Origin of the sequence: Pseudomonas sp. Marseille-Q1929 (assembly GCF_017316265.1) — a bacterium.
GTDB lineage: Bacteria > Pseudomonadota > Gammaproteobacteria > Pseudomonadales > Pseudomonadaceae > Aquipseudomonas.
The window spans coordinates 1-57,671 of record NZ_JAFLWU010000015.1 but is presented as its reverse complement, the minus strand read 5'-3'; the positions used below and the strand labels follow the sequence as shown (position 1 = coordinate 57,671).

31 protein-coding genes (1 of these 31 running past the window's edge) are annotated in these 57,671 nt (G+C 61.7%); 19 read left to right on the top strand and 12 right to left on the bottom strand.

Annotated features, from left to right (window positions below):
• Both J1G37_RS17080 and J1G37_RS17075 read left to right on the top strand, forming a co-directional pair.
• Positions 1-103 carry the 3' portion of an ABC transporter substrate-binding protein gene (locus tag J1G37_RS17080; protein WP_207043637.1) on the top strand. Its footprint begins 845 nt before the window's first position, so 103 of the gene's 948 nt are visible here — the last part of the coding sequence; its start codon lies off the left edge, out of view; its stop codon occupies positions 101-103.
• The gene (locus J1G37_RS17075) at positions 100-1,110 is read left to right on the top strand and encodes an iron ABC transporter permease (protein ID WP_207043635.1); all 1,011 of its coding nucleotides are present in this window, start codon (positions 100-102) and stop codon (positions 1,108-1,110) included. Before J1G37_RS17080 ends, J1G37_RS17075 begins: the two co-directional genes overlap by 4 nt.
• A gap of 5 nt (positions 1,111-1,115) precedes the next feature.
• Here the strand turns inward: J1G37_RS17075 and J1G37_RS17070 are convergent, their stop codons facing one another.
• From J1G37_RS17070 to J1G37_RS17060, 3 genes are all read right to left on the bottom strand, one after another.
• Positions 1,116-5,723, bottom strand: coding sequence for a DUF4329 domain-containing protein (locus J1G37_RS17070; protein ID WP_207043633.1), 4,608 nt, complete (start codon positions 5,721-5,723; stop codon positions 1,116-1,118).
• A gap of 96 nt (positions 5,724-5,819) precedes the next feature.
• On the bottom strand, positions 5,820-10,340 hold the full coding sequence (locus tag J1G37_RS17065) for a hypothetical protein (protein ID WP_207043631.1): 4,521 nt from the start codon (positions 10,338-10,340) through the stop codon (positions 5,820-5,822).
• A 205-nt stretch (positions 10,341-10,545) separates the two neighbouring features.
• Complete coding sequence (locus J1G37_RS17060) at positions 10,546-16,434, bottom strand: DUF4329 domain-containing protein (protein WP_207043629.1); 5,889 nt, start codon at positions 16,432-16,434, stop codon at positions 10,546-10,548.
• 263 nt (positions 16,435-16,697) lie between these two features.
• Here J1G37_RS17060 and urtA point away from each other — a divergent pair, with 263 nt between their 5' ends.
• The 11 genes from urtA to ureC all read left to right on the top strand — a co-directional run bounded on the left by urtA (position 16,698) and on the right by ureC (position 26,840).
• Positions 16,698-17,963: an urea ABC transporter substrate-binding protein gene (gene urtA, locus J1G37_RS17055; RefSeq protein WP_207043627.1), complete on the top strand. Its 1,266-nt coding sequence runs from the start codon at positions 16,698-16,700 to the stop codon at positions 17,961-17,963.
• Positions 17,964-18,096: 133 nt separating this feature from the next.
• Entirely contained in the window at positions 18,097-19,599 is a 1,503-nt protein-coding gene (gene urtB, locus J1G37_RS17050; protein WP_207043625.1) for an urea ABC transporter permease subunit UrtB, read from the top strand.
• The gene (gene urtC, locus J1G37_RS17045) at positions 19,599-20,666 is read left to right on the top strand and encodes an urea ABC transporter permease subunit UrtC (RefSeq protein ID WP_207043623.1); all 1,068 of its coding nucleotides are present in this window, start codon (positions 19,599-19,601) and stop codon (positions 20,664-20,666) included. The genes urtB and urtC overlap by 1 nt, the downstream gene beginning before the upstream one ends.
• The gene (gene urtD / locus J1G37_RS17040) at positions 20,663-21,496 is read left to right on the top strand and encodes an urea ABC transporter ATP-binding protein UrtD (RefSeq protein WP_207043621.1); all 834 of its coding nucleotides are present in this window, start codon (positions 20,663-20,665) and stop codon (positions 21,494-21,496) included. Before urtC ends, urtD begins: the two co-directional genes overlap by 4 nt.
• 132 nt (positions 21,497-21,628) lie before the next feature.
• Complete coding sequence (urtE, locus tag J1G37_RS17035) at positions 21,629-22,327, top strand: urea ABC transporter ATP-binding subunit UrtE (RefSeq protein WP_207043619.1); 699 nt, start codon at positions 21,629-21,631, stop codon at positions 22,325-22,327.
• Between the two features lie 30 nt (positions 22,328-22,357).
• Positions 22,358-23,197: an urease accessory protein UreD gene (locus tag J1G37_RS17030; RefSeq protein ID WP_207043617.1), complete on the top strand. Its 840-nt coding sequence runs from the start codon at positions 22,358-22,360 to the stop codon at positions 23,195-23,197.
• A 148-nt stretch (positions 23,198-23,345) separates the two neighbouring features.
• Positions 23,346-23,648 carry an urease subunit gamma gene (locus tag J1G37_RS17025; protein WP_010213535.1) on the top strand — a complete coding sequence of 101 codons (303 nt, stop codon included), beginning with the start codon at positions 23,346-23,348 and terminating at the stop codon, positions 23,646-23,648.
• A gap of 9 nt (positions 23,649-23,657) precedes the next feature.
• Entirely contained in the window at positions 23,658-24,170 is a 513-nt protein-coding gene (locus J1G37_RS17020; protein WP_207043615.1) for a GNAT family N-acetyltransferase, read from the top strand.
• Positions 24,171-24,175: 5 nt separating this feature from the next.
• Positions 24,176-24,709: a GNAT family N-acetyltransferase gene (locus tag J1G37_RS17015; protein ID WP_207043614.1), complete on the top strand. Its 534-nt coding sequence runs from the start codon at positions 24,176-24,178 to the stop codon at positions 24,707-24,709.
• Positions 24,706-25,011 (top strand): urease subunit beta, encoded by a 306-nt coding sequence (locus J1G37_RS17010; RefSeq protein ID WP_207043613.1) that lies wholly within the window; start codon positions 24,706-24,708, stop codon positions 25,009-25,011. Before J1G37_RS17015 ends, J1G37_RS17010 begins: the two co-directional genes overlap by 4 nt.
• Before the next feature lie 128 nt (positions 25,012-25,139).
• On the top strand, positions 25,140-26,840 hold the full coding sequence (gene ureC, locus J1G37_RS17005) for an urease subunit alpha (RefSeq protein WP_207043605.1): 1,701 nt from the start codon (positions 25,140-25,142) through the stop codon (positions 26,838-26,840).
• On the opposite strand, the gene J1G37_RS17000 is transcribed toward ureC, so the two are convergent.
• The 4 genes from J1G37_RS17000 to J1G37_RS16985 form a co-directional block, all read right to left on the bottom strand.
• Entirely contained in the window at positions 26,837-32,719 is a 5,883-nt protein-coding gene (locus J1G37_RS17000; RefSeq protein WP_207043604.1) for a DUF6543 domain-containing protein, read from the bottom strand. The genes ureC and J1G37_RS17000 overlap by 4 nt on opposite strands.
• 66 nt (positions 32,720-32,785) lie before the next feature.
• The gene (locus J1G37_RS16995) at positions 32,786-38,533 is read right to left on the bottom strand and encodes a DUF6543 domain-containing protein (RefSeq protein ID WP_207043603.1); all 5,748 of its coding nucleotides are present in this window, start codon (positions 38,531-38,533) and stop codon (positions 32,786-32,788) included.
• A 69-nt stretch (positions 38,534-38,602) separates the two neighbouring features.
• Positions 38,603-45,553: an NEL-type E3 ubiquitin ligase domain-containing protein gene (locus J1G37_RS16990; RefSeq protein WP_207043601.1), complete on the bottom strand. Its 6,951-nt coding sequence runs from the start codon at positions 45,551-45,553 to the stop codon at positions 38,603-38,605.
• Between the two features lie 85 nt (positions 45,554-45,638).
• Positions 45,639-46,577: a DnaJ C-terminal domain-containing protein gene (locus J1G37_RS16985; protein WP_207043599.1), complete on the bottom strand. Its 939-nt coding sequence runs from the start codon at positions 46,575-46,577 to the stop codon at positions 45,639-45,641.
• 238 nt (positions 46,578-46,815) lie between these two features.
• On the opposite strand from J1G37_RS16985, the gene J1G37_RS16980 reads away from it, so the two are divergent.
• Positions 46,816-48,084, top strand: a complete 1,269-nt coding sequence (locus J1G37_RS16980; protein WP_207043590.1) for an Hsp70 family protein — start codon at positions 46,816-46,818, stop codon at positions 48,082-48,084.
• 141 nt (positions 48,085-48,225) lie between these two features.
• Here the strand turns inward: J1G37_RS16980 and J1G37_RS16975 are convergent, their stop codons facing one another.
• The 3 genes from J1G37_RS16975 to J1G37_RS16965 form a co-directional block, all read right to left on the bottom strand.
• On the bottom strand, positions 48,226-49,239 hold the full coding sequence (locus J1G37_RS16975) for an AI-2E family transporter (protein ID WP_017737507.1): 1,014 nt from the start codon (positions 49,237-49,239) through the stop codon (positions 48,226-48,228).
• 205 nt (positions 49,240-49,444) lie between these two features.
• Positions 49,445-49,744, bottom strand: a complete 300-nt coding sequence (locus J1G37_RS16970; RefSeq protein WP_116627296.1) for a PsiF family protein — start codon at positions 49,742-49,744, stop codon at positions 49,445-49,447.
• Between the two features lie 71 nt (positions 49,745-49,815).
• Complete coding sequence (locus tag J1G37_RS16965; RefSeq protein ID WP_207043588.1) at positions 49,816-50,604, bottom strand: helix-turn-helix transcriptional regulator; 789 nt, start codon at positions 50,602-50,604, stop codon at positions 49,816-49,818.
• 97 nt (positions 50,605-50,701) lie between these two features.
• Between J1G37_RS16965 and J1G37_RS16960 the strand changes: the two genes are divergently transcribed.
• Positions 50,702-51,577, top strand: a complete 876-nt coding sequence (locus J1G37_RS16960) for a DMT family transporter (RefSeq protein WP_207043586.1) — start codon at positions 50,702-50,704, stop codon at positions 51,575-51,577.
• Between the two features lie 104 nt (positions 51,578-51,681).
• Here J1G37_RS16960 and J1G37_RS16955 read toward each other — a convergent pair whose 3' ends face one another.
• The gene (locus J1G37_RS16955; RefSeq protein WP_207043581.1) at positions 51,682-52,572 is read right to left on the bottom strand and encodes a triacylglycerol lipase; all 891 of its coding nucleotides are present in this window, start codon (positions 52,570-52,572) and stop codon (positions 51,682-51,684) included.
• Between the two features lie 176 nt (positions 52,573-52,748).
• Here J1G37_RS16955 and J1G37_RS16950 point away from each other — a divergent pair, with 176 nt between their 5' ends.
• The gene (locus tag J1G37_RS16950; protein WP_207043579.1) at positions 52,749-53,279 is read left to right on the top strand and encodes a ferritin-like domain-containing protein; all 531 of its coding nucleotides are present in this window, start codon (positions 52,749-52,751) and stop codon (positions 53,277-53,279) included.
• 164 nt (positions 53,280-53,443) lie between these two features.
• Positions 53,444-54,154, top strand: coding sequence for a hypothetical protein (locus J1G37_RS16945; RefSeq protein WP_207043576.1), 711 nt, complete (start codon positions 53,444-53,446; stop codon positions 54,152-54,154).
• Here the strand turns inward: J1G37_RS16945 and J1G37_RS16940 are convergent.
• On the bottom strand, positions 54,151-56,220 hold the full coding sequence (locus J1G37_RS16940) for an AsmA family protein (RefSeq protein WP_207043574.1): 2,070 nt from the start codon (positions 56,218-56,220) through the stop codon (positions 54,151-54,153). The two genes, J1G37_RS16945 and J1G37_RS16940, sit on opposite strands and share 4 nt — an antisense overlap.
• A 359-nt stretch (positions 56,221-56,579) precedes the next feature.
• Here J1G37_RS16940 and J1G37_RS16935 point away from each other — a divergent pair, with 359 nt between their 5' ends.
• Positions 56,580-56,990, top strand: a complete 411-nt coding sequence (locus tag J1G37_RS16935; protein WP_017737498.1) for a hypothetical protein — start codon at positions 56,580-56,582, stop codon at positions 56,988-56,990.
• 149 nt (positions 56,991-57,139) lie between these two features.
• The coding region (locus tag J1G37_RS16930) for a TetR family transcriptional regulator (RefSeq protein ID WP_207043572.1) at positions 57,140-57,671 on the top strand (532 nt) is incomplete at its 3' end.

Here is a 57,671-nt window from a genome sequence, read left to right as displayed (position 1 = left end):
CAAGAACCAGCGGTTTATCGTGATCCCCTACGTGCAGGCCACGCCGGGGATCGACAACGTGCTGGCCGTGGAAACCCTGGCCAAGGGGTTCCACGGCGAATGATCTCCCGTCGATACGCCTTGCTGCTGGTCGCCCTCGCGGCGCTGTTGCTGGTTTCCTGCGTCCTCTCGCTGGGCTTTGGCCCGGCGCGGGTGCCGGTGGACGTGGTGTGGCGGATCATGCTGTACAAGGCCTTTGGCATCGGCGAGGTGAATTGGCCGGCGGGGCAGGAACATATCGTCTGGCTGATCCGCGTGCCGCGCATGCTGCTGGGGGCATTGGTCGGCGCCGGTTTGGCGTTGATCGGCGCGGTGTTGCAGGCGGTCACGCGCAACCCGCTGGCCGACCCGCACCTGCTCGGCGTGACCTCAGGTGCGACGTTGGGTGCGGTGATCGTGGTGCTGCATGTGGGTGAAGTCATCGGTCTGCTGACCCTGCCCAGCGCCGCGTTTATCGGCGCCATGCTGAGCATGCTGGTGGTGCTGGCGGTGGCTAGCCGCAACGGGCGACTGGACAGTGATCGCCTGCTGCTGTGCGGCGTGGCGGTGTCGTTTGTGATGATGGCGGCGGCAAACCTGCTGCTGTTCATGGGCGATCATCGCGCCGCGTCGGCGGTGATGTTCTGGATGCTTGGCGGCCTGGGCCTGGCGCGCTGGGAATTGCTGGCGATTCCGGCCGCAACGGTACTGTTGGGTCTGCTGGTATTGCTCGGCATGGCGCGTGCGCTCAACGCCCTGATGGCCGGTGAGCAGACCGCCGTAACCTTGGGCCTCAACGCACGCGCCGTGCGCTTGAAGGTGTTTCTGGTGGCCTCGCTGATGACCGGCGTGCTGGTCTCCATCAGCGGTTCCATTGGTTTTGTCGGCCTGATGATCCCGCACATCGCCCGGCGCCTGGTGGGCGCCGAGCATCGCCGATTACTGCCGGTATGTGCGCTGCTCGGCAGCCTGTTTCTGGTGTGGGTAGACGTGGCGGCACGCACACTGATCGCCCCAGAGGACTTGCCGATTGGCGTGGCCACGGCGGCGATTGGCGGGTTGTTTTTTATCGGGCTGATGCGCAAGCGCTGAACAGGTCAAAGCTCGTCTTTTATATGTCCGTACCAAGGTTCATCCTCACCTGAACTCGGTGCAGCCCACTCCTCGCCCAACGTCCCCCGCCGCATCCAGAAGGTATCGGTCACCAACACCGACAGGTTGCCCAACCGGCGCAATTGGCTGACCAGCGCACTTGGCGAGGCAACCGGCCCGACCTTGAGTAGCGTCGACTCTGCACTGGTCAGCGCAGGTACGTACTTGAGCAACGCACCGCCCCGACAAGACAGATAAATGCACTGGGCGTCAGGAAGATTGCTGATGACCACCGACAGGTAGGCACTAAGGTCCTGCGTCGAGGCAAAATTGGGCAGCAGCCTGCTATCCAGCGGTTTGAGACTGCTGGCGTACGAGATTGACTTATAGAAAGCATGCACCGCAGCAATTTTGTAGCCATGCAAGTCATTACCGGCCGGCACATCGAACCCCGCGCGCCCAGGCCAAAAAAAGCGATTCAGCGTGCTCTTGTCGAACCCGAGCCGATCTTCCACCGGTTCAATCGCAACAAACGTCGATAGCCGCGGCGGCACCAGCACTGCCCCCAGATACGTCTTCGCGCTAAACGGCCCGATCAATTGCTGCACATAACGCGCGGCGTCATCGGCATAGAAAAACAGAGGCCCACAGAACGAGTGAAAGTAGGGGTCACTGGTAAAGCTGTGCGCGGCCCGCCGGGGTTGCCACTGCGCGTTGACCCGCTCTTTTCGCCCCCATATTTCACTCGTGAGTCGAATGCGCAGCTCGCCTGCCGCAGCCAACTCACGTACGTAGTCGAGCACTGTCGACTCGCCATTTCGCAGTAGGGCGGTGTACCGGAGCAACGTCTTGAACAACTCAGACATGACCACTGTCTTGGGCATCTGATACCAGAGCAATGCACCATCAGGGCAAAGCAGGTACACCGGCAACGGCTGCACCTGCGCATTCTCGGGTTGGGTCACGACCGACAGCGCTTTGGCGATGCGCGCGGGCGCAAAGAAGTGCTCCGACATTTCATCACTCTGCGCGCCGATCGCCTCAGTCGACCCGCACAAGTAGACGCCCAGCAGATAGAAGCCTTGAGGGACTTTGCCGTCAACAAAGAACGACCTCAAATCCTCAAAGTGCTCCCTGCGAAGGGGCGCTGTTACGGTGTAATGCTCCCGCCCGAATGCCCGCAGGACATAGCCGATTTCGACATGAGCACCCGATGTCCGCCGGCGTTGAAGGTGGCGTACGGCATCCAGCGCTCGGCTAAACACAGGGCCACACGGCGAGTCGGCAGACACTTGAATAATTGCCCGTGGATCGGGGCGATATTGGTTAAGCGCAAACCTCATTTTCAACCGCCTCGGGCTGCCCCATAAGGTGTCGCCCTGGACCACGCGTAAGTCGCCGGCTTCGGCAACGGTATCGGTGAAATCCTTGGGTAGCAGGGCTTGCGCGCGCAGCTGCTGTTCGACCGGGTTGTCGACAAAATCATCCTTGAGCTGCTCATGCGCGCCCAGACGTCGCTTGAGCAGTGTTTCCTCGGTGGAGCCGGATGCCTGATAGCTGAGTATCGACCCCGTGGGGCCAAAGACGTATTGGCGTTTGGCCTGAGTTGTCTGCTGCAACAGATGAGCCATGACCTCAGTGGGCACCATGCCCTGGTAAACCGCTTTTTGCGTGGGTGAGAGCAGTATCGGCACCTCTCGCTCCGGCAAGGATCGGTAGGTGGCGACGAGGGTGCTACCGGCCGGGAAGAGCCCGGTGGCAATCGTGGGGTCAGGAAAGATCCATTTCAGTGTCTCTCCGTGTGCTGGAATCAACAGGGGCTCCGTCGCCACAAACAGGCCATTGAGCAATTGCAGGATGACTCCGCCATACGTGCGCTTATGCCCATTGCCCACCAATGCCTGCGCGTGGCGCGCGGCATCATCGGCAAACGCATAGCACGGGGTCAAGCGGCGCGGCGCAATGTGTTCATAGCCGTTCCAGGCCGTACCGACCAGCCCAGTCTTGTCCCAGTACTGGCTGATACGCACCACTTGCAGGTCACCTCTGGCCGCCCAGTCTCGGATAAATGCCTGCGGTGTCTTCGCCCCGGAGGCCAGTTGGGTTTTTGCCTGCCCCAGTAACCGGTCGGCCTCACCATTCTTTTCCAGGTTGATAGGTGACGGCCGGTACCGTAACAGCGCGCCGTCGAGCATGGAAAAGTAAATCGCCAGGCGTGTTTTTTCATCCTCCAGGGCGCGCGTGAGCGACGCCAACAAGACCTCGGGAATGACGAAATGCTGTGTTAACCAACCAGAGGCGCCTACCAGCCGGCGAGGCGACCATTGCTGCGAACGGAATACGGCCTGCAGCTTAAACTCAGCGGGCAGCTGGTAGCTGTCCCGCCGGTGTACACGGGGAAACAGGCTGTTCAGCTCGAACAGATCGTCTACAGAACGCGCACCAACCACTTCGGTGGCGATGAACTGTGGCCGGCTTTTATGCTTGAGCACAAAGGCAAAGCACGCCTCTTGAGGTAACCGCCGCCCCTGCACCCGCGCGTGCAGGTCTCGAGCCGCTTCATCGGCGCTGGCAAAGATACCGCCATAGGTCACGTAATCAAGCGGGCCGGATCGCGGTGCATAGGTGAAGTTGGGCGACCAATCGCTGTAGACCACCGAGCGCGGCCCCCATAACGCATTGCCCTGAATGATCTTGAACTCCCCCGACTCCGCCAGGCGCCGCACCCAATCGTCAGGCCGGATCGCCCCACGATCAAGGCGCCGACTCAGGCTGTTATCCCCGGCCTCAGGGCCGATATTGGCCAGCAGCAAGGCTTCTTGCGACGACTGATTCGGCGTGTACTCCAACAGGCAATCCTCAGCCCCGGACAAGTACGCCACCCGTCGATCCGGAATGATCGAGTACATTTCTTCGGTGGAAAACACCTGCAAATTGATCAAGGCTTCGTCCCGTGACCAGCCCCGCTGTTTGACCCATTCGGGGTCGACCATCGACAGCGCCGTGTGGGAGCCGTAGCGGGCATGCAGCTCGTAAGACTCTGGCGGAATCAGCGGGCCGACCTCGTTCACCGGAAAAAACAGCGTGGACGCAAACGGATGCGCCACACTGGCCAACGGTTGGGTGATCACAAAGTGACCATCCGTGCCTTTTAGTACATAGCCACCGTAGTAGAAGCTGCGTTGATGCCCGACTTGCTCATGGGCATACATCGCTGCATCACGGGCGGAGAAAAACGTGTGGCTCAGCGTTGCCGAATTAATGTTGCTCAACAACACAGAGCGGCTGTCCACCTTGCCGACCTCCCGCCACAGCCCTCCGGGCTGCGCCACCCACAGCTGCGTGGCATCGATCACCCTGCGCACATAGTTGCGCGGGCTCAAGGTGCCTGCCGTCAACGCCGCCTGGGCGCCGTTATCATTGAGGGTGCCGTCACTCTCGCGCTTGAACAGTTCGGTGGACAGGGTCGCCGAAGGTACCTGGAGTTGGAGGAGTGTGTTGTCCAAGGCGCGCATGTACAGGTGCAACCAACGGCTGGGGGCCTGCAGCGCCTCAGTGCGTTGCCCCTGTTGAATCGCCGCGACCACCTGTGCCGGGGAGAAAAACGCGCTGGCGAGCCAGTCTTCCCGGGCCGGCATCTGCTCTTTGACAGACCAGTCGCTGAAGTAAATGCCCTCCAAGCGATACTCGGCGGGCAATTGCGGCGTACCGTCAGCCCCTTTTGGAAACACCGCATCCAGCGCAAACAAAGGTGCGCGCCTGGGGGATGCCAGCGTGGCCACGTAGCGTTCCTGGGTGAGGTGCTTGAGCACAAAACCGACCTGCCCCTCTTGCGCCGGCGAAGGTAGCGCCGTCATCACCGCCAGCTTCGCCTGAGCGAAGACACTGGAACACAACGGTTGCTCGGTGACCTCGGTGGAGGTAAAGGGTTCGAACACCCCCCAATCGGCGGGCACCCGCCCGACGGAGCCGCCCCACCATTCGGTCGCCACGATAAAGCTCAACGAACCGAAGCTGGCGACTTTCTTGATGAACTCATCGAAGGGGCCGTAAACCCCGACAGGGTTGTTGGCGGGTTTTCCCGCCTGCACCCACAGCGCAAAACTGCGTTCCGCCGGCGAACCGCTGGGAGTGTGGCGAATCAGCGAACCGTCCGGGCCGGACAAATAAGAAGACGGGAAAAAGTCGCGGTCATGCACATCCGCGTAAAAGTCCACACCGGAGAAAAAGCCCAGGAATGCTTTTGTCATACGCTCATCGAAACCGGGGTTTTGACTGCTGATATGTGCATGCTGCGCAGGATGGGAGTGGTAATTGGCCACACAGGTATAGCCGGGTGGCTGCTGATAGTAGCCATCGTCTCCCAGCGCCAAAATATCGCGCAGGTCAAATTGCATAGCCCCACTTTGGAAGGGGTAGCTTGCGAAATACAGGCCGGCTGAATCGCGCACGATCACCCCGCCGTACTCCACATCACGGCGTTCGCCGATGTGCAAATGCGCCCAGTAGGCCGCATCGGCCTCCTTGATAAACGCCGGGCTCAACGTGGGCAGCCTTCCAGCCCCACGGTTCGAACTGGCGGCCCGCTCTTCGCGGGACAATCTGATAGCCATGACAACTCCTTGAAAGAATGCCGAGGCAAAACGCCCGGCACCTTGATTTTCAGGGCCGGGCGCGGTTTCAGATCGGTAGATAAATAGCCTGCGTCGTCAGAGTTCGTCCCTGGCGCGGGGCCCGGGTTGAATGTATTGGCGTGGAATGTCTTCACCGTTGCGCTTCGTCCATTCCACTTTCAATACGCCCCGTCGCGTCCAGTAGTCGTCATGCTCCAGTATCCTCAAAACGCCAGCGCTGGCCAGCCGAGCAAGCCACTGCGCGGGCGGATACGGCGTTGGGTCGAGGAGTCCGTCGGCAAACAGCTGTTCTTCGTAGTCTGTCCAGGCGGGCTTGTAGTTGAGCAAGGCGCCCTGGCGTGTGGATAGATAGCAATATCCGCCGCGGCCCCTACCGACCCGTAACAGGTTGCGGTAAAAACCCAACTCTTGGCGTGAAGCAAAATGCTCACTCACCCGTCGATCCTCGGCACTGTCACCCTCGACGGCAGCCCTTGCCTTGAAGAACAAGTGGGCCGCGTAAAGCTTGAAGCCTGCGGGATACGCCGGCACCGGCGGGGATGGCGCCAACAACGTGCTTTCGTACAAAAACAGCCGCTCAGAAGCGTACGACTCAATACCCCGGTCGACCTGTGGCTGGACTGCCAGGAACGCAGTACTCGCCGAGTCCTCCAGCACCAGCCCCATGAACTCGCCCGACGAACCGGCCCCAAGCCGGCGACGAGCGTCGCGGGCCGCGTCATCCGGGTGGGAAAAGAGCGGCCCGAATGTCAGTCCAGGGTCTATTGCCGGTGCCGCACGACGCGGCATCCAATCACCGGTCACCCGGCCTTTAGTGCTCCATATCGCACTCGTTACCCGCACCGTCAACGGCACGCCCACAGCCACCTGGCGTACATACGCCAAAGGCAACAACATGCCCCGGCTCAGGCGCGCCAGGTCGGTAGCCGCCGCGTCCATATCCATCCCGACAGGCACGCCATGGCTGGGCTCCAACTGCAACCACGCACCGTCGGCACACCCCAGGAACACCGGCAAATACCCTTGCTTTTTCGAGCCCCTGATACCCCAGGTTCGAGCCAGGTCGGTGGGCGAAACAAAATTTCGGTACACCGCGCTATCGGGCAAAATTTCCGGCTGCTCCGGTGGGCACAGGTACAGCCCCTTCAACTCAAAGCCCTCCGGCGGCGCGCCATTGAACAACAACCGATCCAATTTCAACGGTTCCCCGTCGACCAGCGTTGTCAGGCTGGCCACGTATTGTTCAGCGTGACGGGCCTTGAGTACCACGCCATAGCTCAATGCCTGGCGAAGGTCATTTTGCTCACGGACCCACTGCAACGCATCGTCCATCTGCACAAAAATCGGGCTGAACGGAACATCCACTGTCACCCCGGGCCACTTCGTCAGCCAGCTTTTGACACGCCCCGCGCGGCCCCACGAACCGCTGCCCGTGACGACGCGCAACACCAGCGCGCGGGCGACCCGGTCAACATATTCGCGGGGCTGCAGCGTGCCGTCGCGCATGGACCGTTCGATCGCGTTGTCCAGCGGCTCGGCGCCGGCACGCACGCTCAACAACCCGGCGAGAGAGTGCTCAAGCGCACCGCCTTGGGTCGCCACACTCAACAAGGCGCCATTGGCACACATCAAGTATTCCAGGCCAGTAAACGTGTGCGGGTCGAGATGGGACAGGTTGAGCATCGCGCCCAGGAAATCCGTCGCCCACATGTTCTGGTACAACTCCCGCTCATTGTCACTCAGTGCAAATGGCAGTTGCCCTGGCACCCGCGAGTGATAGCGCGCCACCGCGGTACTACCGCCCAGGAACTGCGACTGGTCAACCAACGAGTCGAGGCGAATCCACCCTGGCGCAAAATCCTCCACGTACACCGCGACCGGTTCCGTGGCGGTAAACAAACCGTCGGTCCGCCGCAGGATCAGCCCGCCGTACACCTGTTTGCGCGCGTAGCCCATGCGCGCCTGTGCATAACGCGCGGCATCATCGGCACTCAGAAACACCGGGGCGAGCTGACGTCGGTTGATTTGTGCAAAAGGGACCCACTGGGTGCCCACTCGCCCTGGCTCGTCCCAGCACTCGCTGGTCGTCAACACTGTCAGTTGCCCATCCCGTGCCGCATAGCGCACGTACGCCTGTTCGGTCAGTGTCAACCCGAGCTTGGCCGGGAGCGCACGCGGATCGGCTGCGCCCTTTTCGTCCTGAAACAACCATGAGGGCTCATCGCCGGTGCGGTACTCCAGCAAACTCCCGTCGAGGGGCGACAGGTAAAGCGTCAGGTCGTGCAACGGGTTCAAGCGACGTACGCCCTGCTGATCGAACAGCGCGTGGTAAAAATCATTGGCCCCGATAAAGTGCCGGACTAACCAGGCGGCATACCCGGTCAGGCTTCTGGGCAACCGGCTGGCGCGGTAGTAGACGCAATGCACCGCAAATGACTCGATCAACGCCGGCGCACCGAACTCACTGGCGTGGTACAGGCGATCCAGCACCTCCCCCGGTACCGTCTGCGTGGCGACGAATGCTTCGCTGTTCTTGTGCTTGAGCACAAAACCCAGGCCGCACGCGTCGATTGCGTACGCCCGCCGCCCACGTTCACAGGCCTCGGCAACCGCCTCACGGGCGCTGGAAAAGACCGGCCCCAGCTCGGGTTGCGCCGGCACCCCATGACGGTCAAGCACGTGAGGGGGCGACCAGTCGCTTTCGACCTTGCCAGGAGGCCCCCACAACGCGCTGCCCACCACGACCCGCAGCTCACCCGCCAGGCCGAGCTCCAGCACGGCACCACTCGGGACCTGGGTCCGAGCCTGCAATTGCTGATGCAGCTGGCTGCCGCCACTGCCCGGCGCAGTCAGCTCGAACAACGCCGTGCCAGGCCCCGCCGTGAACGCCTGGAAGGCCAGCAGGCTATCTGGCGCCCCGGACAAATAAGCCAACGGTATGGCAGTGCCCAGTGCGAGTACTCGATGGATATCAGTGTCCATGAACATCTGCGCCGCGACACGCGCCTCTACCCCGTCCCATGTCTGCCCCACCGTCTCGCTGCGCGCGCGCGAACTGTAGAGGCCATACACACTCAACCCCTCGGGTAACTCGATAGGCACACCAGCGCTGTCGACGGCGAAAACCCGGCTCAAGTCGAAGCGGCCGGCAGCGTTCACTTGCGGCAGCGTTGCGACGAAGCGCTGCTGCGCGTTCTGGAGAATCAGGCCGATGTACTCACGCTCCCTGCGACTACCAATCAGTGCATGGGCATACCGCGCGGCATCGTCTGCCAACACAAACACCGGGCTCAAGCCCGGAAAAGCAGGCTGTGCGGGCCGCTGCCAATGCGCGTTGACCCGTCCGGTGGTACGCCACAGCGCGCTGGTTTTCAAGACGCTCAAATCCCCCGCAGCAGCGACACGCCGTACGTAAGCCTCGCCCGTCAGGCGCCCGCTGTCCAACTCGGTTTGCAGGCCGTTATCAACACTGCGCTCGGGCACCTGGTCCGCATTGTAGAGCCAGGATTCAGCCGCCGAACCGGAAAAGGTGTAGCGCAACTGCGCGCCGTCAAGGAGGCTTATGTACAGCGCACTCGCGGCAATGTTTCCCAGGTATTTCCTGTAGAGCGCATGGGCCAATGTCTGGGGCTGAACAAACCGCGCGTAGAGCCTTGGATCTTGCACGGTCGGCGGTAAAGAGACCTTGCCGGCAAATACATAAAACGCCTCGACGTAAAAATTGTTCGGCAAGTAGAACCCGCCGTCGGTGTCGGTGAGCAAGATCCGCAGGGGGTCAAAGTCCGCCGGCCGAGCCTCTATCGGCTCAGTCACAGTAAAGGAGTCCGAGCTCAGGTTCTTGAGCAAAAAACCCATTTGCTGAAGCGTTGGCCTGCGTAACATCAAGCGATGAGCCACCGCCATGGCCTCCTCGGCAGTCGGGCAAACCTGGCTGAAATACGGCTGATAAACGCGTGTCTGCGGGCTTGCGGTAAACGCTTGCCACTGAGCCGTAAGACGCCCCCGCCATCCCGCCCAGATCTCAGAGGTCACCACTACCGATACCTCACCGTATCCCATCAGCTCGCGGACATAGTTCTCCACGGGCTTGCGTTCCACAGGCAGCGACAGTCCTTGCTCCTTCGGTGTCGCGGTCATGACCGCCTCGGCGGGCATGTGAGACACGAATCTAACCAGCGCCCCCTCTGGACTACCGGTGAAAAACACCAGGCCGTGCGAATGGGACGCCACGACCGCCGTGGCACTTGGAACACTCTGGATCAGCGCAATGCGCTGCGCCGTCCAACTTGGCTGCAAACGCTGTATTTCAGCGCTAAGGTCGACGTCGTGAAAATAGTATCCGGCGTAGCGATAACCTTGCGGCAACTGGCGGTCATGGGCGGACGCCAGGGTGATGGCATCCGCAAACAGCAAGTCCTGCAACGAGGTTGCAACGGGGTGGGTCGCACAAAAAGCGCTTTCGGAAGCCCTGAGAATGTAACCGCCCATGGACGTCCCCAGGGGGGTTGGCAATTGCGCCATGGCATAACGAGCAGCGTCGTCAGCCATCGGGAACGATGGGCTCAGGGTGTTCGCCAATACAGTTTCAGTGTGCATCGGCATAACGTAATCCCTTGTTTGGTCGTGGTTGATACCGGGCATCACGTGTTGCGCGCTTGTAGGGTTCTTCCATGAATACACCTCATCATCAAGATTCGATAAATCAGGCCCGCACTTCACCGTGCCGGCCTGAACATGCCCTCATCTTGAAAGCGGCGCCCCCACGTGGGGGGCTACATAAATAACATCCTGCGCAAGCGCCTTACTGCCGCCGCAACGCCATCAAGAATCCTGTCCATACGTGCCCGCGCGGCTGCCAGAAACTGTCGGGTTCCAGGATGTACAACTTGCCGGTATTGACCAGGGCGGTGATCGCTTGGCTGGGTTTGTCGCGCAGGTAGTACGGCCAGTCTTCGCGCAGCAGTTTGCTTTCAGCGTCGAGATAACTGGGCAGGTAGGCCAGCAACGCGCCGTTGCGGGGCGTGAGGTAGTAACGGGCGCCAACCACGTTATCGACACGCAGCATCTCGATAAACGCCCTTATTTCCGTGCGCGGCAGGAAGTTACGCGCAAATGCCTCCTCATGCCGGTCTGCCAGGGCTTCGCGGTCACGCTCAATGTTGTAGAGCTGCTGCACACCGATCACTTGATAACCCACCGGGTATTTGGGCGATGGCTTGGGTTCGCGCAGGTTCATCACATGGCCGAACAAGCGTTGGTAAGCCGGCGTTGAGGCGCGCAGCCCCACCTCTACGGGCGACGCGTTGTCCAGCTCCGGCTCGGTGATCAGGACGGTGCTGGCGGGCACAGTACCGTTGCCGAGAATCGCCCCCAGCCAGGCGTTGCTGGAATCATGGCGCAAGCGACGCCATTGGTAGCGGGCCGCATCGTCGGCATGGGAAAAGAATGGGCCCAGGGCGATTCGCTCAGTCTCACCCGGGACGTAGGCAATGGCTTCGCGTGGCGTCCAGCTTTGCGACACCGGCCCCTGGCTTGCCCAGATTTCACCACGGACCAGCACTTCGAGGACGCCTGCACGGGCCACCTTGCGGATGTACTCGGCAGGGTTGAACGGGCCGTTGAGTTTTTTCACATAGGCTTGCAGCCGGGTTTGCGAATCCCAGTCGCTGTCGAGTACTGCGGCCTGGTATTTGAGCAGCGCCCCGTCAGCGCACGACAGGTACAGCGGCAGGAAAGTATCCGCACCTGCCGTGTACTGACGCACCGCCCCCAAGGCGCTGCGCAACAGGCTCGGGTTGACGAAACTGCGATAAACCGGTGAAGCGCTCAGCTCACGGGGCTGCTGCTGCGGCGCAAGCACATACACCCCTCGCACCGTACAGGTCGGCGGTAATACTCCACCCGGCCACACACGGCTGCGGGGGAACTGCGCGCCGTCACCGAACACTGGCCGGCTGGCCATCCAGTGTCCGTTATTGGCCTTGACGATAAACCCGAACCTCAACTCACTGCGGTCCCCGGCGTGTCGATGGATATCACGGGCCACATCGTCGATATGGCTGAACACCGGCCCGCAGGCACGGTCCGCTGTCGCATAAGGCGTTTTTTCAGGACTGACGAATTCACCCGCCACCCGCCACCCTCGCGGCAATTGCTGCGCATTGCCCCACAGGTCACTGCCCTGCACGACCTGCATGGCCGCGACGTTGAGCACCTGGTTGACCACCTCGCTGGGCGTTTTACGACCGTCGCGCAGTTGTTGCTCAATGGCGTTGCTGTGGGGGTCGTGGGGCGTCTGAGCGGCAGGCGCCAACGCCTGTTGCAGGCTCTGGCGGTCCAGCACCCGTTGGGCTTTCTGCCGGGCGTTCTGAAAGTCGATCCCGTGGCCATTGCAATTGAAGCCGATCAACGAGCCATCGAGCCCCAACAAGTATTCATTCGACCACAGGTGGCTGCAGGTGAACGCGGTGGCCAGTACGTCGGTGGAAAACATGCCGCGGTATACCGCCAATTCCTCCTCATCAAGCAGGAACGCTGGCAGCCTGTCGCGCCGCGAGCGATAGCGCGCCACCAGGGTTGTCCCAGGCGCCAAAAAGTCCGGAAGTACGTCCTCGTCGGGCAGGATGAACTTGGGATCAAAGTCTTCCGAGGGCACGGTGACCGGCTCGGTTGCCACGAATAAACCATCGGTGCGCCTGAGTACCAACCCGCCATAGATGGATTCACGCCCTGGCCCCAGCAATGCCTGGGCATAACGCACCGCGTCTGCCTGCTGGTAAAACGCCGGGCTCAAGGCCCGGCGGCTGAAGTCTGCGTAGGGCAGCCAGTCGGCGGTCAACACGCCGCTTTCATCCCAGCAGTCATTGGTGGCGATCACGCTCAACCCCGCTTCACGAATGACCCGGTGAACAAAGTCCTGGGCAGTCAGTTGACCGCTGGCCAGCAAGGTGTGGACATCTTCGAACTGGCCCGACGCATGCTTTTGCGCATCGAACAAGGTCGTCTTAACCGCTGGCTGGTAGCGCAGCAACGCATTGTCCAGGGTCGACACATACACCGCCAAGGTCGTGGTGCTGCCCAGCGTTTGCCAGCGCTTGGCGGCCAGGAACGCGACGTACAGATTGCTCGAGTCGATAAAATGCGCCGCCAGCCAGAGCTCGCCATTCGACAAGCCCTGGGGCTTCCATCGGCGCGCATAGAACAAGCCATGCAGGGTAAAACCGGACGGGTACACATAGCTGCCGACATCAGCGGCCTCGAACAAGCTCACCAGGCTGAACAACGGCGTGGCCCTGGTGACCGGTACCCTCTCGGACACCACGTATTCCTCCTTGTCTTGATGCTTGAGCACAAAGGCAAAGCAGGTTTGCGTTGAGCCAAAATCACGCCGTACACGGGCATGCGCATCCTGTGCCGCTTCATCCGCCGTGGCGAACACCGCACCGAAGACCACCTGCTCAGGCCGTTCGAAGGCTTGCTCGGACGCATAGGCTCGCCAGTGCGCGGCCACCGCTCCCGCCAGGCCCCACAAGCGGCTGCCTTGCACAATGCGCAACCCCAGGGTCGCCAGTGCGGCCACCATGTTTTCCGGGCGCAACCCACCCTCGCCGCGTTGCCGATCCAGCGCATTGCCTTGCGCGCCCGGCTCAAGTTGTTTGAGCAGGGCCAGCTCGGCGGTGGAGCCGCTGAGGTCATACCCAAGCAGCGCGTCTTCGTCGCTGGACAAGTACGCCACCGAGACCTGATGGCGGTTGCCGATGAGGTAGCGCAGGTCATCATCGCCAAACAGCTGCCAGTCAACATAAGCCTCGTTGCGCGACCAGCCGTAACGCTCCATGCGCGTGCGATCCAGCAGCGCATGCGCCGTGCACGACGCGTATTGCCCGTACAGCGTGAAACCCTGCGGCACGATCATGGTACCCAGGTGATCCGTGGGAAACAGCGCGCCCAGGTTGAACCGCTGCCCATAAGGACACAGCCAAGGCAGCGTGACGACAAACCGTTGCCCGGTGGTTTGCAGGATCACCCCGCAATACTGCGCATCACGCTGCCGGCCAACCTGCTCATGGGCAAACGCCGCCGCATCGTCGGCGCTCAGGAAGGGACGGCTGAGGGTCAGCTTCGGGTAGCGCAGGAACGGCACCCAGTTGCTGTCGCCCGTCCCGTCGACATCCCCCATCGAACCCACCTGCTGCACCGCCAGCCGCCCCGCCGCCGCCACTTGCCGCACGAATTGCTGAGGCGTCGAGTGCTTGGCAATCAGCGATGCCAGGTGACCGTTGTCGGTGACGACGCCCGTCGGGGTAACGCCATAAAGCTGGCTCTCCAAAGTGCTGCCGGAAAAAGTGTACTTGAGCCGCGCACCGTCGCGGGTACTCAGGTAAAGCACGCGCAGCGGGTTAATCGGCTCGCGCGATTCGGCAATGGCCGCCGCCAACTCTCCAGTCGAAATGAAGCTTTCGTACAACCAGTGTTGCTCGATCTTCAAGCCCAGCGGCGGGCGAGGCGCATGACAGACGCCGAAGGGCACGTAGCCCGTCGGCAGGCCATTAAACACATGCTGCCGAGAAAATACCGGCAGGCCTGGGCGCAGGGCCACAGGGAGGGTGACCACGTAGGCGTCGGCCTTGAGTGACTTGAGGATGAACGACAATTCCCCGCCGATCGCCGCTAACTGGTCCTGACCATAGGTGGCGGCCGTATCCGCATGCTCGAATACCCAGCTGTAGGTCGGTGGCACCGGCGCGGCGGAAGTAAACGACCGGTAGGCGGCCCACGCGCTCGGGATCTTGCCCAGCGAGCCACCCCAGGCGGGGCTGGTTTGCAGCACATGCAGCTCGCCCAGGCGCACCATTTTGCGGACCATTTCAACCGAGCTGCCGTCAAAGCCATCCAACTGCGGCTTGAAGCTTTTGACACGCAGAGCCTCTATCAGGAACCCGCTGAAATCGCGCTCCAGTTGAGTGTTGCTACGCACGTATTTGACCAGCGACTCAAACGGGCTTGAGTAATACAGGGCGGGGACGTTAACGTCAGCGGCCATGACGCTGGCGGTGAATTCATAGTTGGGCGTGCTCAAGTAAAGCTTGGCCTCATCCTCCAGCGACAGCTTTTTGCCCTGTTGCACCTCTTCCTCCGTCCGGTCCTGCAAGCCCTGTTTGGCGGTCTCGAGGATATTCGCCATCAGTACCACAAACCCGGCATAACGATACCCGGTCGGCAGGAACAGCTCGGTGACAACCTTGCCGTCAAAGGTGAGGCCCAATTGGCGGCTGAGCGCCGACTCGCCGATGGCGGCCGTCGACACGAAGAGGTCATCGTCACGCTGCAGAACGTAGCCGAGCTGCAGCGATTTCCGCGCATGCGGGCGCTCATGCAGGTAACGCGCAGCATCGTCGGCCGTGATAAAGGCCGGGCTCATGGTTTTTTGCAGTTGCTCAAAGGAAGCCTGGGCCAGCACGCCTTGCGACGGTGGGTCTGTCGGCCGCTGAAACGTCACGATCTCGCCAATCCCCAGCATGCTCTGGGCAAACGTCACCAAGGGCAGGGTCTGCTCCCTCAATTGACTTTCGATAGCCACGCCATCATCGCCGAGGTACCGGGCTTCTGCGTCCGTGCCGGTATACTGGTAGGCCCAGAGCCGACCGTCCCAACCACGCAGGACCAGGCGCATTTGAGGTTCGCGGCTGTACAACGTCGGGGCCGCCTTCACTTGCCCGTCCACGGCGGCCAACAGTGTCGGGGGAAAAAATGATGGACGCAGCCACATCCCGGCGGTGCCCAGCCGGCAATAGACGGCACTGATACGAAAACCGGACGGTAGCTTCACACCGCCATCCGCGCGCTTGGGAAACAGCCGCGATGGGTCAGTCAACTCGCGGCGCTCCCAGGCCTGGGTGGGCACGATGTATTCATCTTTATCGAGGGCCTTGAGCTGGTAGCCAAACACCGGCTCCGGCCCCTCTGGCAAAAGATGCCCCAGGCTTGGGGTGGATGCGATTTTGGAACACAGTGGCTGCATCCCCGCATCGCTCAACGGGGTACCCAGTTTCCAGCTCTTGGTAACGCGCCCTCGCTCACCGCCCCAGGCACTGTTGGCCACGACGACCGTCAGTTCACCCGCCTCGGCCAGCAGCGGAATGAAATCGTCAAAGGAGTGCAGTTTTTTATAACTATCCAACGCTATACGCTTGCGAAGCTCACGCTCCTTGGGCGTATCGCTGGTCACATATTTGAGCAGCCCGCCATCAGGCCCAGACAAGTAGTGGGCAGGCACGACAGCGCCTAAATCGATGATGAGTCGCGTGTCGTGGTAAGAAAAAAAACCTCTGAGGACACTGCGTTGCGCCTCCGTCAGCGAGCTGTTTTTAAACTTCTCGTTGGCGTCAGGATGTGAGTGATAAAACGCGTAGGGGGCATAGCCGGACGGCAGCAGCATCTTGCCCTCATCGTCCAGGGCAATCACGTCAGACGGGGTGAACTCATGCGCGCCGCCGCGCACAGGCGTCGAAGCATAAAAGCGCCCAGCTTTGCGAAGAATCGCGCCGCCGTATTCTGCATCGCGTTTGTCGATGCGCTGGTGCGCCCAGAACGCGGCGTCATCGGCGCTGATGAACGGCCCTTCGAGGGCCAGCTTTGCTTCCAGCGCAGGCGCGGGTAGATCGGAGGGGTACGGGTCATCCTCATTCATCATGGGCTCCATTAAGGGCAGTGGTTAAGGTTCCACCATCCTCGGTCGGCCACTGCGCGAACGTGCGCTACATAATGTTCGGCAGGCACCACAACAGCACATCGGCGTGCACGCGTACGCCCGACAAGCGCCACAATGGTGCGCGCCATGACCCGCACCGCCCTTCTGCACCCCTTGCCTGCCAGGCTTTACGACTTCGGCACAGCCTTTGCTATCTCCTCTTTATCAGCCATCCAAAAAAAATCGGTCACGGAGATTGCACCATGAAGCGTCGCAGCTTGATCAAGGCTTTCACTCTCTCGGCATCCATTGCCGCCATGGGCATGACCTGGACAATCCAGGCCGCCGAGACCATCAAGGTCGGCATCCTGCATTCGCTGTCGGGCACCATGGCCATCTCCGAGACCTCGCTTAAAGACATGGCGCTGATGACCATCGATGAGATCAACGCCAAGGGCGGCGTGAACGGCAAGATGCTCGAACCGGTGGTGGTGGACCCGGCGTCGAACTGGCCGTTGTTCGCGGAAAAGGGCCGGCAGTTGCTGACCCAGGACAAGGTCGCCGTGGTATTCGGCTGCTGGACCTCGGTGTCGCGCAAATCCGTGCTGCCGGTGTTCGAAGAACTCAACGGCCTGCTGTTCTACCCGGTGCAATACGAAGGCGAAGAGATGTCGCCGAACGTGTTCTACACCGGCGCAGCGCCGAACCAGCAAGCCATCCCGGCCGTGGAATACCTGATGAGCGAAGAAGGCGGCAGCGCCAAGCGCTTCTTCCTGCTGGGCACCGACTATGTGTACCCGCGCACCACCAACAAGATCCTGCGCTCGTTCCTGCATTCCAAAGGCGTAGCGGATAAAGATATCGAAGAGGTCTACACCCCGTTCGGCCACGCCGATTACCAGACCATCGTGGCTAACATCAAAAAGTTCTCGGCCGGCGGCAAGACTGCGGTGATCTCCACCGTCAACGGCGACTCCAACGTGCCGTTCTACAAGGAACTGGCCAACCAGGGCCTGAAAGCCACCGACGTACCGGTGGTGGCGTTCTCCGTGGGTGAAGAAGAACTGCGCGGCATCGACACCAAGCCGCTGGTGGGCAACCTCGCGGCGTGGAACTACTTCCAGTCGGTGGAGAACCCGGTGAACAAGAAATTCGTCGCCGACTGGAAAGCCTACGCGAAGAAACACAACCTGCCGGGCGCCGACAAAGCCGTGACCAACGACCCGATGGAAGCCACCTACGTGGGCATCCATATGTGGGCGCAGGCGGCGGAGAAGGCCAAGTCCACCGACGTCGACAAAGTGCGTGAAGCGTTGGGCGGGCAGACGTTTGCCGCGCCGTCGGGCTTCACCCTGACCATGGACAAGACCAACCACCACCTGCACAAGCCGGTGATGATCGGCGAGATTCAGGCCGATGGGCAGTTCTCGGTGGTGTGGCAGACCCAGGAGCCAATCCGCGCCCAGCCGTGGAGCCCGTACATTCCGGGCAATGACAAGAAGCCGGATTACGCCGTGAAGAGCAACTGACCCGAGGGGTGTCGGCACGTGAGGCCGACACAATCCCTGTGGGAGCTGGCTTGCCTGCGATAGCGATGTTGACTGACCCACCGCCATCGCAGGCAAGCCAGCTCCCACATTAGTTTGAGCAAGGCCCAATCATATGCCCACTGCCCTGTACCGCTTCATCCTCGCCGCCCTGCTGTTGCTGCCTTTCGCCGCACACGCCAGCGACGCCGAAGACTTCCTGGCCGCCAACCCGGCCCAACAAGCCAAGCTCCTCCAGGACTGGGCCGCCCAGCCCGACCCGGCACGCATCGAGCTGGTGGACGCCCTGCAACAAGGCCAACTCACGCTCAACGGTGAAACCAAGACCGTGCGCCTGAACAACCGCCTGCGCGGGCTGATCGACAACGTCCGCGCCAGCCAGCAACTGCTCGCCGCCGACCCCAAGGTGCGTTTGGCTGCGGCACAGGCCCTGCAAAAAACCGCGCAACCCGCGCAGCTCAAATTCCTCGACCAGCAGGTCGCCAGCGAGACCGATGAGGACGTACACACCGCCCTCAGCCTGGCCCTGGCCAACCTGCAATTGGTCGACACCGACCCGGCCGTGCGCCTCGCCGCCGTGCGTTTGCTCGGCAACACCGGCGACCCACTGGCGCGCACGCGCCTGGAAGCCTTGCTCGCCCCCGGCGTGGAAACCGATGCCGCCGTGCACACCGCCGCCGAAACCAGCCTGGCCCAGGTCAAGCGCAAGCTGATGGTGGGCGAGATCCTCGGCCAAGCCTTCAGCGGCATGTCCCTGGGTTCGATTCTGCTACTGGCTGCCCTCGGTCTGGCGATCACCTTCGGCCTGCTCGGCGTGATCAACATGGCCCACGGCGAAATGCTGATGCTTGGCGCCTATTCCACCTATGTGGTGCAAATGCTGATGCAGCGTTATGTGCCGCAAGCCATCGAGTTCTACCCGCTGATCGCGCTGCCGGTGGCGTTTTTTGTCACCGCTGCCATCGGCATGGCGCTGGAGCGCACGGTGATCCGTCACTTGTATGGCCGCCCGTTGGAAACCCTGCTCGCCACCTGGGGCATCAGCCTGATGCTGATCCAGCTGGTGCGTTTGGTGTTTGGTGCGCAGAACGTCGAAGTGTCCAACCCCGCCTGGCTGTCCGGCGGTATTCAAGTGCTGCCCAACCTGGTGCTGCCGTACAACCGCATTGTCATCATCGCGTTTGCGCTGTGCGTGGTGGTGCTGACCTGGCTGCTGCTGAACAAGACGCGCTTGGGCCTGAACGTGCGCGCCGTCACCCAGAACCGCAACATGGCGGCCTGCTGCGGCGTGCCCACCGGGCGCGTGGACATGCTCGCGTTCGGCCTCGGTTCCGGCATCGCCGGCTTGGGTGGCGTGGCGCTGAGCCAAATCGGCAACGTCGGCCCGGACCTGGGCCAGAGCTACATCATCGACTCCTTCCTGGTGGTGGTGCTCGGCGGTGTCGGCCAGTTGGCCGGTAGCGTCATGGCCGCCTTTGGCCTGGGCATCGCCAACAAGATTCTGGAACCGCAGATCGGCGCCGTGCTCGGCAAGATCCTGATCCTCGCGCTGATCATTCTGTTTATCCAGAAACGCCCGCAGGGACTCTTCGCACTGAAAGGACGGGTGATCGACTGATGAACCAGCCATTGATGCTCACGGCCACGCAAAAGGCCGGCCCCAAGGTAACGATTGCAGTAGGTGCGGTGATTCTGATCCTGCTGCTGGCGCTGCCATTGCTGTCGCTGCTGCCCGCCGACAGCGCCTTTCATGTCTCCGCCTACACCCTGACGCTGGTGGGCAAGATCCTCTGCTACGCCATCGTCGCCCTCGCCTTGGATCTGGTGTGGGGTTATGCGGGAATGTTGTCCCTCGGCCACGGTTTGTTCTTCGCCCTCGGTGGGTATGCGATGGGCATGTACCTGATGCGCCAGGCCTCCGGCGATGAGTTGCCGGCGTTCATGACCTTTTTGTCGTGGACCGAATTGCCGTGGTATTGGGTCGGCACCGAGCACTTCCTCTGGGCCATGTGCCTGGTGGTGCTGGCGCCGGGTCTGCTGGCGCTGGTGTTCGGTTTCTTCGCCTTCCGCTCGCGGATCAAGGGCGTGTATTTCTCGATCATGACCCAGGCGCTGACCTTCGCCGGGATGCTGTTGTTCTTCAGGAACGAGACCGGCTTTGGCGGCAATAACGGCTTCACCAATTTCCGCAGCATCCTCGGTTTTGGCATCACCGAACCGGGCACGCGGGCGGTGCTGTTTGTCGCGACGGTGCTGTTGCTGGTGGCGAGCCTGTACATCGGCTGGCGCCTGGCACAAAGCAAGTTCGGCCGGGTGCTGACGGCGCTGCGCGATGCGGAGAACCGCCTGATGTTCTGCGGCTACGACCCGCGCGGCTTCAAGCTGTTCGTGTGGGTGTTGAGCGCGGTGCTGTGCGGTTTGGCCGGGGCGTTGTATGTGCCGCAGGTGGGCATCATCAACCCCAGCGAGATGTCGCCGACCAACTCCATCGAAGCCGCCGTGTGGGTGGCCCTTGGCGGGCGCGGCACGTTGATCGGCCCGCTGCTCGGCGCCGGAGTGGTCAATGGCATGAAGAGCTGGTTCACCGTGGCGTTCCCGGAATACTGGCTGTTCTTCCTTGGGGCGCTGTTCATCATCGTCACCCTGTACCTGCCCAAGGGCGTGATCGGGCTGCTGAAGAAATGAGGAACGTCATGCTGGAACCTATTTTCGACGCCGGCAGCGGCCGTGATGCCATCGGCCTTGGCCAGGCGGCAGGCAAGGGCCTGAATACGCGCCACGGCACCATCCTGACCCTGGAAGACATCAGCGTCAGCTTTGATGGTTTCAAGGCCCTCAACAACTTGAACCTGTACATCGGCGTGGGCGAGCTGCGCTGCATCATCGGCCCCAACGGCGCGGGCAAGACCACGCTGATGGACGTGATCACCGGCAAGACCCGGCCCAGCCACGGCACCGCCTGGTTTGGCGAAAACCTCGACCTCACCGGCATGAGCGAAGTGCAGATCGCCCAGGCCGGCATCGGCCGAAAGTTCCAGAAACCCACGGTGTTCGAAGCCCTCAGCGTGTTCGAAAACCTGGAGCTGGCGCAGAAGACCGACAAATCCGTGTGGGCCAGCCTGCGCGCGCGCCTGAGTGGCGAGCAGAAAGACCGTATCGATGAAGTGCTCGACACCATCCGCCTCACCGCCTCGGTACAGCGCCCGGCCGGCTTGTTGTCCCACGGGCAGAAGCAGTTCCTGGAAATCGGCATGTTGCTGATGCAAGACCCACAACTGTTGCTGCTGGACGAACCGGTGGCGGGCATGACCGACGCCGAAACCGAATTCACCGCCGAACTGTTCAAGCGCCTGGCGGGCAAGCACTCGCTGATGGTGGTGGAGCACGACATGGGTTTTGTCGGCGCGATTGCCGACCATGTGACCGTGTTGCACCAGGGCAGCGTGCTGGCTGAAGGGTCGTTGGAGCAGGTGCAGGAAAATGAGCGCGTGATCGAGGTTTACCTCGGCCGATAAGGCTGCCACAGACTGCTTTATGTGGGAGCTGGCTTGCCTGCGATAGCGGTGCATCAGATACATCGCTATCGCAGGCAAGCCAGCTCCCACATTTGAACCGGTTCCCACAGGGGGATCGAGGAGGTTTTGGATATGTTGCAAGTCGAAAAACTGCACCAGTACTACGGCGGAAGCCACATCCTGCGCGGGCTGTCTTTTGACGTGAAGGTCGGCGAAGTCACCTGCCTGCTCGGCCGCAACGGCGTGGGCAAGACCACCTTGCTCAAGTGCCTGATGGGCCTGCTGCCGGCCAAAGAAGGCGCGGTGAACTGGGAAGGCAAGGCAATCACCGGCTTCAAACCGCACCAGCGGGTGTACGCCGGCATCGCCTACGTGCCTCAGGGCCGCGAGATTTTTGGGCGGCTGACGGTGGAAGAAAACCTGCTGATGGGCTTGGCGCGCTTCCCAGGCTCCGAGGCCAAGGAAGTCCCGGCGTTTATCTACGAGCTGTTCCCGGTGCTGCTGCAAATGAAACACCGGCGTGGCGGCGACCTGTCCGGCGGCCAGCAGCAACAGTTGGCGATTGGCCGTGCGCTGGCCAGCCGTCCGCGCTTGCTGATCCTCGATGAACCCACCGAAGGCATCCAGCCCTCGGTGATCAAGGAGATCGGTGCGGTGATCAAAAAACTCGCCGCCCGTGGTGATATGGCAATCCTGTTGGTGGAGCAGTTCTACGACTTTGCCGCCGAACTGGCCGACCAGTACCTGGTGATGTCACGGGGTGAAATCGTCGCCCAGGGCCGTGGTGAAAATATGGAAAGCGAGGGTGTGCGTGGCCTCGTTACCATCTAATCTGTGGCGTCCTGATAAAAAGCACACACCATGAACCTGCCCGTTACCCCTGCCCTGTTCACCCCCAGCTGGCACGCCGAGCTGAACCTCGGCTACGCGCGTTTCGGCGACACCACGCGCCCGGTGATGCGCCGCCACCTCGGCCCGCTGCGGGTGCAAAAGCACCTGTACGCCGAAGGCCCCGAGGTGTGCCAACACATCATCGTGCACCCGCCTGGCGGGATTGCCGGCGGTGATCGCCTGGACATCAGCGCCCATGTCGGCAGCGGCGCCTGGGCGCAGCTGACCAGCCCTGGCGCGGCCAAGTGGTACCGCGCCAGCGGGCCGGCGTTTCAACAACTCGATCTGACGGTCGAAGCCGGGGCGACGCTGGAATGGCTGCCCCAGGAAACCATCGTATTCAGCGCGGCCCAGGCCGAACTGACCACGCGCATCGAGCTGCAAGGCGATGCGCGCCTGCTCTACTGGGACGTGGTCGCCCTCGGCCGCCCCGCCAGTGGCGAGCGGTTTGACCTGGGCCACTTTCAATCACACCTCGATATCCGCCGTGACGGCCAGTTGCTCTGGCATGAGCGCCAACGCATTGTGGGTGCCGATGGCTTGCTCGACTCGCCGATCGGGCTGGATGGGCGGCCGGTGTTTGCCACGTTGTTGCTGACGGGCGAGATTGACCCCGAATTACTCGAACAATGCCGTGCCCTGCCCCATGCCGTTCGCGGCGACTTGAGCCAATTGCCGGGCCTGTTGGTGGCGCGTTGCCTGACCAGTGAAGCGCTGTTGGCGCGGGCATGGCTGATTGATTTATGGAAATTGCTGCGCCCTGCCTTACTGGGCCGGGAAGCTGTTTCACCTAGAATCTGGAGCACATGAAGATCAAAACTGTGGGAGCGGGCTTGCTCGCGAATGCGGTGGGTCAGCAACAAATTTATTACCTGACATACCGCTTTCGCGAGCAAGCCCGCTCCCACATTTGATCTCAGTTGTTTATAAGAATGCAGTCTAAGAGAGACCTTGAACCATGGACCTGACCCCACGGGAAAAAGACAAACTGCTGATCTTCACCGCCGGCCTCGTCGCCGAGCGCCGCCTCGCACGCGGGGTGAAGCTCAACTACCCGGAAACCATCGCCTACATCTCCGCCGCCCTGATGGAGGGCGCCCGCGACGGCCGCACCGTGGCCGACCTGATGCACTTCGGCACCACCCTGCTCAGCCGCGAACAGGTGATGGAAGGCATCCCGGAAATGATCCCGGACATCCAGGTGGAAGCCACCTTCCCCGACGGCACCAAGCTCGTCACCGTCCACCAGCCGATTGCCTGAGAAGCCGCCATGATTCGTGATGCACTTGAAAGCGACCTGCCGGCGATCCGCGATATCTACAACGATGCGGTGCTGAATACGACGGCGATCTGGAACGAACAACCGGTGGACCTGGCCAACCGCCAAACCTGGTTCAACGCGCGCCAGGCGCAGCAGTATCCGATCCTGGTGTCGGTGGAAAACGGCGAAGTCACCGGCTACGCCTCGTACGGCGACTGGCGACCCTTCGAGGGTTTCCGCTACAGCGTCGAGCACTCGGTGTACGTGCGCAACGACCAGCGCGGCAAGGGCCTGGGCCCGCTGCTGATGCAAGCCCTGATCGAACGCGCGCGCAGCGGCGGCAAACACGTGATGGTCGCCGCCATCGAAAGCGGCAACCTCGCCTCGATCCGCCTGCATGAACGCCTGGGTTTCGTCACCACCGGGCAGATGCCCCAGGTGGGCATCAAGTTCGGCCGCTGGCTGGACCTGACCTTCATGCAACTGGCCTTGAACCCGGGCGCCGAGCCGCCCAAGGAGTGAGAGCGATGAGCGCGACCCAACTGCGTCGAGTCAATGCAGAAAGTTTCGCCCACTACCGCCTGGGCTTGATCGAGCTGTTGCTGGATGCGGTCAAGCACGGCGCTTCCGTTGGTTTCATGGGCGACTTTGACGAGTCTCAGGCACGCACGTATTTGAGCGGCGTGCAGGCCGCCATCGAAGACACCAGCCTGTTGCTGTGGGTGGTGGTGCGCGACGAACAGGTGATCGCCAGCGTGCAGTTGGCGCTGTGCCAGAAAGCCAATGGCCTGAACCGCGCCGAGGTGCAGAAACTGCTGGTGCACAGCAGCGCACGCCGCCACGGCCTGGGCCAGCAGCTGATGAACACCCTGGAGCTCGCCGCGCGCCAGCACAAGCGCGGCCTGCTGTACCTGGACACCGAAGCCGGCTCAGCGGCCGAGGCCTTCTACCAGTCGCTGCGCTACACCAAAATCGGTGAATTGCCCGACTACTGCCAAAGCCCGGACGGGCGCTACAGCCCGACCGCCATCTACTTCAAGACCCTGGGGCAACCTGCATGATTCCTGGTGAATATCAGATCCAGCCTGGCGAGATCGAACTCAACGTCGGCCGCCGCACGATCAGCCTGAGCGTGGCCAACAGCGGCGACCGGCCGATCCAGGTGGGTTCGCATTATCATTTTTTCGAGACCAATGACGCGCTGACGTTTGACCGCGCGGCGAGCCGGGGCATGCGCCTGAATATTCCGGCAGGGACGGCGGTGCGATTCGAGCCGGGGCAGAGTCGCGAGGTGGAGTTGGTGGATTTGAGCGGTGGACGGCGGGTGTTTGGGTTTGCCGGGCGGGTTATGGGTGATCTTTAGGGCCTCATCGCAGGCAAGCCAGCTCCCACAGTTGACCGAGTTGTCACTTTGGAATGCACTCACCTGTGGGAGCTGGCTTGCCTGCGATAGCGATTTCACATTCAACACAAATATTTCAGGGCACACACATGAAAATCAGCCGCCAAGCCTACGCCGACATGTACGGCCCCACCGTCGGTGACAAGGTCCGCCTGGCCGACACCGAGCTGTTTGTCGAAGTCGAACAAGACTTCACCGTCTACGGCGAAGAAGTGAAATTCGGCGGCGGCAAAGTCATTCGCGACGGCCAGGGCCAAAGCCAGTTGCTCGCCCATGAAGTGGTCGACACCCTGATCACCAACGCGCTGATCATCGACCACTGGGGCATCGTCAAAGCCGACGTGGGCCTGAAGAACGGCCGCATCCACGCCATCGGCAAGGCCGGCAACCCGGATATCCAGCCCGGCGTGACCATGGCCATCGGCGCCAGCACCGAGGTGATTGCCGGCGAAGGCATGATCCTCACCGCCGGCGGCATCGACAGCCATGTGCATTTCATCTGCCCGCAGCAGATCGAAGAAGCGCTGACCAGCGGCGTCACCACCATGATCGGCGGCGGCACCGGCCCGGCCACTGGCACCAATGCCACTACCTGCACCTCAGGCCCGTGGCACCTGGCGCGCATGCTCCAGGCCAGCGATTCGTTCCCGATGAACATCGGCTTCACCGGCAAGGGCAACGCCAGCCTGCCCGAGCCGTTGATCGAACAGGTCAAGGCCGGCGCCATCGGCTTGAAGCTGCACGAAGACTGGGGCACCACCCCGGCGAGCATCGACAACTGCCTGAGCGTCGCCGATGAATACGACGTGCAGGTGGCGATCCACAGCGACACCCTCAACGAATCGGGTTTTGTCGAGACCACCCTCGCCGCGCTCAAAGGCCGCACCATCCACACCTACCACACCGAAGGCGCCGGTGGCGGCCACGCGCCGGACATCATCAAGGCGTGTGGCTTCGCCAACGTGCTGCCCAGCTCCACCAACCCGACGCGGCCGTTCACCCGCAACACCATCGACGAACACCTCGATATGCTGATGGTCTGCCATCACCTCGACCCGAGCATTGCCGAAGACGTGGCCTTCGCCGAAAGCCGCATCCGCCGCGAGACCATCGCCGCCGAAGATATCCTGCACGACCTCGGCGCGTTCTCGATGATCAGCTCCGACAGCCAGGCCATGGGCCGCGTCGGCGAGGTGATCACGCGCACCTGGCAGACCGCCGACAAGATGAAAAAACAACGCGGCCCACTGCCTGGCGACGGCCCTGGCAACGACAACTTCCGCGCCAAGCGCTACATCGCCAAGTACACCATCAACCCGGCGATCACCCACGGCGTGAGCCACATCGTTGGTTCCATCGAAGTCGGCAAGTGGGCCGACCTGGTGCTGTGGCGCCCAGCGTTTTTCGGGATCAAGCCGACCCTGATCCTCAAGGGCGGCGCCATTGCCTCAAGCCTCATGGGCGACGCCAACGCCTCGATCCCGACGCCGCAACCGGTGCACTACCGCCCCATGTTCGCCAGCTTCGGCGCCTCGTTGCACGCCACCAGCCTGACCTTTATCAGCCAGGCCGCCCAGGACGCCGGATTGCCCGAAGCCCTGGGTTTGAAAAAGCAGATCGCCGTGGTCAAGGGCTGCCGCGAGGTGCAGAAAACCGACTTGATCCACAACGATTACCTGCCGCAGATCGAGGTTGACCCACAGACCTATCAGGTCAAGGCCGACGGCGTGTTGCTGTGGTGTGAACCGGCCGAGGTATTGCCGATGGCCCAGCGCTACTTTCTGTTCTAGGCCAGCGGGTTTTCCCGCAACTCGGTGCGGGTCAGGCTTTCGATCAACGCGGTCTCCTCAGCTGCCAACCGGGTTTTCAGTGCATTAGCCTGGTCCAGGTATTCGCCGCCGGACAGGGTGTCATTTTCTGTCTGCTCAAGCATCGCAGCGAGTCGCTCGTGGTAGGGCTTGCTCTGTGCTTCTAACTGCGGTCGATACTTGTTGGCGACGTAGTCCTTCCAGAAGTCGCGGGTCAAGATGGACTGCAACTCTTCAGGCGAGTTGTCCAGGGCACGGATACGTTTGAGGGCCTTGTCCAAGTCGGCCTGCTTGACGCCGCCCATGGCGACGAACTGCACGAAGTCCGGTTGGCCCGGCAGCGCCAGCTTCTCCTCGCCCTTGAGGCCGTAGCGATAAGCCAGGCGGATTTCGACGTCTTCAAGCCGATCAATCTTCGCGCTTCTCTGCTCAGGCGACAGCGCCGGGTCATGGTTGATATCACGCGTGCGCTTGGCGATATCCGCCAGGGCGGTTTTCTCCACTTCGTCCAATCGAAACAGCCCACGGGCCAGTTTAAGCAACACCGGGCCCTGGGTCGCATCGGTCGCCGAGACTTTGGCGCGATAGACCATTCGCATGATTTCCACATTACTGAACGACAGTGCTGCTCGATCACAGCAGGTGCCACGTCCCGCCCACGTGAACATTTCCTCACGCAGCGCATCGGACTCGACACTGTGCTCGGTGATGCTGTCGATCACCTCCCATACCCGCCGTTGCAGGTCGACATGGCCGCCGTCGGCGGCCTTCAGGTCGTCGAGCATGCGGAAGAAACCGTCGCCGTTGGGTTGATCGCGCAGTTCCAGCCATTGCGCCTGGCGAGCGTGTACCCGCTCTGGCAATTCACCCACTGCCCAGCGGCGAAAGGATTGCCCCGCAACACGCAGGGGAACTGGGCCGCGCACCTCGTGGCTACTGGCAATCAGAACGTTGAGGTACGCATTGGAGGTCAGGCCGGCAAGTTCCACCCGTCGCTGATAGTCGGCGATACCTTGCAACGTCACCTCGCTGAGTGGGTTGCCCCTCAACATGACACGGCAGCGTAGCGGCAACGAAGCCGCCAACTGATCATCTGCCGGGGCTATCACGTCCTCAGGCAACGTGGTCAGCAGGTTGTTGTCCAATAGGATGCTGTCGAGCAACGGTTGCGAACCGAGCCCGGGCGGCCAGTTGGCGATGCGAGTATTGACCAGGTTCAGTGAACGGATGTCCGGAATCAGCGTGAAATCAGGGCTGATACCCAGAGGGTTGTTACCGAGTACCAGAGCCCTCAGCCGCGTCAGACCGCCCAGTGTGCGGACGCTGTCGGGGGTCAAGCGAATCTGGTTATTGCTCAAAAACAACCGGGTCAAGTTGGGCATTTCGCCCAGTGCCGGCGGCAGTTCGCGTAACTGGTTCTTGGACATGTCCAGCCAGCGCAGGCCACGAAATCGCGAGAGGAAGGCTTCAGGTGACTCCGTCAGGCCCATGTTCTTGAGTTGCAGCGAACCGACCCCCTCGAAATCCATGGTCAAGTCCGGAAGGCTGGTCAACCGCAGGTCGCTGAGGTCAAGCACCATGCCGATGGGGCTGCCGTCACGCGCGGTTTCCTGCGCCAACTCTCCCCTCCAGGCCTTGAGTATGCGCACTTTAGCCGTGTGCCAATCATCACGCCCGCCGACCAGCTCCCGCGCATGACTCATGCGCACGTAACGCTGGCGGGTACCTCCGCCCCTGAACACCCACGCATCGAGCGCTTGGTTGAGCGCGTCGAATTCTTGGTCGAGCCGGGCCAATTCAGCCTCCAGCCTGTCGCCCAGGTCCACGGCGTACGCCCTGGCCTGCCTGATGGTTTTATCGGGAAACAACCGCCGAACCCGGGCAATCGCAGGGGTTTCAATGGCAAAGGCGTACTCCTGCCCCTGCGCCATCAGTTCAGGATGGTTCTGTGACAGGCGCAGCCAGTACCTGTCCAGATCCAGGATGGTTTGCGCCGACAACGCGTTACCGCGCAAGTCAGTGACGCTGTTGATTCTGACGACTTTATCGAAGTGCTCCGCAGGCGGGTTCAGATGCTCTGTCGGAATCGTACGTAGCTCGTTGTAGCTGAGGTCGAGCCTCCTTAGCCCTCCCAGCTTTCCCAACTCTCGCAACCCCGTTGGCCACTGCTGTAACCCGGCACGGCTCAAATCCACGATTTTCAGGCGGGGCATGGTGCTCAAATCCAATGGCAGGCCCAAGGGATTTCCCCTCAGATTCAGCGCCTCCAATGCGGTCAAACGCCCCAACTGTTCGACACCCGCCCGCGTCAGACGTATGTGATTGTCCGATAACGACAGCTCGGTCAATTGTGGCATCGCGTCAAGCCCTTCAGGCAGCTCGGTCATGGCCGCACGTTCGATGCTCAAATGCTTGAGCTGCCCGAAACGGCCAAGGAAGGTTTGTGCCTCGGTAGTCCAGGGGGTGTTCCACAGCACCAATGTATCGACATGGCTGAAATCGGCGCTCAGGCCCGGCAGGTTGAGGGGGCTTCCAGATCGGATTTTCAAGCTGTTCGTTTCGCGGCGCCAGCAGCCTTTGATGGCGTCGGCATATTCCCTGACGGCCCCGCCACGGCGGTCGAAGGCAGTGGCAGCCTCTTGCGGCATATTGGCGTGCGCCCAGCGTTTCAGGTCACGTTCGAGCGTGGCGTATTCGGCTTCCAACCGTGCCAGCCCGCCCCGGACGTCGGTGCCCAGGGACTCAATGAAGGCGCTGATCTGGGCATCGGAGAGCGTCGGGTACAGCCTGCGCGCGCGTTCCTGCGGTGAACGGAACAAATTGCTGACCTGCCGCCGAACACCCAAGGCTCCGCCCAACAAGCGCATCGACGGGTCGTAGGCGGGTTTGTGCAAAGGGTTTTCGAGTAACACCGTACGCATCAGCCCACGGGGCAAAGGTGATTGCTGAATCAGTGCTTTCAACTGCGATGGATTCGCCACGCCCAATGCCAGGCGCTCTTCGTCGGTCAGGCTGTGCCACATCGCCGAGTAGATATCGCGAGGCAAGGGCCCTTCGAACTGACCGTTTTCTTTGATTATCAGGATCTTACGCTCCGCCGCAGCCGAGTCACCAATGGCATCCATCAGTTGCCCGGTGGCGGTATGTTCGCGCAGTTCGACGCGACTGCCGCGTTTCCAACCGGGCAGGGTTTCCAGCGTACGCAAGGCCAGTCGCTGGCTGTCCGGGTTGGCCAGCGCGTCGACATACAGCCCTTCATAAGCGCGTGACACGCGCAGTTCCTGCACCTGCCATTGGGCGTTTTCGTGCACGTTGTCGGGCAATCGCCCGCGACGGCGAAACGTCTGCAACTCTTCAGCCGTGAGGGGTCTGAGCAAGTGCTCAGCCATCGAGCGCGGCAGGGTTGGATAGGCCGCCTGGATCAAGCCGACATCGGGATCATTGCCAAGGGTGTGCGCCTGATAGCGTTCCTGCACCAGCGTATGTTTGAACGCCTCGGCTTGGTCAGCAAGGTACTGGCGCAACAATCGAGCGCGCTCGGGCAGTGGCTCGCCTGCTTCGCCGGGGAATTCGCGCAGGGCCGGGGCCACGCCTTGCAGGGTGTACAGCACTTCGTTGAGCAACTCGCCCCGGGCTGACATGCGCTCATCGAGCACCACCACGCGACGTGCCACCGATGGCGGTGCGGGATCATCCCACAGCCGGTTGCCAGCGGCGTCCAGCACGCGCAATGTCGTATCGCCGAGCATGCCGCGACGCTGCAACAGCTCCATTTGCAGCGCCGGATCGGCCTTGGCATATACCGCCGGCTCGCTGGATTTCATCTGCGCGACAAAGCTTTCGACCTCCTCGGCCATTTTGAAGCGTTGCAAGGTGTCGGCCAGTGCCAGCGGGGTGGGTTGATGGTCGAGGTAACCGGCGCGCAACGTATCGGCGTCGACACCGCTGGCCTCGCTCGCCTGCAGCAGACGCTCGCTGCTCACGCCCTCCGCCGGTTGCCCCAGACGCCGCAACACGGTCGGGCGATCCCAGTTCAATGGCTGTTCCGCCTCGTGCAGCCAGGCCTGTTCGTGGTTATGTTCCAGGCGCGGCGCGTAGGCCTGCGCGCGTGTTGGATGCTGGATCTGGTAATCGCCCGTGAGCGGGTCATGGCGCACCTGATAAGCGTCGCCCTCGTGGGCCAGTACGGTCTTGCCTTCGTGGGTATACAAGCCCAGGTCATTGGCGCGTGCGTCGGCGGGCAAGGTGATGGGTGCCTTGTATGGGGCAATTTCCGGGCGCCAGAGTTTTTGCTCGCCGCTGTCCATTGTCACCGGTTTGAGGCCGTCTACCAGCGACGACGCCTGGATATGCGGCAGCACCTTGGCAGCACCCGCCAGAGCGGCCACGTTCATCGCCACGCTGGAAAAATGCGCCCACATTTCGCGAATTTCGCTTTGCTCGTAGGCTTCAATACCCTCGAACACCTCATCGGTCAGTTGAGCCGCCCCCACCGTCAGCATCAGCAGGCCAAGGCCTGGCACTGCAAATGCGGCGACGCTCCACAGGTTGATAACCGCCTCCACATAACTTTGCAGCCGCTGCAGGCGGGCCTGGCGATTTTCATCACCGGTAGGCACCGCGACGGCGCGGGCATCACCGAAGATCTTGCGGACCTGGGACTGGCGCAACGCATGCCAAAGGTTGCCGGTGATCAGGAACTCATCCACCGGTAAATTTGGCAGCCTTGATTGTTGTGGATAATCACTGTCGCGGCCCAGCCCTTCATCCGGCCGATATAACCGGTTGAACTGTTGAAAAAACGTGCCTTGCTCGCGCGCCGGGATAAACCGGCTGAAAAAGCGCCGATAGGACGCGCTGTGTAATCGCACGCGCAGGTCGGCCATGAAGTCGCCGCTGTTGGCGTATTCCTTCAACGGCTGCACCGGGTCGTTTGGCAACCAGGCCACCAGGCGCTCGGCGCGACGACTGCCTTGCCGCTGCGGCCCGATCAACAGCGGCCCCACCAGGACCGCGCCAAACACCTTCAGCCCCGCAACGACCACAGGCTTGCCGTCCAAAATGGCCCTTGCCGGGTCGGCCAGCAGTTGCGCCAACATTGTGCGGGCGGCGGCGCTGACCGTGCTAGCGCGCAAGCTGGCCAGGTCGACCTCCAGCGCCAGTTGCTCGCGTGCAAACTGCTCAAGTTGCTGCTCCAGCGCCTGGCGTTGGGCGCTATCGTCTGGCTGCACCACGGCCTGGATATGAGCCTGGTATTGCTTGCCCAGATCCAGCGTGCGGCAGAGTTTGGCAAACCCATGGGGCGTAATCGCCACGGCGTGGCGAGCCAGCACGTCATAGGTGGGGAGCACCTCGTCATCATAGGAACCCCAAGTGGTGATGATCCGGCAATCGGCGCAAGGCAACGGTTTTTCTTCGCTGGGCTCAAAATTCGCCAACGCAGCCTCCAGCAGGGAATGCCCCTGGTATTGGGCCGTCAGTGAGGACTCGCGAGACTCATCGACATCCAAAAACTGGGGGATATAGCCAGGGCTCGGCGGCTGGAATTTACGCGCGAAATACACCCGATGGACATCCAGATCCAGGTTGAACTGTTGCTTGATCGCCGCCTTGAGCTTGGGCTCGGCGAACGCAACGATGTCTTCGATCACGCCCAGGCGGGACTCGATGGCGTTCAGGGCTTCGCGCATTCGGCTGTGACCGGCCGCCAAGGCAAACTTGGCGCTCGCGTACCCGGGAGGCAGTTGCAGCGGGTGATTGGCGAGTTCCTGTTGGCGCCGGGCGGATGCCTGGGTGAACCAGGTGGGAATGCGTGCTTTGATGAAGTCGTAATGAACGTTTTGACTGTGTGCTTCTGACATTGGGGGCCATCCGTGACGGGTAAAAAACCAGCCTATCGAACAGCCCCGGCGCCAACGCCTATTTAGTTATCGTGTGCCAGATTCTGGCGGTCCGGCCAGCGGATTTTCCCGCCACTCGGCACGGCTCAGGCTTTCGATCAATGCCGCCTCATCGATGGCCAATTGATCCTGTACCACTTGCGCCTGAGCATCGCAGTCGGCGCGCGTGAGCTCACCGCTCTCAAGCCGTTCGAGCAACTGCGCCACCTGCTCGTGCGAGGGCTTGCTCAGTGCGTCGAACTGCGCACGGTATTTGTGGGTGATGTAGTCCTTCCAGAAGTCGCGGGACAGCAAGGCCTGGAATTCCTCGGGGGAGTTGTCGAGGGCCAGGATGCGCGTGCGGGCGGCGGTCAGTTGGTCCGAAGTGACTCTGCCCAAAGACGGGAACATCACATGGGTCGGCTGGCCCGGCAGGTCCAACTGCTCTGCGCCCTTGAGCCCGTAACGATAGTCCAGGCGAGTCTGCACCTCTTCCAACAGCTGGATCAAGACGTCCCTTTCCCCGGGCGAGAGCGTCGCGTCGCTATTGATCGCCTCAGTGCGTGTGGCGATATCGGCGAGTGCGGTCTTTTCCACCTCATCCAGGCGAAATAAGCCTCGCGCCAGTTTCAACAGCGCCGGGCCTTGAGAGGCATCGCTTGCCGCGGCCTTGGCGCGGTAGACCATGCGCATGATTTCCAGGTTGCTGAACGACAGTGCCGCCCGATCACAACACGCGGCCCGCCCCGCCCAGGTGAACATTTCATCGCGCAGGGCGGCAGATTCGGGGTTCGGCTCGGTGATGCTGTCGATCACCTCCCAGACGCGGCGTTGCAAGTCGTCATAATCGGTGAGGGCGATTTGCAAATCGTCCAGTACCCGGAAAAACCCGTCGCTGCCCGGTTGGTCACGCAGGCTTATCCACTGCGCGGTCCTGGTGCCCGTTTGCTCCGGGCTAAAGCCTCGGCTCCAGCGCTCGAACGCAGCATCCACTGTTCTGACCACCATCGGTGTGCGCAAGCCCAAGGCGCTACTGACCAGCTGTAGCTGGCGATTGCCAGGCACCAACTGTTCACGCTGCAACCGCGCGGCATGCACCCGCACCTGTTGCAAAGTCGACTCGGACAAGGGGTTGCTGCTGACCTTGGTGATGGAACACAGGCGAGTCGAACGTACAAGCTCATGGTCAGCAGGCGCGATGACTTCATCCGGCAGTGTGGTCAGTTGGTTGTCACTCAGGTCGATTTCGTCGAGCAACTCTTGGGAGCCCAACCCGGTGGGCCAGTGATCAATGTCGGTGCCCTTCAGGCGTAAAGAACGGATATCCGGGATCTGCGTGAAATCCGGCACCCGGCCCAAAGGGTTGCCATCCATCCACAACGCCCTGAGGGTGGTGCACTCGGCCAGCATCCGGGCGCTTTCAGCGGTCAGGCTGATCTGGTTATTGTCGAGGAACAGCCGAGTCACGCCGTGCATTTCACCCACGGCCGGCGGCAATTCGCGCAGCTGGTTGTTCGACATATCGAGCCAGCGCAAGCCACGGAAGCTGCTGAGAAAACCCTCGGGCGAGGTTCGCAGCCCCATGCCCCTCAGCTTGAGCGAGCCGACGTGGCTGAAGTCGGCCTCCAGGTCCGGCAGGCTGGGCAGCCTCAAATCACTGAGGTCCAACTCCAGCCCGAAGGCTATGCCGTCGTGGGACAGCTTTTGCGGTGTATCGCCTCGCCAGCATGCGAGGATCCGGACTTTGGCCATGCTCCGATCATCGCGGGTGGCGGCGTTTTCCAACACCTGGCCCATGCGCACATAGCGCTGTCTCGTGCCGCCGCCGGAGAACACCCAGGCATCGAGCTGATCCTTGAGCGTGGTGAATTCCAGGCTGATCCGGGCCAATTCGGCTTCAGCCTCAGCCCCCAGGTTCCAGATGTATTGTCGGCACTGGCCAATGTCATAGCTGGGGTACATGCGCCGCACCTGGGCGAGCTGCAGGGTCTGGGCTGCAAACGTGTCGCCGCGCCCGTCGCGCATCATCTCGGGGTGGGTCTGTGACAAACGTTGCCAGTAGGCGTCCAACGCCTGCCCGGCCTCGGCAGACAAGGGGTTGCCGCCCAGGGCGATTTTCTGGTTGAGATTGATGGTGCTTTCGAACTGCTCAGGTGAGGGTTCGAGGCGCTCAATCGGGATGGTGCGCAGCCGGTTGTCGCGCAGGTTGAGTTCCTGCAGATGTACCAACTCGCCAACGCCGCCGGGCCACTGCTCAAGGCCTGCTTTATTCAAGAACACATAACTCAACTGCGGCATGCCACTGAGGTCTGGCGCCAGCCCCAGCGGGTTTTCCGACAGGTCCAGCAACCTCAGCCGGCTAAGGCCCGCCAATTGTTCGACACTCTGAGGCGTCAGCCGGATACGGTTTTCGGACAGGCGCAAATGGGTCAGGCGGCTTCTCTCGCCAAGGCCTTGAGGCAGTTCGGTAAGCCCAGACTTGCGGATATTCAGCAGCTTGAGTTGCTTGAAATTATTCAGGAAGGTCTGCGCGGCTTCGCTCCAGGGCGTATTGCACAACTTCAGGGTTTCAACGTGGCTGAAATCAGCGTTCAAGGCCGGCAGCTCAAGGGGGCTTGCCGGGGTGATTTCCAGGTTGAGCGTTTCGCGGCGCCAGCAACGTTCTATTTCATCGGCATAGGTACGCACCAACCCGCCCCGGCGATCAAATGCGGTGGCATTCGCCTGTGGCGCATTCGCGCGAACCCAGGTTTTCAGGTCTTGTTGCAGGGTCGCATATTCGCTCTCCAGGCGTGACAAGCCACCGCGCACATCCGCTCCGAGTGAGGTGATGAACGCGCCCACGTCGGCCTCACTGAACCTGGGATACAGCCTCAGTGCACGCTGCGAAGGCGTGCGCAACGCGTTGCCCGCAGTGTTCAGCAGTTGACGGATACCGCGCCCGCCACCGAGCAGGCGCATCGACGGGTCGTAGGCCGGCTTGCGCAGCGGATGCGCCAGCAACAGCTCGCGCGCGGCCTCGCGTGTCAGTTCCGAATCCTGCATGTGCGCCTGTAGGCGCTGGCTGTCTGCGCTCGCAAGCGACTCCACCGTCAAGCCTTCGTAGGCACGTGCCAGGCGCAGCTCTTGTACCTGCCATTGCGCTTGCTCCCGCACCGCTGGCGGAAGCAGGCCGTGGCTGCGAAAAAGGCTCAACTGGTCGGCGCTGAGGTTTTTCAGCAGGTGCTCTGCCATAGGGCTTGGCAGACTGGGGTAAGCGTTTTGCATCCGCAGCACATCAGGGTTGGTACTGCGGTTGTGCGACTGGTATCGCGTTTCCACCAGAGTGCGCTCGGACGCCTCGGCCTGCTCGGCCAGGTACTGGCGCAACAGCCTGGCGCGTTCGGACAAGGTGTCGCTGGCCTGACCGGGGAACTCGCTCAACGCCCGATCATTAGCTTGTAGGCTGCAGAGCAGCTCCTGCAGGAACTCGCCGCGCCCCAGCCCGCCCTCAGTCAACGTCACTGCAAGGCGTGGTTGCTGCGCAGACAGCGGCTCACTCCAGAGTTGTTCACCGCCGTAGTCGAACAGCGTGATCGCCACCTCCGGCAGCATGCCCCGGCGTCGCAGCAGGTTCATTTGCAGCGCGGGGTCGGCCTTGGCGTATTGCGCCGGATCGGCCGATTTCATTTGCTCAATGAAGTCCGTCAGCGCGTCGGCGGCCTTGAAGCGTTGCAGGCTGTCGGCCAGCGCCAGGGGCATGGGTTCGTGGTCGATATGCCCGGCGCGCAGGGCGTCGACTTCTATGCCGCTGGCCTCGCAGGCCTGTTGCAAGCGCAGCTCGGAGACACCGTCCACCACCGCTCCCAGGCGCCGTAAGGTGGTGGGTTCGTCCCAGATCAATGGGTGCTCCGTCTCATGCTGCCAGGCGCCCTCGTGATTGTGGGCCAGACGTGGCGCATAAGCCTGCGGCCGAGTGGGGTGCAGGATACGGTATTCGGCCGTGACGGGGTCGCGCCGCAGCGCAAAGTGCTCGCCCTCCAGCGGCACCACGGTCTGGCCCTGGTGGGCATATAAACCGAGCACGTCAGGCTGGGCATCCGCGGCCAGTTGCAGCGGGGCCTTGTAGGGCGCGAGGTCGGCATTCCAGAGTTTTTGCGCGCCGTTGGGCAGCGTGACGGGTTGGAGTGTTTCGATCACTGGCGGGGTACTGAGGACCTTGCGCACCCCCGCGCCACCGGCGGCCATCACACCGATGAAGGCCAGGTTTTCCGCGACGTCGGTCAAGTGCGCCAAGGCAGCCTCGCGGTCGCCATCGTGCCACTCCACCACGCCTTCAAAGGTTTCGTAGAGCAGTTGGGCAGCCATTACGCCCATCATCACTTCACCCAGGCCCGGCACGAACATCGAGACCAGATTCAATGCGAACAACCCAGCCTGCTCAAGGTCAGCGATTTTTTTCGCGCGGGCCTGGGCATCCACCTGCGCCGTAGGCACTGCATGGCCAAGGGCATCGGCGATCAGCTTGGCCTGCAATTTATCGAAATTGTCCCCCCACAGGTCAACGTTCTCTTGCCACAACTCGCGCTTGGAAATGACGCGGATATGAAAGTCCGGATTCTCGATCGGCTCGCGCACAGGCTTGATCGGGGGTAGCTGTTTGGGCCCAAGGAAGATCGAGACTATTGTCGAGACAAACGGCAGCACATATCGGCTGGTTCGAAAAACGCCATACGCATCACGCGGCTGTTCGGACGCTTCCTGGGTCAAACGGCGCCAATAGGTAGGCTGGTCGGTATAGGCCAGATGGTAACTGAGGAACTGTTGATAGCGACCTGGACCTGCGCTGGGCACGTCAGCCATCAACTGGCGGGTCAGTTCGGCCTCCAGGGCCTGGCGACTGGGGTATTTTTTCAGCGGGTGTTCCGGGTCGTGGGGGATGTACACCAGCACGTCTTGGGCCGCCTGCTGTTTTTCCACCGCCACGAACGCCGTGCAGCCTGACAGGCGCAAGCCCATGAGGCTGACATCGTTGAACCACACCGGTTTGCCGCCATCGCGTATCTCACGCTGATCGGCAATCACCGCCTGGATTACCGCATAGTCGCCCGCACCGATATCCTGCTTGAGCAGCGCCAGATAGGCGGCGGCCTGCAACGCGTCTTTCTGCGCCTGGATCACCTGCGCACGCAGGCCATCGGCCGTCTGGAAAAACTGCTTGAGGTAAGCCTGGTACTGCGCGCCGATATCCAGCGTGCGACAGAGCTTGAGGAATGCCGGGATACTCAAGCCCAGTGTCACGCTAGCGTCGCGTTCTCCAGGCCCGGCCTTGAAGCGCGAGGTCGAGGTAAACGCTCCCGGCTCGCATTCGCTGTCCTCAAAATTGTGCAGCGCGGCCTGCAACAGCGACAGGCTCAACACCGAAAAGCTGCCGACGCGGATGCCCAGTGCGCCAAGCTCAACCGGGTTGCGCAGGTCGATGTACGTTGCGTCCAGGTCGGGCTCGACGTTGAACTGGGTTTTCAGCGCTTCGGCCAGCAACGGCTTGGCAAATGCCTCGGCCGACTGCAAGCCTGCCATGGCCTGATCAAGGGTATTGCGAGAGTCCGCGCTGGCGGCGTTGTACTGCTGCATCTGCCGTTGCTGGGTGGCATCGAGCGTGCTGAGCCAATCGACAGCATGGGTTGAAACACCCTTGAATGCATCGCGTGTCGGCGCCGAAGCCTGGATCAGCCAGTCCGGCGTTTTTTGCTTGATCAGCTCGTACGCTGCGGTTTGCGGCTCAAGGCCGGGGGGCGTGGTTGGATCAGCGGGCATGGTCTTCAATTCCGAATCAATGAAAACCCGGAGCAGACCATGCCCGGCCAAGCAGCCTGCGGTAGTTAGTTAACGGGGCAGGCCAGCGGAGGTGCCCGGTTGCTGCGGGTCACCCGCCGTGGGGTTCAAGGCCGCGTCCGCTCGGCGCGAAAGTGCCAGTCGGGTTTGGGTTTCGTCAGCTTGCAGCTCATGGTCGAGGGTTTGCAGAGCACTGAGATAGTCCTCGCCAAAGTCTGCGTGAGCCTCTTCCACGGCTTCACGCTGTTCGGCACTGCGTTGAGCCAGTGCGGCAAAGTCGTCGGGGTATCGGCCCTTGAGGTAATCAACCCAGTAATCGCGACTGATCAGGTTCTGGTAGAACACGTCGGTTTTCTCCAGCGCTTCGATGGCTTGGGCCTCGCGCTCCATCACCGGGCCACTGATCGGGATCGCGAAGCGCATGCGTTCGGGCACGCCTTGCAGCGCGAGCCGGTGCTTGAGGCCAATCAAATATTGCAGGCGCACCTCTGCCGGATCGGAGTGGGGTCGCATATGCCTGGCCGCCAGTTGTTCAACCTGCTCCAGGCGAAACAGGTTGCGCGACAGCTTCAGCAGTGCCGGGCCTTTGCTTGCCAGGTCGCTGGGGTCGAGGCCTTGCAGGGTCTCGAATTCCAGCACTTTGATCTCCAGCCCGCTGAAGGTGAGGATACGCCCGTCAGTGCAGGTGCCATGGGTGCTGGACAGCGCGAACAGGGTTTCACGCAATTGACTGTCTTCGCCTGCCGCCTTCATTACCCGCCAGACCCGTGCAGTCAAGGACGCGCGGGACGCATCGAACTCCTTGGTTTGCGGCAGCAGCGATAGCAGGTTGAAGAACGCTTCGTTGTCGGGTTCGGCTGCCAGTTGCTCCCAGAGGGCACGGTTGTGCGCCTGTGCGTCGGCGGGCAAGTTCTCCAGCCAGGTATCGCGATACATCTGCTCTGTGTGTGCACCTTCCAACTCCTCGTCAGACTGCACGGGCGACACATCGACCTCGGAGTCGCTCCCCCCCTCGCCACTGCTGTCGATGCTTTGCGGGTGCTCAAGCTCGTCAATCTGCTGCTGGATATTGGCCGGGCTCATACCCAGCACTTCGGCATCCTCTGCGAGGCCGACCCTGGCGGCATACGCCTGCAAGCGGTTCAGATCGTCCAACCCAAGGCCGAAGTTATCTGACATGTCGACGCCGCTTATTAACTCATCATGCAACCCCTCCAAGGCACCGGCCGGGATATCTTCAAGTTGATTGCTGCTCAGGTCCAACGTACGCAAGGACGCCGACTGCAGTGTGCCTTCGGGCCAGTGCTTCAACTCGTTGTTGCTCAGGTTCAACGTCTGCAAACGGCTACCGGGCTCGATGCGAAAACTGTCCAGGTCGCAGTAGCTCAGGTCCAGCCATTTCAGGCGTTCAAGCGAATTCAGCATGGGGTACAACCGTTCAGCGTTATTGAGACCGATTGCCGACAGTTCCAACCGCTCCAGCTCAGACATACCCTCCACGGCGTCGGGAAACGCCGTCAGGGGGTTGCTGCTCAGCACCAGCGTCCGCAACCGTGGGAAGGCCCGCAGGAACCCGTCGGAACCTTCGGTAGAGAGTTGCACGCCGTTGAGATTCAAGGATTCGACATGCTCCAGCGTGGCGGGCAGCTCGGGCAGGTTACCGAGGGTCATGCCGTGAAAACTCAGCTCGCGATCGGCGGCCTCGGTAACGGTGCAAACACCGGCGCGCCAACTGGCGATTATTTTTTCGCCCGCCGCCCGACGCACTCCGGACGTCACCACATGCCCGCGCTCGAGGTTGACCATGCGCCGGAACAACCAGCCATTCAAACACCGCGTCAGCGTGTCGAAGCTGCGCTCCCAGCCCTGGATGCGCTCGCCCACTTGCGAGTCGTCCAACCCTTCGCTGCGCAGGCGCTCAAGCCATTGGCCAGCGCCTTCGGAACCCAACGCCGGGTGCAGGCGCTGCAACTGCTGCGCCAACGACGTTCCCCCCTCAACGGGCAAGGGCGCCAGCAAAGGCAAGAGGTGTTGAGCCACTTCGGAACCGCTTTCTAGCGGAGGGAAAGCATCGAGGATCGGCTCTTGCTCAAACAGTCTCAAGCTTCCTTCCGGCAAGCCCAGCCGCTGTTCAATCCGCTGGCGCGCCGTCGCCAGCGCGGCGAGTGTGTCGGCAGTCAACGGCGTGCCAGCAAGATGGGTATCGAGCAGCAGGCGGTCCTGTGCCAGCACTGCGTCGGGCAGATGGGTGATGTGGCTGGCGCGCAAGTCCAGCCACTGCAAATGCGGCAGTTGTTCAGCCCCCACCGGCCAACTGCGCAGGGTGCTGCCGGGTAAGCTCAACGCCTCCAGGGCTTGCAAATGACTCACATCCAACGCGACCACTTGGCTGCCGCTCAGGTCCAGGGTGCGCAACCCGCTGAAGCCTTGGATGAACCTGCTCAGTTGTTCCTCAGGCACCCGCGCGTGTTGCAGACGCAGTGTCGTCAAATGCGCGAAACCTTCAGCCGGTAGTTCCGGCAAGGTGGTGAGCGCCAGGCTGGGCAAGGTCAACAGTGACGGCTGGTCGAGGCCATAGCGCTGGCACACGCCCTGATACCAGGTACCGCGCAATGCGGCGGTTGTATCGGCTCGTGCGAACTGTTCCAGCCGATCCGGCGCTTGGCCGGCCCAGGCTTCAAGGCGTTGGGTCAACTCACTAAATTCGGCGGCCAGCCCCCCCATGGCGTCCACCTGCGCCTGGGCATCAGGCCATTTGACGAAGAACGCCGAGGCCAAATCCAGACTGCGCGACGGGCTGCTCTGAAACGGTCGGCCCAGGTGATCCTTGAACCGCCCGATGCAATAGTCCCGGACCATTTGGTGCGGGTCCATCACGTGCTCCGGCTGGGCTTTAACAAAGTCAAACGCAGCGCTGAAGCGCTCTTGGGTCAAGTTCGACCACTTGAACGACAGCCCGGCCCATAGGCGCCCGCGCCCCGGCTCGAAGAGTTGCGGCGGCAACGCCTCGATATTCGTGCCCTGCAGTTCCAACTGCGCCAGGTCGGGCAGCCCGAACACACCCACTGGAAAGTCGCGCTCCCCGCCGCCCGAAAGTTTCAAGCTGCGCAGCGTGCTCATGCGGCTGACATCAAGCGGTCGCGGCAGCCGATACGCCGAGTTCAGGTTCAGGTGTTGGAGTTGAGTCAGGCCTTCCAGCCGCGTCTGTTCCCCCCCTGAAATGTTGGTCATGGGCTCGATGTGCAAACGCGTGAGGTCGCGCAGCCCTTCCAACCCGTCGATTAAGCTATGCAGCACCGCGTCGCCGCCCACCACCGTCAGGCTTTGCAACCTGGGAACTTGACTGAGCAATTGGCCGATATTGCCTTCGATCAGTCCGCGCCCCTTCATCGTCAAGCTGCGCACATGGGAGAAATCTGCGCCCAGGACCGGCAAGGCGGCGTCGCCATTGAGCACCAGGTCGGCACTGCCCGGCGACTCGCTCAGCGGGCCGCGCTGCCAACTTCTCCTGAGTGCAGTTGCCATGCGCGGCCGTGGGTCATTCCCCGACAGCCACATCTCAAAAGGATCTGCCGGGGCCGCGGCCTCCCAGGCCCTCAGCGTGCTGTCCAGGGTTTCCCATTCGCGGCGACGGTTCTCCAGCAGGGTGAGCACTTGATGATCGTTTTTGCCCTCGCGCAGGTGTGCCAGCACAAACTCATTCGCCTGTGCCTCGGACATCAGCGGGTACAGCGCCCGAGCCCGGCTTGCCAGCGCAGCCACTGCACCCTCGCCGCGGCCACTGAGCGGGTAACCCAATAGTTTTCCGGCAATGCGCCGTGGGGGGTTGAACCAGGCTTGCCGTGCCGGCGTACCCTCAACGATTTGCGTCGACTCCACGGGGTGTTCGGTGGCGTAGTCGATGATCATCCGTCGCAGTTCCTGGCTTTGCCCCACATGCGGCACCCCCAGCGATTGGCGGGCGTCATCAGGTAGGGCATGCAGGATCGACGCGTAGAAATTGTCACCGTAAGGCGCCAGGCTGTTGAGCGCTTCGCCGCGTTCGTTGAACGCCTGGTAGACCGGCCCTTGCTTGACCAGGTATTTGCGCTGGAGGGCGCTCTCGCTGCCGATACTGTCCAGCAGGGTGCCGTCGATGCTGCCGGCACGGCTCTCCAGGCGCATCCCGTCCGGCCAGCCCGGCAGCTTACTCAAGGTATGCAGCGCCAGGTGCTTGCTGTCGGCGGACTGCATGTTTTCCATGTGCAAGCCTGCATAGGCGCGGCCAACGCGGCCCTGGCGCACATACCAGCGCGCTTGCTCCTGCAGCGCCAACGGCACGCGCCCGGTCTTGCGCAGCCGGGCAAGTTGCTCGCCATCGGCATCGGCCAGCACGCTTTGCGCGGCGTGTTCGCTCAGGCCGGGGAACAGGCGTTGCAGCTTGGCGACCATGGCTGCGGGTTTCTCGGTGCCGGTATAGAGGCTGTCGAACAGCGCTGGCTGGCGCGTGCGCGCGTACTCGGCGAGCTGCTTGCGAAACTCCTGGGGCCGGCTCTCACGCACGCGCGCCGGTTCAGCGCCGAGCAGGCTGACGACTTCGGTTTCATCCAGGGCGTCGAGAATATGCGCCGGCAATTTACTGCTGAGTACATCGGCGCGGCTCACCCGGATCGGCGCCTTCAACTTGACGCCTGGGTACAAGCGCTCCACCCCATAACGCTGCGATGGCCCTGCCAGGCTCGGTTCATCGAACACCTCTAGCACCCGCCCCACTGGCCAGCGCGGCATTTCGGTGACCAAAGGCAAGGTGTACAGGTAGCGCCCATCCACCGCACGCCCGGTGCTGACCTGTTCGATCACCTGCGCCACGTCCTGATCGGCCTTGAAGATCCGCAGCGTATCGGCCAACGCAGGGGGCGGTGCTGCGTTGTCCATATGCAGCTTGCGCAAGGCGTCATCGCTGGTGCCACTGATGTCGGCGATACTCACCAATTGCTCATCGGTCAACCCATCAACCGCAGGCCCCAGGCGGCGCATCAGGGTTTGGCGCTCCCAGGTCAGCGGCCGGTCCAGGGTATGCCGCCAGGCACCGGCGCCATTGTGGCTCAACAGGGGTTGGTAAGCCTCGGGGTTGGTGGGGTGCTGAATGCGCCAGCGTGCAAGCGAGGTATCGAAGGTTTTTTCATAGACCTCTCCCGACAAACGAATATAGCTCTTGCCAGCGTGCAGGTACTCGCCCTGTGGGTTGGGGCGGATATCGGCCGGCAAGCTCACCGGGCTTTCGTAACCTTTGAGGTCTGTGCGCCGCAAGCGTTGCTGCCCGGAGGGCAGGGTCACCGGGTCAAGGTCTTCGATCAGCGGTTCGGGTTTGGCGGCAACGAGCTTGGGCAGAAGCTTGCCGCCCGCGGCCATCACCCCCAGCAGCGCCAGGTTTGCAGCGACGTCCACCAAGTGCGCCTTGGCGGCCCGGCGGTCGCCTTCACTCCATTCGATGGTGCCCTCAAGGGTTTCGTAGAGCAGTTGGCCGACCATCACGCCCATCATCACCTCGCCCAACACCGGTACGAACATCGATACGGTGTTCAATACCAACAGACCCACATTGAGCAACTTGGCGAGCTTTTCGGAGCGTGCGCGGGCGTCGACATCGGCGGTGGGCACGGCGTGACTGCGCGCATCGGCGAGGGTCTTGGCGCGGTGTTGGTCGAACAGGTAAGCCCACAGATCAACGTTGTCGGCCCAAATGCCATGGCCCTTGCGCACCAATGCGGTGGGGTTCAGATAGGGGTCCGGCTCGGGTACTTTGGCGGGCGGCGGGCCAGGCGGGAACTCTCGCACGCTGGTGAAAATCATGAATGGGTTCAAGCCCTTGCTCAGTTCACTGAGCAAGGGCACATAGGGCGCCACCTTGGCCGCGAACGTTGGCGCTGGCACATCCTCGGTGAACGCATCGAAATACGCCGCAAGGTCGCCATAGGCCACGAATTGGCTGAAAAACCGTTGATAGGTTGTCGGGCTGCCATCCCCCGGGTCCGGGGTATCGCGCGCAGTGAAGCGTTGCTTGAACATCGCCTCCATTTGCGCCCAAGTGAAGCGTTTCAACGGATGATGCGGGTCATGGGGAATATAGAGAATCAGCTCATCGGTGTACCGATACTTCTCGCTGATGACAAAAGCCACACAGCCACTCATGCGTTTTTTTACCAGGCCAAGGTCGCGGAACCACACCTGTTTTTTGCCCATCCACGGGTCTTTTTCGCCATTGACCACCGAGAGAATCATTTGATAATCGGCCGGTTCGATATCCTTGCGCAGCAACGCCAACTCGGCCGCCGCTGTCAGGTCGGCCTTGCGTGCATTGCTGAACTTGTACTTCAGCGCCTGTTCCGTTGCCGAATCCTTGGGGTGCAGGTAGTCATTGAGGTAGCGCTGATACTGCGCGCCAATGTCCAGTGAACGGCACAGGCCGGTGAACTGCGCGACGGTCATCGCAGTGCTGAGCGGCTCGACGCTATCCCCCGTTGCGTTGCGGGTGAGAAACCCCGACGAGGCATGAAACGCCCCGGTTATACACTCCCAGTCTTCGAAGTTATGCAGCGCGGCTTGCAACAGCGGCAGGCGCAGCACTTCGAAACTGCCAATAGTGGTGCCGAGCACACCGAGCTCGATGGGTTTGCGCAAGTGCACGAGCGTCTTGTGTACATCCAACTGCACCTTGAACTGCTTCTGCAACGCATTGACCAACAGCGGCTCGGCAAAGCTGTCGATGTCTTGTAGCGGCGCCACGGCCTTGTCGAGGGCGGTTTGCGCGGCGAAGCTGGCGGTGAATGCTTGATTCAGTGTGTGCCGCTGGGTAGGTGATGCGCGTTGATACCAGTCTGGCAGTTGCGCAGGGGCATCTTTGAATTGCGCACGGCGTGCGGGCGTGGCGTTGATCAGCCAGGCGGGGCTGGCCTTTTCGAGGAAGTCGCGGTGGATACTACGGGTTGCCGCCGGCAGGTTGCCGGAAGAAAGATCGGCCATGATGTCGCTCCGGTGTAGGGGAGCATCAGCACATCATGGCCAACCGGGGAATCAGCGCTAGATACTTAGCGCCTGGCCGTTAACTTCAGAAGTTTTCCCTTGGGTTGAACGCAGCCTTTTTCGCCAGTTCCTGCCACAGTGCGATGGTTTCGTCATCGGCCTGCTTAGGCATCACGGCCTTGAGCTGGATATACAGGAAACCCCGCTCCCCAGCCTTGTTCAGCAAACCGTGGCCCTTGGCGCGCATGCGCTGGCCGTTCTGGCTGCCGGCGGGCACCTTGAGGTTGATCTTGCCGGTCAAGGTCGGTACGGCCACTTCTGCGCCCAGCGCCAATTCCCAAGGCGCCAGCGGCAGGGTGATCACCAGGTTTTCGCCTTCGACTTCGAATTTCGAATGGGGCGCAAACTTGATGATCAGGTACAGGTCGCCATTGGCCCCGCCACCAATCCCCGGTGCACCCTGGCCTTTGAGGCGGATGCGCTCGCCGTCGGCTACGCCGGCGGGGATCTTCACGTTCAGACTCTTGGTCGTATTGCTGACGTGGCGACCCGAGGCGTCGTACTGCGGCACCTGGAAGCTGATCTGCTTGGACTCGGTGGACAGCGTCTCTTCAAGGGACACGGTCAACTGCATCTCCACGTCCTGGCCCTTGCGCCCGGTCGGACGGCGCTGGCCGCCACCGAAGGCATCGCCACGGGAGCCGAAGATCGAGCTGAAGAAGTCCGAGAAGTCGCCCTGGTCCTGGCCGCCGCCAAAGCCGCCACGGCTCTGCCAGCCCGGTGGTCCCTGGAACGGTTGGCCATGCTGGCCGTATTTGCGCAGCTCGTCGTACTCGGCGCGCTTGTCCGCGCTTTTGAGCGCCTCGTAGGCTTCGGACGCGTCCTTGAACTTGGCTTCGGCGTCTTTTTCCTTGCTCACGTCCGGGTGGTATTTGCGCGCGAGCTTGCGGTACGCGGCCTTGATTTCTTTGTCGTCCGCGCTCGGCTCGACACCCAGAATCTTGTAGTAGTCTTTGAAATCCATCGGCGGTTCACCATCCTTAATCGAGATCGCACAGCCCGGGGCACAACGTGCGGTGGTTTGCACCTGTTGAGTCTTGTGGCCTGGGGGTGCGTCAAAGTGTTATCGGCGCTTGCCGTATGCAGCAGATGTGGGGGCGAATCGCCAAGTTTCAAGCGAGATTTAACAGATGGTCGGCCTACGCATCCGCCGTCGACTGGCATACACTGCGCGGCCGTTTTTCAACCGGAACCTGATTGTCATGGAAAACCCATCCCCAGCCCGTGCCTGCGGCATCGACTTTGGCACGTCCAACTCCACCGTCGGCTGGATCCGCCCCGGCGAGGAGACGCTCATTGCGCTGGAGGACGACAAGATCACGCTGCCGTCGGTGGTGTTCTTCAACTTCGAGGAACGCCGCCCGGTGTACGGTCGCCTGGCGCTGCACGAGTACCTGGAAAACTACGAAGGCCGGCTGATGCGCTCGCTCAAGAGCCTGCTGGGCTCCAAGCTGATCAAGCACGACACCAGCGTGCTCGGCACGGCGATGCCGTTCACCGACCTGCTGGCACTGTTTATCGGCCAGCTCAAGAGCCGCGCCGAAGCCAACGCCGGCCGTGAGTTCGAAGAAGTGGTGCTGGGCCGCCCGGTGTTTTTCGTCGACGACGACCCGATGGCCGACCAGGAAGCCGAGAACACCCTGGTGGACGTGGCGCGCAAGATCGGCTTCAAGGACATTTCGTTCCAGTACGAGCCGATTGCGGCCGCGTTCGACTACGAGTCCACCATCCAGAAGGAAGAGTTGGTACTGATCGTCGACATCGGCGGTGGTACGTCTGACTTCTCCCTGGTGCGCCTGTCGCCGGACCGCCGTCACAACGACAACCGCCAGAGCGACATCCTCGCCACCGGCGGCGTGCACATCGGCGGTACCGACTTCGACAAACAGCTCTCGCTGAACGGCATGATGCCGCTGTTCGGCTACGGCAGCCGCATGAAGAGCGGCGCCTACATGCCCACCAGCCACCACATGAACCTGGCGACCTGGCACACCATCAACTCGGTGTACTCGCAAAAGTCCCAGCTGGCATTGGGCAGCATGCGCTACGACATCGAAGACACCGGCGGCATCGACCGCCTGTTCAAGTTGATCGAACAGCGTGCCGGGCACTGGCTGGCCATGGAAGTGGAAGAAACCAAGATCCAGCTGACCCACGAAGACAGCCGCCACGTGGCGCTGGACCGTATCGAAGCAGGCCTGAGCGTAGACCTGAGCCGGGCGCTGTTCGAGTCGTCCATCGACGCCTTGCTGGAGCGCGTGCGCGGTAGCGTGACGCAGTTGCTCAACGACGCTTCAGTGAGCGTGGCGCAGGTGGACACGGTGTTCTTTACCGGCGGTTCCAGCGGGATCCCGGCACTGCGCCACAGCATCTCGGCGATGTTGCCGAATGCGCGGCATGTGGAAGGGAATATCTTTGGCAGTATCGGCAGTGGGTTGGCGATTGAGGCCAGCAAGCGGTATGGCTGCTGAGTTTTAGCTGAAAGACCGTGGCGCGCCCTTCGCGAGCAAGCCCGCTCCCACACTGACTGTATTCACAAGTCTAAATGTGTAAACACAGTAAATGTGGGAGCGGGCTTGCTCGCGAAGAGGCCAGACCAATCACTACAATACTTAAACCATCCCGCCTAGCTTCAACTCACTCTTGAGATACGCATAATAAATCGGCCCCGCCACCACGCCCGGCAGCCCGAATGCCGCCTCAAACACCAGCATCGCCAGCAGCAACTCCCACGACTTGGCACTGATCTGCCCGCCGACGATCCGCGCATTGAGGAAGTACTCGATCTTGTGGATCACGATCAAATACCCCAACGCCGCCACCGCCACCCAGATCGACAGCGACAGCGCGACGATGGTAATCAGCGTGTTGGACATCAGGTTGCCGATCACCGGCAGCAGGCCCAGCAGGAAGGTCAGCACGATCAGGGTTTTGGTCAGCGGCAAGTGAATCCCGCACAACGGCAACACCACGGCGAGGAACACGGCGGTGAAGGCGGTGTTGAGCGCGGCGATCTTGATCTGCGCGAAGACGATGTTGCGAAAGGCCTGGACCAGCAGGTGCAGGCGGTCGAACAGCGCGGCAGCCAAGGGTTTGCGTTTGGTCAGGTCGGGCACGCGTTGCAGGGCGATGATGGCGCCAAGCACCATGCCGATCAGCAAGGTGACGAACATGTGGGCGGCGTCTTTGCCGACCAACTGCAGTTCGCTCAGGTGCTTGCTCATCCAGTCGCCGATGGCCACGCGGAATTCGGCGGCGCTGGCGGGCAGGTAGGCGTCGATAAACGGCGGCAACTGGCCGCGTGCGCGATCGACCACGCCCATGAATTTGTCGAGGGAAGCCCCGGGATTTTCCGCTTCGTGGAGCAGGAAACTGATGGCGCCGGCAAAGATCAGGGTCAGCACGCTGACGATCAAGGTGCCGAGCAAGGCCACCGCCAGCCAGCGAGCGCGCCGGCCTTCGATCAGCCGTTGCAGTTGCGGGGTGAGCATGTTGACCAGTTCAAACACCAACAGGCCAGCCAGCAGGCTGGGCAGTAATTTGAGCGGCAGTACCAGCAGCAGTCCGCCGAAAATGATGATGTAGCTGGCCAGCAACAACACATGACGCTGAGAAAACGTTGGCATACAGCCTCAAAACAAACGGCGTTAAAGGATGGGCAGTCTGCCAGCCTTGAGGGAATCAAGCGAGTAGGTAGGTTGTTAATGCGATCAAGTGTGGGAGCTGGCTTGCCTGCGATAGCATCACCTCGGTCTTGCTGATAGACCGAGGTGCCGGCATCGCAGGCAAGCCAGCTCCCACATTTGATTTGCAGGGCCCACAGAATCGCGATCAGCCTTTGAGGCAAGTGCTCATAAAGGTCTTGCGCGCATCGCCGGCCAGCGCCTTGGTCTTCGCCGACGCATTGCAGTCTTTCATCTTCTGCTGCTGCGGCGTCAGGGTCTTGGCGTCATTGGCCGCCGGGGCCGACAGGCAGGTTTTCATGAACGCCTTGCGGTCGTCGCCCTTGAGGGTCTTGGTGGTGGCTTCGGCATTACAGGTGGTCATCTTGTTTTGCTGGGCGGTGGCGGCAAAGCCCTGGGAACACAGCAGCAGGCCCATCATCAACAACGGAATTCGCAGCATCTTCATGGAGTTTTCTCCCTGTTACTGTGCCGAGGGGCACAGCCTACCCAGCAGTGTAGTCAAAGCCTGTTACATCTTCACCGACTTCGGATATTCGACCGCCGGTACTGCTCAGGCGTGCAACCAGCGTGGCGCTGGAACATCGCGATAAAGGCCGAGGCGGTGCTGTAGCCGAGGTCGAAGGCCACGTGTTGCACGCTGTGTTCACTATCGAGGGCTTCGATGGCCGCCAGGTAGCGCAGGCGCTGGCGCCATTCACCGAAGCTCATGCCCAGCTCGCGCACAAACTGGCGCGCCAGGGTGCGCTCGCTCACGTGCACCTGCGCCGCCCAATGGGCCAGCGGCCGGTTGTCGCCGGGATCGGCCTGCATGCCCTCCAGCACGCCGAGCAGGCCGGGATGACGGGCGTAGGGCAGAAAGCACTCGTGGATCGGCGCCTGCTTGAGCTGGTCCACCAGCACCTGGGCCAGGCGGATATCGGCTTCGCTCTCGGGGATATTCACGTCGCGTTGGGCGAAGTCGCTGAGGATCGCCTTGAGGATCTCGCTGATTGCCAGGGTGCACGGCTGCGGCGGCAACTGGGCGCAGAGTTCAGGGGCCAGGCCCACCGAGTGGTAGACGATGGCCTCGGCGTTGTAGGAGCTGTGCTCAGTGTGCGGCGGCACCCACACCGCGTACTGCGGCGGCGACATAAAACGGTTGCCGGCCACTTCCATGCGCATCACGCCGCTGGCGGAATAATCCAGCGAACCCCAGCCGTGCTGGTGCGGGGTGCATTCGGTGTCGGGGGCAAAATCGGAGTAGCGGAAGTAGACCGGGCTGGGCAGGCTGGCAAAATCCGCGAGGCGTACGGTGTGTCTGGCCATGTTGTCTGGATACATAGGTCGTTTGTCTGGATCGCAGTATAGGCTTCGATCCAGACAAGGGATAATCCCGGCTCATCAACACACCTGGTTTCTTTCGATGCAATACGCGTATCCCCTGCTGGCCATTTTCATCTGGGCCGGCAACACCGTGGTCAACAAGCTGGCCGTCGGCACAATCTTCCCGGCGGAGATCGGCTTTTACCGCTGGCTGCTGGCGGCGCTGCTGTTTACGCCGTTCATGCTCAAGCCGGTGCTCGCCAACTGGGCGCTGATCCGCCCGAACCTGGGCAAGATCGCCATCCTTGGCGTGCTGGGCATGGCGGTGTACCAGAGCCTGGCGTACTACGCCGCGTCGCTGACCACGGCGACCAACATGGGCATCATCCTGTCGCTGATGCCGTTGATGGCGCTGACGGCGGCGATCATCAGCCTTGGCCAGCGCCTGACCTACGGCGCCCTCACCGGTGCGGTGCTGTCATTCGCCGGCGTGGTCGTGGTGGTGTCGTCCGGCAGCCTGGGCGCGTTGCTGCAACATGGGGTCAACCTGGGCGACGCGATGATGCTGGTGGCCACCTTGGCCTACGCGGTCTACAGCACCCTGCTGAAAAAATGGCAACTGCGCCTGCCGCCGCTGGTGTTGCTGTATTTGCAGGTGCTGGTGGCGGTGGTGGTGTTGTTTCCGCTGTATTTGTTCTCGCAGAAAGCCGGCCTGGGCTGGGCGAATATTCCGCTGGTGATGTATGCGTGCTTGCTGGCTTCGATGCTGGCGCCGTTGGCGTGGATGCATTCGGTGAAGACGTTGGGGCCGAGCCGGACTACGTTGTTTTTCAATTTGCTGCCGTTGATTACGGCGCTGATTGCGGCGGTGGTGTTGAAGGAAGAGTTGGCGTTGTATCACTTAGTCGGTGGGTTACTGACGTTGGGCGGGGTGATTTTGTCGGAGCGTTGGACCACGCCGGTGAGGGTAGCCTGAACTGACGCCATCGCAGGCAAGCCAGCTCCCACATTTGGAATGTGTGCGCAAATCAACATGTGGGAGCTGGCTTGCCTGCGATGAACGATGACACGGTCTACCTGCTATACCCCGGCGGCCTTAAGCCTTTGGGCATGCTCCACAAACAACCGGATCGGCTCCGCCCCCTTCCCCACCAGCCCCATGGATTGGTTGACGATATCAAAGTGATCCAGGGGAAAGTCATCCCCAATCACCACCCCCAGGTGTGAGCTGTAACGCCCAACCATGCCATCACACTGGCCCTTCTCCCGCACAAAGCTGCGGGCGAACAGGCGGCAGCTGCGGTTCGTGCCGTCGAACAGGTTGCGGCCACGGTCGGTGATGCCCGGCTGCAAGGTGCCGGACCACGAGTAATAACGCACGCCATTGACCTCCTCGGCCCCCTGCCCGCCCCAGGTGTCGGGCAAGCCTTGGGGATACTGGCGATTGAACAGCGCCACCCCGGCACTGGTCAACGAATGGTGGGACGCTTGCAAGTCCGCCTTGAAGCGCGGCCCGCGATAGCCGGTTTCCAGCACGCCCATCACCCAGGCGACTACATGGAACAGCGCGCTCATGAGCCGCCCCTTCACGCCGTCGATGGGGTAATGGAGGTGGATATGGTCCGCCAACTCCGAACCATGATTCGGCCCGGCAACCGACGTCACCGACGCCACCCACTCTGGGCGTTTGGCCGCCGCATAACGCGCAGTCAGCGAGCCTTGGCTATGGCCGATCAGGTTGACCTTGTCGGCGCCGCTCTCCCGGCGAATCTGCTCGATCTGCGCCAGCAACTGCTCGCCGCGCACCTCGCTGGAATCCAGCGGCGCCACCTGGACGGCAAACACCTGCGCCCCGCCCGCACGCAACGCCGGGACGATGCCGTACCAGTAGGGGAAAAACCCCAGACGCACAAAACCAAGCATGCCGGGTACCAGCACTAACGGATAACGCGTGGCTAACGACTGCGGCATGGGGCGAACGTCCTCGAAACGGCTGACCTGAGCGCAAGCCTAGCCCAACCTCAAGTCGGGCTGATGACGCCGTGGGTAAATCCGATAAAACTTTTTGCGTCGCCCGGGACTCACAACTTTGAGCGATCACGCCGACAGAGCGTGGCGCAAAACCGGATTAGCCCCAGGAGATCGAGATGACTGAAGCACACCTGACTGACGTTGCCACCCTGCGCAGCCGCGCCCGCAAGAACGTCGAAAACGGCGCGGTGACCGAAGGCTATGACGCCGACCGCAAAGAAATCATCCGCTTGCTCAACGAGTCGCTGGCCACGGAACTGGTCTGCGTGCTGCGCTACAAGCGCCACTACTTCATGGCCAGCGGCCTCAAGGCGTCAGTCGCGGCTGACGAGTTCCTGGAGCACGCCACGCAAGAAGCCGAGCACGCCGACAAACTCGCCGAGCGCATTGTGCAGCTGGGCGGCGAGCCGGAGTTCAACCCGGACCTGCTGTCGAAGAACTCCCACGCGCAGTACGTGGCGGGCAAGAACTTGAAGGAAATGGTCTACGAAGACCTGGTGGCGGAACGGATCGCGGTGGACAGTTATCGCGAGATCATCCAGTACATCGGCGATAAAGACCCAACGACACGCCGGATTTTCGAAGACATCCTGGCGCAGGAAGAAGAACACGCCGACGACATGGCGGATATTCTGCAAGGCCTCTGACCAACAACACCTGACAATGTGGGAGCTGGCTTGCCGGCCCCCACATGTCTGATCGTGCCCACCTGTTAGTGTTGACAGTAGATTCCCCATCGCAAAAGGGCTAATCAGTAATCCCATCATTCGCCGACAATACCGCTGGCCGAACGAAGGTGGGGTAACCGCTCATGAAGAGTATCCGGTTCGTTGCAACGGCCTTGGCGATGCTGCTGATCAGCCACGGTGCCCAGGCCCTGGATGCCAACGAAGAAATCACGCCTAGCAGCGCGGGATTCACCTACTGGGTCTACGCCAAGACCTGGCAGCCAAGTTTCTGCAAGCTGAAACCTGCAACTGCAGGCTGCGATAAGCCGCCGCAACAGTTTCTCACCCACGGCATCTGGCCCTACAACGACAGCGTGGGGCAGAAAACCAATCGCCACCCCGCCTTTTGCAACACCGCCCCCAGCTGCCAATCCACCACTGCCTGCGATATCAGCGACGCAAAGCTCGACCAGATTGCCAACACCCCCGCCATTGCTCAGCTAGTCACTGTAGCTCCGCAAGGGATGTTCAGACATGAATGGAAAAAACACGGAACCTGCTCAGGCAAAACAGAAAGTGACTATTTCAATGACATCGTCAGGCTGCAAAAAGTCGGGCTATACATCGAGCCAATGTTCGACAAATGGATAGGCAGCAGCGTAACCCTCGCCCAGATGAAGAACGCATTTCCCACCCATGCCTCCTTTCGTTGTTTCGTGCTGGACGGCAAGCAGTACCTGCATGAAGTGTTCTACTCAATCAACCCGGACGGTACGCCTTATAAAAAGGATCCGGCCCTCCAGATTGGCACCCCTTGCACGCCCGGCGATATTTTCATTCCCAGTGGGGCCTAGCCCTTTACCGTTTTCGGGGCTTTGCCTTCCTTCATCTGCTGCAACAACGGCGCGCACTGGTTCGGCACGTCCCCGCTCGGCGCGATCAACGCCAGCAAGCCCGCCGCCGGGCCGACGATCACACCCAACGCCACCATGCCCGCGCCACGCAGCATCAGCGGTACCGCTTTCACGCCGGCGTTGGGCTTGATGAGCGGCCCATTGACGTACAACGGTGAGCGCAGGGAGAACAGGCGAAAGCCTTTCGACTCCGGGGTGATGGTCAGGTCCAACTGTTCGGTGGCCATGTTCGCAGTGCCATCGATGTAGATGATGGCGTTCTCGGTATCGAACACAAACAGGCGTGTCGTGGCCAGGCCGGTCTTGATGCCGAAGTCGGCGGCCGCGCAGTTGATCTTCACTTCCTTGTCGCCAAACAGGCGGCCCACCACGTAGTTGCCAACGTTGAGCCCGGCGATTTCCATCAGGCCTCGGCTGATGGCGCCGTCGTTGATCAGCATCTTCAGGTCACCGTTGGAACTGCCCAGCAGCGCTGCCACGGAGTTACCGCGACCGGCGATATCGGCGTCGCCATTGAGCTCACCAAAGCTGGTTTTCATCGGTTCGAAGGTGGGGAACAGCTGCTTGAGCTTGAAGTTGCGCGCGGTGAGTTTGGCGCGGCCTTCCATTGGCGTGATGCGGCCATTCAGACGGATCTGCGCGTCGAGTTTGCCGCCGGCCACGCCGAAGCGCAGGGGTTCGAGACTGAGTTGGCCGTCGTTGAGCACCAGGTGGGTGTAGAGGTCGGTGAACGGCAGTTCGGCGCTGTGCACGATACGTTTGCCGGTGAATTCCACGTCCGCGTCCATGTCGCGCCAGCGTTCGGTGCGGAACTCTTCCACCGGCAGCACCTTGGTCGCCGGCTGTTTGCTTTCACCGCCACGGGCCTTTTGCTTGGCGTTGGAGTCGGCGCCGATCAAGGGCGCGAGGTCGGTCATCAGCAGTTGGTTGGACACCAACGCGCCGCTGAGCTTGGGCCGTGGCTGGCTGGCGACATAGGCGAGGTTGCCGTGGATATCGCTGTTGCCGATCTTGCCGTTGAAGTTTTCATAGGTGAATGACGCACCGCTGGCTTCGTGCAGCTTGGCGATCAGGTGGCCGTCGGTGGAATACGCCGGCGAGTCCGGCAGGGTCACGCCGGTCAGCGGGTACAGGTTGCCGAGGCTTGAGCCTGCGAGTTTCAGGCGCAGGTCGAGGGCGCCGAGGTTAAGCGGGTCGGTCAGGGTGCCGGCGAGGGCGATGCTGGTATCGCCGACCTTGACCTGTGCTTGCAGGGGGAACGGCTTGGCCGCGTCTTGCAACGCAAGCAGGCCGCCGATCTTGCCGCTGCCGTCGAGTTTCTGCCCGTGATACTGGCCTTTGACCTTGAGGGCGAACGCATAGTCTTGCGGCGCCGCGCCTTTTTCCAGGGCTTTCTTCGCATCCGCGTCGCCGACGATTTCGCCGAACGGGATCGGTTTGCCCAGGGGGTCGATGATCACGTCGAGCTGGGTCTTGAGGGTTTGGTCGTCGAGGGTCACGTGGCCTTTGTCGAAGCCGATGGCACCGATGTCGACCACCCAGTTGGACGGTTCGGCGTTCGGGTCCTTGGGGTCGAATTTGAAGGTCCAGTTGGCGCGACCGTCGGCGAGGCGCTGCAATTCGGCGCTTGGCTCAGTCAGGTCGATACGCGGGATCACCACGCGCTGCACCAGCAACGCCAGCGGCGAGATGCGCAGCTCGACCTTCTTCAGGGTGACCATCTGCGGTTTTTTCGACCAGTCGGGGTTGCCCAGGGCCAGGTCCTCGGCGATCAGATGGGGCCACGGCACCCAGGCGCGCCAACCGCCTTCATCGGGCTCTCGCGCCCACACCACGGCCAGGTTGCCGTTGATGGCAAACGGGCGATGCAACTCTTCGGAGACCTTGGCATTGATCTGCGGCTTGATGCGGTTCCAGTCGAAGAACGCCAGCAGCAACACCACCACGGCGATTAATAGAACGAAGCTGGCACAGCTCCAAGCGACGATTTTGCGCGTGCGCGTCATTGCACAGGACTCCTGAATACGACCGGCCAGGTAACAGCCTTTTAAGACAGCTTATAGGACTACGACTGGCAAACCGCGCGGGGGTTTAACCCAATGCGTTATTTGCCGGGAAAAACCAGGTTTTCTGACCACATCGACAGATTCCCCTTACGACAGCGCACCAATGTTACCCATGCACGTGTCGAAAATACCCACCCCGGTGCAAAACCGCGGGCTTGAGAGGCGCGAGTTAGAGCCTCTGCCGGGAACAATCAATTCTGTTGATTATTACCATTGTGTTTATGAACTTTTATATCGACTTATCGAGAGTAGCATTAGCCCTGTACCCACTTTATCGCCCTCCCAAGGAGCAACCCATCATGAAACGCCAAGTACTCGCTACCGTCCTGTTGTCCGTCCTGGCTTCCAGCGCTTTTGCCCTGCCAGCCGCCGAACAAGCGACCCCACAGAACAAGGCTCAAGCCGTGCAGTCCAGCCAGACCCTGGCACGCAGCGGTTCGCAAGAAGAAGAAAACCGTGACTACGCCAAAGGCGCTGTCGCTGAAAACGGCCGCAACCGCCTGGAAGAGAAAGGCCTGGTTGAAGGTGGCGCCGAGCAAGCCAACAAACGCGCCTACACCGAAGGTGTTGCTGAAGGTGGCCGTGATCGCCTGGAACAGAAAGGTCTGGTCGAAGGCGGCGCTGAGCAAGCCAACAAACGCGCTTACACCGAAGGTGTTGCTGAAGGCGGCGCTGATCGCCTGAAAGAACTGCACGAAGCCCAGAGCTAAGCCTGTGGTGGCCCAAAAAAAAGCCCGATCCGTCGATCGGGCTTTTGCTTTGCTGTAGACCGCGTCACGCATCACCCCGCGCAAGTTCGACGCCGATGAAGCGGTTTTGCTAGAGTGCGTCGCTGAACTTGCCGACAAAGCCCCCGCCCATGCTGCCCCGCGCCGAACAGAAGCAACAGACCCGCCTCGCCCTGATGGACGCAGCCCGCCATCTGATGGAGTGTGGCCGTGGGTTTGGCAGCCTGAGCCTGCGCGAAGTGGCCAAGACGGCCGGCATTGTGCCCACCGGTTTCTATCGCCACTTTGCCGACATGGATCAGCTTGGGCTCGTGTTGGTCAGCGAGGTCGGCCAGACCTTCCGCGCCACGATCCGCCTGGTACGCCACAACGAATTCGTGATGGGCGGCATTATCGATGCGTCCGTGCGCATCTTTCTCGATGTGGTGTCCGCCAACCGTTCGCAATTCCTGTTCCTCGCCCGCGAGCAATACGGCGGCTGCCTGGCCGTGCGCCAGGCCATCGGCGCCTTGCGTGAAGACATCACCCGCGACCTCGCGGCCGACCTCACGCTGATGCCCAAGCTGCAACACCTGGACGGCGAAGGTTTGCATGTGATGGCCGACCTGATCGTCAAAAGGGGCGGCTCGTATAAACAACCTGCGCTGCCGGCGAAGAGGGGAG

Bases quoted from the DNA above. Each gene is read 5' to 3' on its own strand.
- J1G37_RS17000 (WP_207043604.1), bottom strand. From the start codon at position 32,719: ATGTCAGAAGCACACAGTCAAAACGTTCATTACGACTTCATCAAAGCA.
- urtD (WP_207043621.1), top strand. From the start codon at position 20,663: ATGAGGAACGTCATGCTGGAACCTATTTTCGACGCCGGCAGCGGCCGT.
- J1G37_RS16990 (WP_207043601.1), bottom strand. From the start codon at position 45,553: ATGGCCGATCTTTCTTCCGGCAACCTGCCGGCGGCAACCCGTAGTATC.
- J1G37_RS17030 (WP_207043617.1), top strand. From the start codon at position 22,358: ATGAACCTGCCCGTTACCCCTGCCCTGTTCACCCCCAGCTGGCACGCC.
- urtE (WP_207043619.1), top strand. From the start codon at position 21,629: ATGTTGCAAGTCGAAAAACTGCACCAGTACTACGGCGGAAGCCACATC.
- J1G37_RS17020 (WP_207043615.1), top strand. From the start codon at position 23,658: ATGATTCGTGATGCACTTGAAAGCGACCTGCCGGCGATCCGCGATATC.
- J1G37_RS16945 (WP_207043576.1), top strand. From the start codon at position 53,444: ATGAAGAGTATCCGGTTCGTTGCAACGGCCTTGGCGATGCTGCTGATC.
- J1G37_RS16940 (WP_207043574.1), bottom strand. From the start codon at position 56,220: ATGACGCGCACGCGCAAAATCGTCGCTTGGAGCTGTGCCAGCTTCGTT.
- J1G37_RS16995 (WP_207043603.1), bottom strand. From the start codon at position 38,533: ATGCCCGCTGATCCAACCACGCCCCCCGGCCTTGAGCCGCAAACCGCA.
- J1G37_RS16965 (WP_207043588.1), bottom strand. From the start codon at position 50,604: ATGGCCAGACACACCGTACGCCTCGCGGATTTTGCCAGCCTGCCCAGC.
- J1G37_RS17065 (WP_207043631.1), bottom strand. From the start codon at position 10,340: ATGCACACTGAAACTGTATTGGCGAACACCCTGAGCCCATCGTTCCCG.
- J1G37_RS17060 (WP_207043629.1), bottom strand. From the start codon at position 16,434: ATGAATGAGGATGACCCGTACCCCTCCGATCTACCCGCGCCTGCGCTG.
- J1G37_RS17015 (WP_207043614.1), top strand. From the start codon at position 24,176: ATGAGCGCGACCCAACTGCGTCGAGTCAATGCAGAAAGTTTCGCCCAC.
- urtB (WP_207043625.1), top strand. From the start codon at position 18,097: ATGCCCACTGCCCTGTACCGCTTCATCCTCGCCGCCCTGCTGTTGCTG.
- J1G37_RS17025 (WP_010213535.1), top strand. From the start codon at position 23,346: ATGGACCTGACCCCACGGGAAAAAGACAAACTGCTGATCTTCACCGCC.
- J1G37_RS17070 (WP_207043633.1), bottom strand. From the start codon at position 5,723: ATGGCTATCAGATTGTCCCGCGAAGAGCGGGCCGCCAGTTCGAACCGT.
- urtA (WP_207043627.1), top strand. From the start codon at position 16,698: ATGAAGCGTCGCAGCTTGATCAAGGCTTTCACTCTCTCGGCATCCATT.
- J1G37_RS16980 (WP_207043590.1), top strand. From the start codon at position 46,816: ATGGAAAACCCATCCCCAGCCCGTGCCTGCGGCATCGACTTTGGCACG.
- J1G37_RS16950 (WP_207043579.1), top strand. From the start codon at position 52,749: ATGACTGAAGCACACCTGACTGACGTTGCCACCCTGCGCAGCCGCGCC.
- J1G37_RS17075 (WP_207043635.1), top strand. From the start codon at position 100: ATGATCTCCCGTCGATACGCCTTGCTGCTGGTCGCCCTCGCGGCGCTG.
- J1G37_RS16960 (WP_207043586.1), top strand. From the start codon at position 50,702: ATGCAATACGCGTATCCCCTGCTGGCCATTTTCATCTGGGCCGGCAAC.
- J1G37_RS16955 (WP_207043581.1), bottom strand. From the start codon at position 52,572: ATGCCGCAGTCGTTAGCCACGCGTTATCCGTTAGTGCTGGTACCCGGC.
- J1G37_RS16970 (WP_116627296.1), bottom strand. From the start codon at position 49,744: ATGAAGATGCTGCGAATTCCGTTGTTGATGATGGGCCTGCTGCTGTGT.
- J1G37_RS16985 (WP_207043599.1), bottom strand. From the start codon at position 46,577: ATGGATTTCAAAGACTACTACAAGATTCTGGGTGTCGAGCCGAGCGCG.
- J1G37_RS16975 (WP_017737507.1), bottom strand. From the start codon at position 49,239: ATGCCAACGTTTTCTCAGCGTCATGTGTTGTTGCTGGCCAGCTACATC.
- urtC (WP_207043623.1), top strand. From the start codon at position 19,599: ATGAACCAGCCATTGATGCTCACGGCCACGCAAAAGGCCGGCCCCAAG.
- J1G37_RS16935 (WP_017737498.1), top strand. From the start codon at position 56,580: ATGAAACGCCAAGTACTCGCTACCGTCCTGTTGTCCGTCCTGGCTTCC.
- ureC (WP_207043605.1), top strand. From the start codon at position 25,140: ATGAAAATCAGCCGCCAAGCCTACGCCGACATGTACGGCCCCACCGTC.
- J1G37_RS17010 (WP_207043613.1), top strand. From the start codon at position 24,706: ATGATTCCTGGTGAATATCAGATCCAGCCTGGCGAGATCGAACTCAAC.